The sequence below is a fragment of the Buchnera aphidicola (Macrosiphum gaurae) genome (genome assembly GCF_005080965.1).
Lineage (GTDB): Bacteria > Pseudomonadota > Gammaproteobacteria > Enterobacterales > Enterobacteriaceae > Buchnera > Buchnera aphidicola_S.
This window is the reverse complement of record NZ_CP034867.1, coordinates 57,672-115,342: the sequence shown is the minus strand read 5'-3', so window position 1 is coordinate 115,342 and position 57,671 is coordinate 57,672. Positions and strand designations below refer to the sequence as shown.

Annotated in this window: 55 protein-coding genes, 3 tRNA genes, 1 other RNA gene and 1 pseudogene (2 of these 60 cut by a window edge); 21 read left to right on the top strand and 39 right to left on the bottom strand. The window is 25.3% G+C overall.

Annotated features, from left to right (window positions below):
- The 12 genes from metG to smrB form a co-directional block, all read right to left on the bottom strand.
- A protein-coding gene (gene metG, locus D9V72_RS00550; RefSeq protein ID WP_158354541.1) for a methionine--tRNA ligase crosses the window boundary here: on the bottom strand, positions 1-937 show its 5' portion. The gene continues 710 nt to the left of window position 1, outside the view; the window shows 937 of its 1,647 coding nt (coding positions 1-937); the start codon lies at positions 935-937; its stop codon lies beyond the left edge, outside the window.
- Between the two features lie 131 nt (positions 938-1,068).
- Entirely contained in the window at positions 1,069-1,650 is a 582-nt protein-coding gene (gene dcd, locus D9V72_RS00545) for a dCTP deaminase (protein ID WP_158354539.1), read from the bottom strand.
- A 205-nt stretch (positions 1,651-1,855) separates the two neighbouring features.
- Positions 1,856-3,262 carry an NADP-dependent phosphogluconate dehydrogenase gene (gene gndA / locus D9V72_RS00540; protein ID WP_158354537.1) on the bottom strand — a complete coding sequence of 469 codons (1,407 nt, stop codon included), beginning with the start codon at positions 3,260-3,262 and terminating at the stop codon, positions 1,856-1,858.
- 362 nt (positions 3,263-3,624) lie between these two features.
- The gene (gene hisIE, locus D9V72_RS00535) at positions 3,625-4,257 is read right to left on the bottom strand and encodes a bifunctional phosphoribosyl-AMP cyclohydrolase/phosphoribosyl-ATP diphosphatase HisIE (RefSeq protein WP_158354535.1); all 633 of its coding nucleotides are present in this window, start codon (positions 4,255-4,257) and stop codon (positions 3,625-3,627) included.
- Positions 4,251-5,027, bottom strand: a complete 777-nt coding sequence (gene hisF / locus D9V72_RS00530; RefSeq protein WP_158354533.1) for an imidazole glycerol phosphate synthase subunit HisF — start codon at positions 5,025-5,027, stop codon at positions 4,251-4,253. Before hisF ends, hisIE begins: the two co-directional genes overlap by 7 nt.
- Positions 5,006-5,743, bottom strand: a complete 738-nt coding sequence (gene hisA / locus D9V72_RS00525) for a 1-(5-phosphoribosyl)-5-[(5-phosphoribosylamino)methylideneamino]imidazole-4-carboxamide isomerase (RefSeq protein WP_158354530.1) — start codon at positions 5,741-5,743, stop codon at positions 5,006-5,008. Before hisA ends, hisF begins: the two co-directional genes overlap by 22 nt.
- Before the next feature lie 4 nt (positions 5,744-5,747).
- Positions 5,748-6,338, bottom strand: coding sequence for an imidazole glycerol phosphate synthase subunit HisH (hisH, locus tag D9V72_RS00520; protein WP_158354527.1), 591 nt, complete (start codon positions 6,336-6,338; stop codon positions 5,748-5,750).
- A complete protein-coding gene (gene hisB, locus D9V72_RS00515) occupies positions 6,338-7,399 on the bottom strand; it encodes a bifunctional histidinol-phosphatase/imidazoleglycerol-phosphate dehydratase HisB (protein WP_158354525.1) in 1,062 nt (353 codons plus the stop codon). The genes hisH and hisB overlap by 1 nt, the downstream gene beginning before the upstream one ends.
- A gap of 10 nt (positions 7,400-7,409) precedes the next feature.
- On the bottom strand, positions 7,410-8,495 hold the full coding sequence (gene hisC, locus D9V72_RS00510; protein ID WP_158354523.1) for a histidinol-phosphate transaminase: 1,086 nt from the start codon (positions 8,493-8,495) through the stop codon (positions 7,410-7,412).
- Entirely contained in the window at positions 8,492-9,799 is a 1,308-nt protein-coding gene (gene hisD / locus D9V72_RS00505) for a histidinol dehydrogenase (RefSeq protein WP_158354521.1), read from the bottom strand. Before hisD ends, hisC begins: the two co-directional genes overlap by 4 nt.
- Positions 9,800-9,807: 8 nt before the next feature.
- On the bottom strand, positions 9,808-10,707 hold the full coding sequence (gene hisG, locus D9V72_RS00500; protein ID WP_158354518.1) for an ATP phosphoribosyltransferase: 900 nt from the start codon (positions 10,705-10,707) through the stop codon (positions 9,808-9,810).
- A 429-nt stretch (positions 10,708-11,136) separates the two neighbouring features.
- Positions 11,137-11,670, bottom strand: a complete 534-nt coding sequence (gene smrB / locus D9V72_RS00495; RefSeq protein ID WP_158354516.1) for an endonuclease SmrB — start codon at positions 11,668-11,670, stop codon at positions 11,137-11,139.
- Positions 11,671-11,955: 285 nt separating this feature from the next.
- Here smrB and aroC point away from each other — a divergent pair, with 285 nt between their 5' ends.
- The 3 genes from aroC (at position 11,956) to D9V72_RS00480 (ending at position 14,887) form a co-directional block, all read left to right on the top strand.
- Positions 11,956-13,020, top strand: coding sequence for a chorismate synthase (gene aroC / locus D9V72_RS00490; RefSeq protein ID WP_158354513.1), 1,065 nt, complete (start codon positions 11,956-11,958; stop codon positions 13,018-13,020).
- A 774-nt stretch (positions 13,021-13,794) separates the two neighbouring features.
- Entirely contained in the window at positions 13,795-14,679 is an 885-nt protein-coding gene (gene dapA / locus D9V72_RS00485) for a 4-hydroxy-tetrahydrodipicolinate synthase (RefSeq protein WP_158354511.1), read from the top strand.
- On the top strand, positions 14,657-14,887 hold the full coding sequence (locus D9V72_RS00480; protein ID WP_158354509.1) for a hypothetical protein: 231 nt from the start codon (positions 14,657-14,659) through the stop codon (positions 14,885-14,887). The genes dapA and D9V72_RS00480 overlap by 23 nt, the downstream gene beginning before the upstream one ends.
- Before the next feature lie 119 nt (positions 14,888-15,006).
- On the opposite strand, the gene dapE is transcribed toward D9V72_RS00480, so the two are convergent.
- From dapE to D9V72_RS00460, 4 genes are all read right to left on the bottom strand, one after another.
- Complete coding sequence (dapE, locus tag D9V72_RS00475) at positions 15,007-16,134, bottom strand: succinyl-diaminopimelate desuccinylase (RefSeq protein ID WP_158354507.1); 1,128 nt, start codon at positions 16,132-16,134, stop codon at positions 15,007-15,009.
- Between the two features lie 107 nt (positions 16,135-16,241).
- Positions 16,242-18,239, bottom strand: coding sequence for a transketolase (gene tkt, locus D9V72_RS00470; RefSeq protein WP_158354504.1), 1,998 nt, complete (start codon positions 18,237-18,239; stop codon positions 16,242-16,244).
- A gap of 53 nt (positions 18,240-18,292) precedes the next feature.
- The gene (tal, locus tag D9V72_RS00465; RefSeq protein WP_158354502.1) at positions 18,293-19,243 is read right to left on the bottom strand and encodes a transaldolase; all 951 of its coding nucleotides are present in this window, start codon (positions 19,241-19,243) and stop codon (positions 18,293-18,295) included.
- A gap of 267 nt (positions 19,244-19,510) precedes the next feature.
- Positions 19,511-20,734: a beta-ketoacyl synthase N-terminal-like domain-containing protein gene (locus D9V72_RS00460; protein ID WP_158354500.1), complete on the bottom strand. Its 1,224-nt coding sequence runs from the start codon at positions 20,732-20,734 to the stop codon at positions 19,511-19,513.
- A gap of 142 nt (positions 20,735-20,876) precedes the next feature.
- On the opposite strand from D9V72_RS00460, the gene rsmI reads away from it, so the two are divergent.
- Complete coding sequence (gene rsmI, locus D9V72_RS00455) at positions 20,877-21,737, top strand: 16S rRNA (cytidine(1402)-2'-O)-methyltransferase (protein WP_158354498.1); 861 nt, start codon at positions 20,877-20,879, stop codon at positions 21,735-21,737.
- A 20-nt stretch (positions 21,738-21,757) separates the two neighbouring features.
- An RNA gene (gene rnpB / locus D9V72_RS00450) (RNase P RNA component class A) lies at positions 21,758-22,131 on the top strand.
- Between the two features lie 71 nt (positions 22,132-22,202).
- Here the strand turns inward: rnpB and pmbA are convergent.
- Positions 22,203-23,543, bottom strand: coding sequence for a metalloprotease PmbA (gene pmbA, locus D9V72_RS00445; RefSeq protein ID WP_158354496.1), 1,341 nt, complete (start codon positions 23,541-23,543; stop codon positions 22,203-22,205).
- 194 nt (positions 23,544-23,737) lie between these two features.
- Here pmbA and ppa point away from each other — a divergent pair, with 194 nt between their 5' ends.
- Positions 23,738-24,280 (top strand): inorganic diphosphatase, encoded by a 543-nt coding sequence (gene ppa, locus D9V72_RS00440; protein ID WP_158354494.1) that lies wholly within the window; start codon positions 23,738-23,740, stop codon positions 24,278-24,280.
- Positions 24,281-24,304: 24 nt separating this feature from the next.
- Here the strand turns inward: ppa and D9V72_RS00435 are convergent, their stop codons facing one another.
- Positions 24,305-26,464, bottom strand: coding sequence for a translocation/assembly module TamB (locus tag D9V72_RS00435; RefSeq protein WP_261979223.1), 2,160 nt, complete (start codon positions 26,462-26,464; stop codon positions 24,305-24,307).
- A gap of 167 nt (positions 26,465-26,631) precedes the next feature.
- Positions 26,632-27,210 carry a hypothetical protein gene (locus tag D9V72_RS03170; protein ID WP_261979222.1) on the bottom strand — a complete coding sequence of 193 codons (579 nt, stop codon included), beginning with the start codon at positions 27,208-27,210 and terminating at the stop codon, positions 26,632-26,634.
- Positions 27,211-27,538: 328 nt separating this feature from the next.
- Here D9V72_RS03170 and rpmB point away from each other — a divergent pair, with 328 nt between their 5' ends.
- Both rpmB and rpmG read left to right on the top strand, forming a co-directional pair.
- Positions 27,539-27,766, top strand: a complete 228-nt coding sequence (gene rpmB / locus D9V72_RS00430; RefSeq protein ID WP_158354492.1) for a 50S ribosomal protein L28 — start codon at positions 27,539-27,541, stop codon at positions 27,764-27,766.
- Positions 27,767-27,776: 10 nt separating this feature from the next.
- Entirely contained in the window at positions 27,777-27,944 is a 168-nt protein-coding gene (gene rpmG / locus D9V72_RS00425) for a 50S ribosomal protein L33 (protein WP_158354490.1), read from the top strand.
- Positions 27,945-28,115: 171 nt separating this feature from the next.
- Here rpmG and fliR read toward each other — a convergent pair whose 3' ends face one another.
- From fliR to fliF, 13 genes and pseudogenes are all read right to left on the bottom strand, one after another.
- Positions 28,116-28,892, bottom strand: a complete 777-nt coding sequence (gene fliR, locus D9V72_RS00420) for a flagellar biosynthetic protein FliR (protein WP_158354488.1) — start codon at positions 28,890-28,892, stop codon at positions 28,116-28,118.
- Positions 28,892-29,161, bottom strand: coding sequence for a flagellar biosynthesis protein FliQ (gene fliQ / locus D9V72_RS00415; protein ID WP_158354486.1), 270 nt, complete (start codon positions 29,159-29,161; stop codon positions 28,892-28,894). The genes fliR and fliQ overlap by 1 nt, the downstream gene beginning before the upstream one ends.
- Before the next feature lie 70 nt (positions 29,162-29,231).
- Positions 29,232-29,966 carry a flagellar type III secretion system pore protein FliP gene (fliP, locus tag D9V72_RS03165; protein WP_261979236.1) on the bottom strand — a complete coding sequence of 245 codons (735 nt, stop codon included), beginning with the start codon at positions 29,964-29,966 and terminating at the stop codon, positions 29,232-29,234.
- A 36-nt stretch (positions 29,967-30,002) separates the two neighbouring features.
- A pseudogene (gene fliO / locus D9V72_RS03160) lies at positions 30,003-30,359 on the bottom strand (flagellar biosynthetic protein FliO); the annotation flags it as partial.
- A 23-nt stretch (positions 30,360-30,382) separates the two neighbouring features.
- The gene (gene fliN / locus D9V72_RS00405; RefSeq protein WP_158354482.1) at positions 30,383-30,784 is read right to left on the bottom strand and encodes a flagellar motor switch protein FliN; all 402 of its coding nucleotides are present in this window, start codon (positions 30,782-30,784) and stop codon (positions 30,383-30,385) included.
- Positions 30,777-31,736, bottom strand: coding sequence for a FliM/FliN family flagellar motor switch protein (locus D9V72_RS00400; RefSeq protein ID WP_158354480.1), 960 nt, complete (start codon positions 31,734-31,736; stop codon positions 30,777-30,779). Before D9V72_RS00400 ends, fliN begins: the two co-directional genes overlap by 8 nt.
- Before the next feature lie 106 nt (positions 31,737-31,842).
- The gene (locus D9V72_RS00395; protein WP_158354478.1) at positions 31,843-32,589 is read right to left on the bottom strand and encodes a flagellar hook-length control protein FliK; all 747 of its coding nucleotides are present in this window, start codon (positions 32,587-32,589) and stop codon (positions 31,843-31,845) included.
- An 89-nt stretch (positions 32,590-32,678) separates the two neighbouring features.
- Positions 32,679-32,993: a hypothetical protein gene (locus D9V72_RS00390; RefSeq protein ID WP_158354476.1), complete on the bottom strand. Its 315-nt coding sequence runs from the start codon at positions 32,991-32,993 to the stop codon at positions 32,679-32,681.
- Between the two features lie 8 nt (positions 32,994-33,001).
- Positions 33,002-33,445, bottom strand: a complete 444-nt coding sequence (locus tag D9V72_RS00385; RefSeq protein WP_158354474.1) for a flagellar export protein FliJ — start codon at positions 33,443-33,445, stop codon at positions 33,002-33,004.
- Positions 33,446-33,474: 29 nt separating this feature from the next.
- Positions 33,475-34,836, bottom strand: coding sequence for a FliI/YscN family ATPase (locus tag D9V72_RS00380; RefSeq protein WP_158354472.1), 1,362 nt, complete (start codon positions 34,834-34,836; stop codon positions 33,475-33,477).
- Positions 34,836-35,498 carry a flagellar assembly protein FliH gene (locus D9V72_RS00375; protein WP_158354470.1) on the bottom strand — a complete coding sequence of 221 codons (663 nt, stop codon included), beginning with the start codon at positions 35,496-35,498 and terminating at the stop codon, positions 34,836-34,838. The genes D9V72_RS00380 and D9V72_RS00375 overlap by 1 nt, the downstream gene beginning before the upstream one ends.
- Positions 35,491-36,486, bottom strand: coding sequence for a flagellar motor switch protein FliG (fliG, locus tag D9V72_RS00370; RefSeq protein ID WP_158354468.1), 996 nt, complete (start codon positions 36,484-36,486; stop codon positions 35,491-35,493). Before fliG ends, D9V72_RS00375 begins: the two co-directional genes overlap by 8 nt.
- The gene (fliF, locus tag D9V72_RS00365) at positions 36,483-38,153 is read right to left on the bottom strand and encodes a flagellar basal-body MS-ring/collar protein FliF (protein WP_158354466.1); all 1,671 of its coding nucleotides are present in this window, start codon (positions 38,151-38,153) and stop codon (positions 36,483-36,485) included. The genes fliG and fliF overlap by 4 nt, the downstream gene beginning before the upstream one ends.
- 233 nt (positions 38,154-38,386) lie before the next feature.
- Between fliF and fliE the strand changes: the two genes are divergently transcribed.
- Positions 38,387-38,695 carry a flagellar hook-basal body complex protein FliE gene (fliE, locus tag D9V72_RS00360; protein ID WP_158354465.1) on the top strand — a complete coding sequence of 103 codons (309 nt, stop codon included), beginning with the start codon at positions 38,387-38,389 and terminating at the stop codon, positions 38,693-38,695.
- Between the two features lie 123 nt (positions 38,696-38,818).
- On the opposite strand, the gene D9V72_RS00355 is transcribed toward fliE, so the two are convergent.
- Together D9V72_RS00355 and gltX are read right to left on the bottom strand one after the other, a co-directional pair.
- Positions 38,819-38,891 (bottom strand) — tRNA-Ala (locus D9V72_RS00355).
- 202 nt (positions 38,892-39,093) lie between these two features.
- On the bottom strand, positions 39,094-40,497 hold the full coding sequence (gltX, locus tag D9V72_RS00350; RefSeq protein WP_158354463.1) for a glutamate--tRNA ligase: 1,404 nt from the start codon (positions 40,495-40,497) through the stop codon (positions 39,094-39,096).
- Positions 40,498-40,698: 201 nt separating this feature from the next.
- On the opposite strand from gltX, the gene D9V72_RS00345 reads away from it, so the two are divergent.
- Together D9V72_RS00345 and D9V72_RS00340 are read left to right on the top strand one after the other, a co-directional pair.
- Positions 40,699-40,771: transfer RNA gene (locus D9V72_RS00345), tRNA-Val, on the top strand.
- Positions 40,772-40,797: 26 nt separating this feature from the next.
- Positions 40,798-40,870 (top strand) — tRNA-Lys (locus D9V72_RS00340).
- A 5-nt stretch (positions 40,871-40,875) separates the two neighbouring features.
- On the opposite strand, the gene ligA is transcribed toward D9V72_RS00340, so the two are convergent.
- Positions 40,876-42,909: an NAD-dependent DNA ligase LigA gene (gene ligA / locus D9V72_RS00335; protein ID WP_158354461.1), complete on the bottom strand. Its 2,034-nt coding sequence runs from the start codon at positions 42,907-42,909 to the stop codon at positions 40,876-40,878.
- A gap of 253 nt (positions 42,910-43,162) precedes the next feature.
- Here ligA and cysK point away from each other — a divergent pair, with 253 nt between their 5' ends.
- From cysK to D9V72_RS00310, 5 genes are all read left to right on the top strand, one after another.
- Positions 43,163-44,113 carry a cysteine synthase A gene (gene cysK / locus D9V72_RS00330; RefSeq protein WP_158354459.1) on the top strand — a complete coding sequence of 317 codons (951 nt, stop codon included), beginning with the start codon at positions 43,163-43,165 and terminating at the stop codon, positions 44,111-44,113.
- 157 nt (positions 44,114-44,270) lie between these two features.
- Entirely contained in the window at positions 44,271-44,528 is a 258-nt protein-coding gene (locus D9V72_RS00325) for an HPr family phosphocarrier protein (RefSeq protein WP_158354457.1), read from the top strand.
- Positions 44,529-44,677: 149 nt separating this feature from the next.
- On the top strand, positions 44,678-46,393 hold the full coding sequence (gene ptsI, locus D9V72_RS00320) for a phosphoenolpyruvate-protein phosphotransferase PtsI (protein ID WP_158354456.1): 1,716 nt from the start codon (positions 44,678-44,680) through the stop codon (positions 46,391-46,393).
- 49 nt (positions 46,394-46,442) lie between these two features.
- Complete coding sequence (gene crr, locus D9V72_RS00315) at positions 46,443-46,946, top strand: PTS glucose transporter subunit IIA (protein ID WP_158354454.1); 504 nt, start codon at positions 46,443-46,445, stop codon at positions 46,944-46,946.
- A gap of 82 nt (positions 46,947-47,028) precedes the next feature.
- Entirely contained in the window at positions 47,029-47,829 is an 801-nt protein-coding gene (locus tag D9V72_RS00310; RefSeq protein WP_158354452.1) for an undecaprenyl-diphosphate phosphatase, read from the top strand.
- 14 nt (positions 47,830-47,843) lie between these two features.
- On the opposite strand, the gene D9V72_RS00305 is transcribed toward D9V72_RS00310, so the two are convergent.
- Entirely contained in the window at positions 47,844-49,103 is a 1,260-nt protein-coding gene (locus tag D9V72_RS00305; protein ID WP_158354450.1) for a tRNA CCA-pyrophosphorylase, read from the bottom strand.
- Between the two features lie 214 nt (positions 49,104-49,317).
- Here D9V72_RS00305 and rfaE1 point away from each other — a divergent pair, with 214 nt between their 5' ends.
- Entirely contained in the window at positions 49,318-50,265 is a 948-nt protein-coding gene (rfaE1, locus tag D9V72_RS00300) for a D-glycero-beta-D-manno-heptose-7-phosphate kinase (RefSeq protein ID WP_158354448.1), read from the top strand.
- Between the two features lie 284 nt (positions 50,266-50,549).
- Positions 50,550-51,197, top strand: coding sequence for a 3,4-dihydroxy-2-butanone-4-phosphate synthase (gene ribB, locus D9V72_RS00295; RefSeq protein ID WP_158354447.1), 648 nt, complete (start codon positions 50,550-50,552; stop codon positions 51,195-51,197).
- Here the strand turns inward: ribB and tsaD are convergent.
- Positions 51,175-52,185, bottom strand: coding sequence for a tRNA (adenosine(37)-N6)-threonylcarbamoyltransferase complex transferase subunit TsaD (gene tsaD, locus D9V72_RS00290; RefSeq protein WP_158354445.1), 1,011 nt, complete (start codon positions 52,183-52,185; stop codon positions 51,175-51,177). The two genes, ribB and tsaD, sit on opposite strands and share 23 nt — an antisense overlap.
- A gap of 228 nt (positions 52,186-52,413) precedes the next feature.
- Here tsaD and rpsU point away from each other — a divergent pair, with 228 nt between their 5' ends.
- From rpsU to rpoD, 3 genes are all read left to right on the top strand, one after another.
- Entirely contained in the window at positions 52,414-52,629 is a 216-nt protein-coding gene (gene rpsU, locus D9V72_RS00285; RefSeq protein WP_009874014.1) for a 30S ribosomal protein S21, read from the top strand.
- Positions 52,630-52,708: 79 nt separating this feature from the next.
- On the top strand, positions 52,709-54,442 hold the full coding sequence (gene dnaG, locus D9V72_RS00280; protein ID WP_158354443.1) for a DNA primase: 1,734 nt from the start codon (positions 52,709-52,711) through the stop codon (positions 54,440-54,442).
- A gap of 166 nt (positions 54,443-54,608) precedes the next feature.
- Positions 54,609-56,444, top strand: coding sequence for an RNA polymerase sigma factor RpoD (rpoD, locus tag D9V72_RS00275; RefSeq protein ID WP_158354441.1), 1,836 nt, complete (start codon positions 54,609-54,611; stop codon positions 56,442-56,444).
- Positions 56,445-56,549: 105 nt separating this feature from the next.
- Here rpoD and cysE read toward each other — a convergent pair whose 3' ends face one another.
- Both cysE and secB read right to left on the bottom strand, forming a co-directional pair.
- On the bottom strand, positions 56,550-57,374 hold the full coding sequence (gene cysE / locus D9V72_RS00270) for a serine O-acetyltransferase (protein WP_158354439.1): 825 nt from the start codon (positions 57,372-57,374) through the stop codon (positions 56,550-56,552).
- An 82-nt stretch (positions 57,375-57,456) separates the two neighbouring features.
- Positions 57,457-57,671, bottom strand: partial view of a protein-export chaperone SecB gene (secB, locus tag D9V72_RS00265; protein WP_158354437.1) — the 3' end only. It continues 241 nt past the right edge of the window; the window shows 215 of its 456 coding nt (coding positions 242-456); its start codon lies beyond the right edge, outside the window; the stop codon is at positions 57,457-57,459.

The window sequence follows — 57,671 nt, the reverse complement described above, 5'->3', positions numbered from 1 at the left end:
TAGCTTCCAATATTGCAGGCCAAAATAAAGTATGAAAATAAATAATATCTTTACCAATAAAATGGTATAATTCATAATTAGATTTTTCGTTCCAAAGTTCATTAAAATTTAACTCTTTCTTTTTAAAACAAAGATTTTTAAACGTGCTGATATAACCAATAGGAGCGTCAAGCCAAACATAAAAATATTTTTTAGGATATTTTGGAATTTTAAATCCAAAATAAGGTGCATCTCGAGAAATACACCATGCTTTTAAACCTGATTTAAACCATTCTTCTGTTTTCTTAATCACTGAATTATTTTCCAAAACACCCGAATGTATCCAATTTTGCAACATTTTACTAAAATAAGGCAAATCAAAATATAAATGTTTTGTATTTTTTAAAATAGGTTTTTTACCTGAAATAACAGATATTGGATCAATTAAATCTGTAGCTTCATAAGTCGCACTACATATTTCACAATTATCACCATATTGATTTTTTGATTTACAAATGGGACATATACCTTTTATAAAACGATCTGGAAGAAAAATTTTTTTTACATCATCATATAATTGAGAAATATTTTTTTCTTTAATGAAACCTTTTTCATTCAAAGATCTAAAAACTTTTCTTAATAAATATAAATTTTCTAAACTATGAGTTGAATAATAATTATCATGTGAAATATTAAAATTTAAAAAATCTATTTGATGTTCTTTTCTCATATTTTTAATTAATTGATTTGAAGATATCCCTAAATCTTCAGATTTTAACATTATAGCAGTACCGTGAGCATCATCAGAAGAAACAAACCATACTTCATGACCACGCATTCTATGATAACGCACCCATATATCTGCTTGAATATGTTCTAACATATGACCAATATGAATAGAACCATTTGAGTAAGGTAAAGCACAGGTAACTAAAATTTTTCTAAGTACACTTGACATAATATTATATTTATTTAAAATAAAAAATGATATAGAAAATAGAATTAATCATAAACTATTATTTATGAAAATGGTTTTTATTAATAAGAAAATTAAAAAATTAAAATATAAAAGATATTTTTTTCAAAAATCTATTCCTCATAAATACGGCTCGGCACTACTCCATTTTGAATTTTATATTTGGCTTCTTGTCTTAAATGATAAGGACGTAAAACTGATTGAGATAAAACTTCAAAACTCAGTGCTGCAATCTTCATTTTGGGATGTAATACTAAAGTTAATTTTCCTGCATTAAACATTTCTAAAACAATGTTACCCTTCCATCCTGGATCAATACGATGTGCAGTAGCATGAATCATTAATCCTAGACGAGCTAAAGAAGAACGTCCATCTAACCAACCAACTAAATTATTTGGAATTTTAATATTTTCAAAAGTAGACGATAAAATCAAACTACCTGGCTGTAAAAAACATGGTTTTTCTTTAGAAAAAATTATTTCATTACTCATAATTCCTGCTAATTCTGATGTTCTATTTATTTTAGAACTACTTAAATCAACACAAGATCTAGTATGTTCATAAAAAAAACGAAATTTATTACTAAGATGTATATCAACCGTGATTCCATTAATTAACTTTTTTTCAGGATAAGGTTCTATAATTAATTCTTTTCTTTCTAACCATTCTTCAATATCTTTATCACATAAACGCATTTTTATTCCTATAATATAATTTACATGTCTTAATATCGTATGTTATAAAATAAATACAAAATATATTTTTAAGAAATAGATAGGTTCTTATAGCAGAGATACTATTTAACATCTTCTGCTATTATAATTTTAACCATAAGATATAGTAATCATATTAAGGAATATGATTTTTATATATAAATATTGAATATAATAACATTATTTTTTATTCAGACCAATTTGTATGAAAGTAACCAGGCTTATCTATTCTTTGATAAGTGTGTGAACCAAAATAATCTCTTTGAGCCTGAACAAGATTAGCTGGTGAATGTAATGTTCTATAACTGTCATAATAAGATATTGCTGTAGAAAAAGTTGGTACAGAAATACCACATTTTATCGCACAAGTAACAACACTGCGTAATGATTTTTCATATTCATTAGCTATTTTTGAAAAGTAAGGTGTTAACAATAAATTAATTATACTTCCATTTTGAGAATATTCTTCTGTTATTTTTTCTAAAAAATTTGCTCGTATAATGCATCCAGATCTAAAAATTTTAGCAATTTCTCCATATTGCAAATTCCAATTATATTTTTCTGAAGCTCTTTTAAGTTGAGAAAAACCTTGAGCATAAGAAATTATTTTTCCTAAATACAAAGCTTGTCTCACTTCTTCGATAAAACTGCTTTTGTTTTTAATAGATATTTTTGTATTAGGTCCTTTTAATATTTTTGATGCAATCATACGTTGTTTTTTCAAAGAAGATAAATAACGTGAGAAAACAGATGCAGTAATTAATGAAAGAGGTTCACGAATCTCTAAAGCATTTTTACTAATCCACTTACCTGTTCCTTTATCTTCTGCTAGATCTAAAATACAATCTATTAAATATTTACCATCTTTATCTTTTTTAATAAAAATATTTTTTGTTATTTCAATTAAATAACTATTTAATTCACCTTTATTCCATTCAGAAAATGTAAATGATAATTCTTTATTACTCATATTTAATAAATTTTTTAATAAAAAATATGATTCTGATATTAATTGCATATCACCATATTCAATACCATTGTGCACCATTTTCACATAATGACCTGCACCATTCGGACCAATATAACTCACACATGACTCACCTTTGAATTTTGCAGATATTTTTTCTAACATAGGTTGTATGAGTTTATATGCTTCTTTTTGCCCTCCTGGCATAATAGATGGACCATTTAATGCTCCTAATTCGCCTCCAGATACTCCCATACCAATAAAATTAATGCCATACTTAGACAGTTCTTTACTTCTTCGAATAGTGTCTTTATAAAAAGTATTGCCAGCATCAATTAATATGTCTTCTTTTTCTAAATGAGGAACAATCAGATTAATAGTTTCATCAGTAGCTTTTCCGGATTGAACCATTAATAAAATACATCTAGGTTTTATAAGTGAATCGATAAAATCTTTAATAGAAAAATATGGAAAAATATTTTTCTTTTCATTTTTCTTAATTATTTCTTCTGTTATTGAACTTGTCCTATTAAATATAGATACACTATAATTTTTACTTTCAATATTTAAAGCTAAATTGCGACCCATTACTGCCATTCCTACAACCCCAATTTGTTGTTGTGACATTTTTTTTCTCCAATTAAAATATGCTGAAAAATATTTAATAATTATCTTTAAGATAATTAAATTTTATTTCAATTCTTACACAATAAATGATATTACAAAATTTTTCAATTTTCCATTGATCTAAAACAAAATATTAAAAAAGCATTGCTATTAGTTTAAAATATAGAAAAAAATTATATTGACTTTTGATTTTTAAATAAAAAAAAGATTTACTTTTATTAAAAATAATTAATAATTTTTTTAAATAGAGATTTTACGTATAATCATAGACATATATATATGTTTTATATTATTGGAATTTATTTTGACATTGAAAAATACAAGTGTATTATATTATTTTTTAAGATTATATAATTGATTTTCTAAGAATTAGTAGTCGATTTTTCTTTTCTTCTTTTTTTTAAATTGTCAAAAACTAAACTTAAATTTAAACCCTGATCATGTAATAATATAATTAAATGATAAATAAGATCTGAAGATTCATTGATTAGTTCTTTTGAATCTTTCTTCATAGCTGCTATTATTGTTTCTATAGCTTCTTCTCCTACTTTTTGTGCTATACGACTTGTACCTGATTTGTACAAACTAGATGTATACGAATTAGATGAAAATTTATTTTTTTTATCTTCTATAATTTCTTCTAATTTTAATAAAAAATTTAGATTATATTTTTTTAAAACAAAACAACTTGTATTACCTAAATGACATGTTTTTCCTTGAGGTTTAACTAAAATCAATAATGTATCATGATCGCAATCCGTGCTGATTTCAATTACTTTTAAATAATTTCCTGATGTTTCTCCTTTAGTCCATAAACAATTCTTAGTACGAGAATAAAATGTCACTAAACCATCTCTTTGAGTCTTCAATAAAGCTTTTTTATTCATATATCCATGCATTAAAATCTTGTTTGAAGAATAATCTTGTATGATTGTGGGAATCATACCATTAGTTTTTTCCCAGTTAAGTTTTAATAGATCATTTTGATTTAACATACTCTAATCTCTATCCCTTGTTTAACTAAAAAATTTTTTAAAGTTGTTATATCTACTTTATTTGTATGAAAAACAGATGCTGCTAATACTCCGTCCACATTAGAATAATGCAGTGCCTCATAAAAATGATTCATATTTCCTGCACCACCTGATGCAATTAAGGGAACTTTACATATTTTTCTTATTTCACTTAGATGTAACAGATCATATCCTTGTTGTAATCCATCTCGATTCATCATATTTAAGACGATTTCACCAGCACCTTTTTCTTGAACTTTTTTTACCCAGTCAGATGTTTTCCAACAAGTTTGATAAGTTTTTCTAAAATCTCCTGTATATTGTTGTACCATGTAAGATTTTTTAACTTTATCAAAAAAAGAATCAATTCCAACCACCATACACTGCACACCAAAACGTTCTGAAATTTTGGTAATCAAATTAGAATCTATTAATGCTGAAGAATTAATTGATATTTTATCTGCACCACTAGACAAAATTCTCCTTGCATCTTCTACACTTTTAATGCCTCCGGCAACACAAAATGGAATATTTATTACTTCAGCAATCTTTTCTATCCAATTCTTATCGACTAATTTATTTTTTGTTGCAGCAGTGATATCATAAAATACTAATTCATCTATCCCTTCTTTAGCATAACGTTCAGCTAATGGTACAATATTGCCTACAATTTTATGATTTTGAAATTTAATTCCTTTCACCACTACGCCGTTATTAACATCAAGACATGCTATGATTCGTTTTGCCAGCATTTAAAAGCCTCTTCTATCGTAAATTTTTTTTCTAACAAACTGCGACCAATAATAACGCTTTTAATTCCAGTTTTCTTTAAAGAAACAATATCTTGCAATGTTGCAATTCCTCCAGATGCTTGAAAATTTATATTTCTAAAAGAATTAGTGATTTCTTTGTATAAATTAAAATTTGGTCCTAATAGTGTTCCGTCTTTAGATATATCTGTACATAGTACATGTTTTAATCCACTTGGTAAGAAGTATTCAATAATTTCTTCAAGAATGAAATTAGTTCTTTTTTGCCAACCATCAATGTATATTTCTTTTTTATTATTGTTAATTTTTACGTCTAGTGCTAGAACAATGGATTCTGAACCATACATTTTTAACCATTTTTTTACTTTATTTTTATTGTTTATTACAGAAGAACCAATTACTACTCTTTTAACTCCTAAATCAAGAAGCGTATTAATATCCTTTGTCGTTCTTATTCCCCCACCTATTTGTATAGAAACGGTGCTATTAGATAGTATCTTCTCAAATAATTCTACTTGCCTATTTTCACTATTTTTTGCTCCATTTAAATCTACTAAGTGAATAATTTTAATTCCTTTTGATTTATATTCTTTTAGATAAAAAGGCAAATTTATATCATAATTTTTTTTATTTAAATAATCACCTTGATATAAACGTACTGCTCTACCATCAATTAAGTCAAATGCAGGAATAATCATTAAATTACATCTCCAAAAAATTTTTTAATAATTGAGAACCTATATTCCCAGATTTTTCTGGATGAAATTGCACACCAAAAAAATTATTTTTTTGTATAACTGAACTAAAATTAATCCCATAATTAGTTGTAGATAATGTGTATTTATTAATAGGAACTATATAACTATGCACAAAATAAAATCTTGAATTATTTGGTATTTTTTTAAACAAAGCATGTTCTTTTTGAAATGTGATTTGATTCCATCCAATATGAGGTAAGGGTAAATGAGTAGTTCTTAAACGTAATACAGAAGATTTAATGATACCTAGTGTTTTTACACCATTACATTCTTCACTAAAATCACAAAAAAGTTGCATTCCAAGACATATTCCTAATATTGGTTGTTTAAATTTTTGAATAATATTAATTATATTTTTTTCAGATAAAAGTTTCATTACTGCAGAAGCTGTTCCTACTCCTGGTAAAAAAATTTTTTCAGATTCTGAAATTATAGATTCATTAGAAGTTATTATAGAATCGTAACCTAAGTTTTTAACAGCTACTTTTATTGATTTTAAATTAGCACAACCTGTATCTACTATTACTATATTCATTATAAAATCCCTTTTGAAGTTGGCAGTATATTTCCTTCAATCTTAATAGCTTGACGTAATGCTCTTCCAAAAACTTTAAATAAACTTTCAACACAATGATGATCATTTTTTCCTTCAGCATACAAATGCAACGTAATCTTCATAGAATAGCAAAGAGAATAAAAAAAATGTTCGACCATATTAGTGCTAAGATCACCAACCATTTTGTGATTAAAATTCGCTTTAAAATTTAAATATGGACGATTTGATATATCGATAATGCAATTAGATTTACTTTCATCCATAGGTAAGTAAAAACCAAATCTACATAAACCATTTTTTTTTCCCAAAGCTTCTAACAATGCTTCTCCTAATACAATACCTGTATCTTCTATTGTATGATGATCATCAATATGAAGATCACCTTGCGTAGAAATATTCATACAAATTCCACTGTGAATTGCTAATTGTTCTAACATATGATCAAAAAACTTTACACCAGTATTTATTTCACTTACTTCTTCCAAATCTAACCAAACTTTAACACATACTGTAGTTTCTTTTGTTTTTCTAAAAACTTTAGAATATCTGTTATGTTTTATAATGTATTTTTCAATATCTATCCAATTAAATATATTTTCTTTATAATGAATACCCTGTATTTGAAGATTTTTTGATAATTCCATATCTGTCTTTCGATCACCAATAACATAGCTTCTTTTTTGATCTATTTTATTTAACCATGGTTCTATCATTCCTATTTTAGGTTTACGACATACACAATTATCATTCAAAAAATGAGGGCAAATTAAAACATCATCAAATGTTACTCCTTCTGAACGAAAAATGTTCAACATAAAAAAATGAGGTTCATTAAAGTTTTGTAAAGGAAAATTTTTAGTACCAAGACCATCTTGGTTAGTAACCATAATTAATTTATAGCCCATTCCTATTAATTTACGTAATGAAGAAATTACATTTTTTTTAAAAACTAATTTATCTATTGAATCAACTTGATAAGTATGAATTGGTTCGTTAATTAACGTACCATCTCGATCAATAAACAATATTTTATTTTTCACTGACACCACCTCAAAACATGTTCTGTTCAGAAAAAATTTTAAGCTCTTGAATTAATCGTAAAGATTCTAAATATGTCCCTATTGAAATTCTTATGCATTTTTTTAAATTAATTTTTTCATTTTGATTTCTTAAAATTATGCCTTTATCCCATAAAGTTAAAAAAACTTTTTTAAACATAAAAAACTTTACTAATAAATAGTTTGCATGACTTTCAAATACTTTTTCCACACAAGAACAATTTTTTAATTGATTAATCAACCAAATGCGATTATTATTTAAATCCAACACTCTTTTCTGCATTAATTTAATATAATATGCTTCTAAAGATTGAATTGCTATATCGGAAACAGGTACAGATATTGGATAAGGACTAATAACTTTTTTCAAAATTTGTATGATTTCTTGTTTTGCTAAAGTAAAACCACATCTTATCCCAGCTAAAGCAAAAGCTTTAGATAATGTTCGTAGAATAACTAAATTAGGATATTCTTTTAGATAACTCGTCATACTTTCTTGTGGCGAAAATTCAATATAGGCTTCATCTATGACAACTAAAGACTGACCTAAAGTAATATTTAGTAAAGAAATAAGGTCTTGTTTTAAAAGAATATTACCGGTTGGATTATTAGGATTGCAAATATAAACTAATTTTACTCTACTTAAATTTAATTTAATATTTAATAAATCTAATTGCCAAGTATTTTTAATGGTGGGGATTTCTTTTATTTCTACACCAGCTATTTTTGCGTTTACTCGATACATATCATAAGTAGGGGGACAATAAATTATTGCATCTTTCCCGGGTTCACAAAAAGCTTTAATTAGTAACTCAATTCCTTCATCAGCTCCTCTTGTAACTAAAATTTGATTACAAGATAAATCAACATAATTAGCATAAGACAGTATTAAATTGTTTGGTTGACATTCTGGATAACGATTAAATGTTTTTTTTTTAGATTGAAAAGAAACAGATATAGGTGACTCATTAGCATTTAATAATATATTTCCATGTTCTCCTCCAATACGTCTAGCAGATTGATAAGGTATTAAGTTTTGTATATTATTTCTAGCTAATTTCAAAATATTTTCTGTCATATTTTTCCCTTTAAAAAATCTACTCGAATTTTCACAGCATTCCTATGTGCTTCCAAATTTTCTGCAGAAGATAGAATTTCAAGAGTACTAGATAATTTTACTAATCCTTGAGATGTTAATTCTTGAACTAATACACGTTTTTGAAAATCAGACAATCCTAAAGAAGAATTGACAACAGATCGTCCATATGTTGGTAAAACATGATTTGTTCCAGATGCATAATCACCTGCAGATTCGGGTGACCACAAACCTAAAAAAATAGAACTAGCATTAGAGATATACTGAAGTACTTCCCTAGGTGATTTTGTTTGAATAATTAAATGTTCAGGTGCATACATATTAGCTATTTTAATACATTCTGATAAATCCTTAGTAAGGATAACTCTACTATTTTTTAATGCGATTAAAATTTCTGATAATCTAGACAACTGTTTTAATTGTTTATTTAGAGACTGAATTACGTTTTGTGCTAATTCAATACATGGTGTTAGAAAAATAACTTGAGAAGACATACCATGTTCAGCTTGAGATAACAGATCTGCAGCAATAAAATCTGGGTTAGCACTATAATCAGCAATAATTAATAATTCCGAAGGTCCTGCTAACATATCTATTGCAGTCGCGTTACAAATAGAACTAACTTGTAATTTTGCTTCTGTAACATAAGCGTTACCTGGACCAAAAATCTTATCTACTTTAGGAATACTTTGAGTCCCTAGTGAAAGAGCTGCTATAGCTTGAGCCCCACCAACCTGAAAAATATTTTTAATTCCACACACATGCGCTGTATAAAGAATTTCATTACTAATTGGAGGGGGAGAACAAAGAGCAACTTCTTTGCAACCAGCAATTTTAGCAGGTATGGCTAACATTAATACAGTAGAAAATAAAGGTGCTGTTCCACCCGGAATATAAATTCCTATAGAATTTAATGGTAGACTAATTTGCTGACAACGAACTCCAATTTCTGTTTCCACATCTATTTTTGATGAAATCTGAGCTTTATGAAAAAAAGTGATGTTTTTTTTGGCAATTGCAATAGATTTTTTTAAAACTTTACTTAAGTAAAACGAAGCTGAAAAAATTTTTTTTTCTGGAATTTGAAATGTATTTATCTCTTGTTTATCAAATAAAAAAGTATATTTTTTTAATGCTTTATCCCCTAAAATTTTAACCTCTTCTATAATTTCTTTAACAGTTTTTTTAATAGTATTACTTTCGTTTAAAAAAGGTCTTAATAATATCTGTTCTTGTTCATCAACATTTAATTTATTCCAATAAATTATATTTTCAAAATCTCTCATTGTAGTTTTTACTCCATCATTTTTTCAATCGGCAAAACTAAAATTGAACTAGCTCCCAATGATTTTAATTTTTCCATTGTTTCCCAAAATAATGTTTCACTACTTACCATATGCATTGCTACTCGTTCATCATCCCCTGCTAATTTTAAAATTGTTGGTTTTTCTGCTCCATGTAGTAAAGATACTACTGCTTCTAATTTATTTATAGGTGCATGTAACATAATATATTTAGATTCCCGAGCTTTAATTACACCTTTAATACGAGTCATTAATTTATTAACAACTTCTTTTTTTCTAGAATGAATTTCTCCAGTCTTGCAAATAAGACATGCGTGGGAGTAATATACTACTTGTACTTCACGCAAACCATTAGCTTCTAATGTTGCTCCTGTAGAAACTAAATCACAAATAGCATCTGCTAAACCAGCTCTAGGTGCCACTTCTACTGATCCATTTAACATACATGATTTAAATGAAATATTTTTTTTATCTAAATATTTTTTCAATAAATGAGGATATGAAGTAGCTATTCTGATATTTTTAAAACATGTTATATCAGAATATATCATGTTTACTGGCACTGCTAAAGATAATCTACATACCCCAAAATCAAGTCGTCTTAAAGTAATATAAGAACACTCTAGTTTTTGCGATGTTCGTTTCAATAACTCTTCTTGAAGTACGTTTTCTCCCACTATACCTAGATCAACAACACCATCCATTACTAATCCAGGAATATCATCATCACGAACTAACATAACATCAATAGGCATATTTTCAGCAAAAGCTATCAATTTTTGTTGTTTTAAATTAATTTTAATACCACAACACGTTAACAATCTTATAGAATCATTGCTCAAACGACCAGTTTTTTGCATCGCTATACGTAAACGATTATTGTCAAACATATTTAAAATCCCTTAAAATTATTTTACATTAAACAAAAAAATTTAAATAATTTAACGTGTGTAAAAATAAAAAAACCCAAAAAAAAAAGGGTTTTAAAAAATGTTTTCTATAATACTAAGAGAACTTAATAATTAAATGATTTGCGAAACGTGCATGATATTATTGTAAAAATGAAGTATAATAAAAAACAATATTGATAATAATTTAGTTTCAAAAAATTTTATTAAAATATCTTTTCGATGTAAAAAACTAATAATATTTTGATTGAATTTTAAAAAAACTTTTTTTATGTACGTGAAAAAATGTATTTAATAAAATATAAAATAATTAATTTCAAATTAAAAAATTTTAATTTTATTAAAAAATTCTATTTCACATTTTTAATATAAAATTATTTAATTTAGTAGTTAAAGATATTTATATTTTTTTTAAGAATTCACTTCAATTATAACTATGATTGCAGCATCGCTTCCAAAAAATTTAGGAGCTTCATGAAAAGCTATGATATCTGGATGTTGAGACAGCCAAAAAGGTGTTTGCTTTTTTAGAATATGTTTACCATGTCCACACATAATGTGAGCACAAAACATTTTTTCTTTTTGACATGTTGTAATTAATTCACCTAATGCTTGTTGTGCTTGATATTGGGTCAAACCATGTAAATCAAGAAAAATATCTGGATCATATTTTCCCTTTTGTATATTTTTTAATATACTATATAGACTCTGATGACGTATATAAGAAACAGGATTATCTTTAAACAAATTTTTTTTATTTCTATAAGAAAAATAATGACTATGAGCATTTTGTTCAAAAAAAACACGCTGAGATACTACATTAGCATTATTTTTTTTATGAACTCGAGAATGAAAGATAGTATCTTGTACTATCTCGCGAGTACCATTTAACCATTTACGAAATAAAATGTTTGAATTAATAGTATGTCGGCTATTTTTATTCATAATTATTTATTACCAATAATATTCATCAATTAAAAATTTTAAATATATAATTTTTTTACAATTTTTATAGTTTTTTACGTCTTTTTACTAATTATATAATTTAGTTTTTATAAAAACAACAAATAAAAAATATTATTAGAAACTATACAAAAAATAAATTATCTTAATGAGTCATATTTTTTATTACATATATAATTTTAATTTTTTTGAAAAATAAAAAACCATTTTTTTTATTTATTCTGTATAGTTATATTATTTCGTTTTAATAATTATAGAAGAATAAAAATGTCTGGAAATACAATTGGTAAAATATTTTGTGTTACTACTTTTGGTGAATCACATGGGGAAGCATTGGGATGTATAGTTGATGGAACACCACCAGGTCTCGAATTGTCTTGTGAAGATTTACAATACGATTTAAATCGAAGACGACCAGGTACATCTCGTTACACCACTCCACGCTCTGAACCAGATAAAATTCATATACTTTCTGGAATATTTAATGGCTTTACAACCGGTACTAGCATTGGCTTGCTCATTTACAACAGTGATCAACGATCTAAAGATTATAGTGATATAAAAAATCTATTCCGACCAGGACATGCTGACTATACTTATGAAAAAAAATATGGAATAAGAGATTATCGCGGTGGAGGAAGATCTTCTGCTCGTGAGACTACTATGCGCGTTGCAGCAGGTGCTATTGCAAAAAAATATCTTAAAAACAAATATGGAATAACTGTACGAGCTTATTTGTCAGCAATGGGAAATATTAAATGTCCTTTTAAATCTTGGGATGAAGTAGAAAAAAACCCTTTTTTCTGTTCTGATAATCAAAAAATTTTAGAGCTTGAAACCTTAATTAAGCATTTAAAAAAAATAGGTGATTCTATTGGAGCTGAAATAACAATTATTGCTGAAAATGTCCCTGTAGGATTTGGAGAACCAGTTTTTGATCGTCTTGATGCTGACTTAGCACATGCCTTAATGAGTATCAATGCAGTTAAAGGTATAGAAATTGGAGATGGATTTTCAGTTGTAAGCCAAAAGGGGAGCGAACATCGTGATGAAATAACACCAAAAGGATTTTTAACTAATCATTCTGGTGGCATTTTAGGTGGTATCAGTAATGGAGAGAAAATTGTATTAAAAGTAGCCTTTAAACCTACATCAAGTATTCGAAAAATAGGAAATACAATTAATCAAAAAAAAGAGAAAGTTACAATAATTACTAAAGGGCGACATGATCCATGTGTAGGATTACGGGCTGTTCCAATAACTGAAGCAATGGTAGCTATTATACTAATGGATCATTTATTAAGATTTCGCGCACAATGTAGTAAAGAATAATTTTTTTTAGTATATTTTAATGCTACTAAATGAAAATTTATTTAGTAGCATATTTATATCAAGTATAATTAATATTTTTAAAAATTAATATCGTTATATTTTTTACTTTAAATAAAATAAGATTTTTTTATAAAAATCATTATATTTGAACTTATAAAAAATTTAATTATATAATATAACTAACTAAAAAATTAAAGTTAAATTACTTTTTCAGAAATTAATATTGTTTATTAATATAAGAATTAATCAGTAAGACTTATATATTTTTATATTTAAAAAATTCAATATTGTCTAGTATATTAAAATCTTGTATTATGCAAAACCGAAATTGTAAATTAACAATAAAAACATTGATTTCTATGCTAAAACAATTTTTTAAATTTGCTATTTTTCTACTTTAACTAGATAAAATATGTTCTATATCATCATGTTAAAAAAATTGTTTTAATAATATAAAATACTATTAATATAGTATGAAAATTATAATATCTATTTTTTACATAAAAAAATATATTACTAAAATGAATATATTTTATTTTAAAAAAACTAACAAATACTTACTTGATAAGTAAAAACATTAAATGTCAATTAATATAAAAAATATTTTTTATCATTTTAAATAATTAATGCTTTATATATAAATTATATTATGCAACATTTTTATATTTTAAAAAATATATTTTTTAAAAAATTATACTTATAATTTCTACATAATTTATTTTTAAATGTGTCAAACATCCCATAAAATATCTTTTATGGAGGAGGACCAGACTAATGTTTAAAGGAAGTATTGTTGCACTAATTACACCCATGGATGAAAAAGGTCAGATTTGTCGTTCTAGTTTAGAACGATTGATTAATTATCATATTATTAATAAAACTAAAGCGATTGTGTCTGTTGGAACTACCGGAGAATCTGCAACACTTAGTCAAGAAGAACATGTACATGTTGTTATGTTGACTTTAGAATTAGCAGATAAACGTATTCCCATTATTGCAGGGACTGGAGCAAATGCTACGACAGAAGCTATATCTTTGACTAAACGATTTGAAAAATCTGGTATTGCAGGTTGTTTAACTGTGACGCCATATTATAATCGACCTACTCAAGAAGGATTATATCAACATTTTAAAGCTATTGCAGAAAATACTGAATTACCACAAATTTTATATAATGTTCCTAGTCGTACAGGATGTGATTTACTTCCCGAAACAGTTGCTAAGTTAGCTCAATTTAAAAATATAATAGGAATTAAAGAAGCAACTGGAGATTTATCAAGAATCAACAAAATCAAAGAACTCGTTAAAAGTGATTTTTTGTTAATTAGTGGAGATGATGGAACGGCTTTAGATTTCATGCAATTAGGCGGACAAGGTGTAATATCAGTTACAGCAAACATTGCTGCAAAAGAAATGATGCAAATTTGTTCATACGCATTAAAAGGGGATTTTATTAAGGCTAGGTCCATAAATAAACGTTTAGTTTTATTGCATGAAGCATTGTTTATAGAACCTAATCCTATTCCTATAAAATGGTTAGCTAAAAAAGTAGGATTAATAAAAAATGACACACTTCGTTTACCTATGACTCCCATTTTGGATTCTACACGTTTGCAACTTGAAAAAGCAATTCAATATGCTAATCTTAAAATATTATAGAAAATTTTTTAAAAAAATAATAATATTTCAAATATTAAATGTATTTTTAATAACATCTTGTACATTTAAAGATTTAAAAAAAAATCAATTTAAAAAACTAATTATTCCAGAAGGGATCAGCATTCCTAAAAAAAAAGAAGAATATAGTATTCCTTATACAGATAAAGATTTAGAAAAAGAAAACTATGATATATTTCCTCCTATATAAAATATATAATCTTTTAAAAAACAATAGTAGGATTTAAAAAAATTTTTAAATTAAATGTGTATCTTCTATAGAAATTGGTGCAGATTATCTTTATGATACTCTGCATCACTTGTAAAAAATTAAATTAACAATTTTTTCATAATCTCTTCATACATAGAACTCAATAATTGTAAATCAGATATTTTTACGCATTCATTAATTTTATGAATAGTATTATTCACTAAACCTAGTTCTACTACTTCAGAACCCATTAAGGAAATAAATCGACCGTCAGATGTACCCCCAGAAGTAGATAAAATAGGTTGTTTTTTATTAAAATGAAAAACAGACTGCATTACAGTCTCTATTAACAAACCTTCTTTAGTAAGAAATGGTTTTCCTGAAAATAACCATTCAATTGAATAATTAATATTATTTTTATTAAGAATATTAACTATTTTAGTTTGAATTTCTTTCTCAGATACTTCTGTACTGAATCGAATATTAAACTGAACAAATAAAGATCCTGGAATAATGTTACTAGTTCCATCTCCTGCATGAATGTTTGCAATATTTATACTAGTAGGTGAAAAAAAAACATTGCCATTATCAAATTTTATAGATAATATTTTTAAAATAATCGGTAATCCTTTATGTATTGGATTGTCCGCTAAATCAGGGTAAGCAATATGTCCTTGTACTCCATTAATAATTAAATTAGCCGTAATTGAACCACGTCGACCATTTTTTATAACATCACCAACTACAGAAGTACTAGAAGGTTCTCCCACTAAACAGTAATCAATAAAATCGTTTCGAGACATTAAATATTCTACTACTTTAATTGTACCATTAACTGCACTAGATTCTTCATCTGAAGTAACAAGAAAAGATAAACGTCCTTTATGATTGGGAAATTGATTTATAAATCTTTCACATGCAATAACCATAGCTGCTAAAGCGCCCTTCATATCTGAAGAACCTCGACCAAATAAAAATCCATTTCTGATTTCTGGTTTAAACGGATGTGTATGCCAATCTTTGTTTTGACCTGGTGATACTACGTCTGTATGTCCTGCAAAAGTTAACGTTTTTCCAGTACCTCTAAAAGCCCAAAAGTTTTTTGTATCATTAATATTAATTTCTTTAACTGTAAATCCTATTGCACGTAAACGTTTTATAATAATATTTTGACACCCTAAATCTTTTGGACTAATAGATGGAATAGAAATTAGTTTTTGTGCTAATTCAGTGATTGAGCAAATCATATTTTTTCCTAGTCTCATATTAATTTTGAAAATATTATTAATATTTTTAAAAAGCGATGGGGCTATAATTAAGCCCCATAACAATTCAAAAAAATTTTAAAATAAAGTTAAGATTTTAATAGCATTATTGCTTTATGCACTATACTTTCGACAGTAAAACCAAATTTTTCAAACAAATCGTCTGCGGGAGCAGAATCCCCGAATGTTTTCATTCCAATAATTAAACCATCCATTCCAACATATTTATACCAAAAATCCTCTATACTTGCTTCAATTGCGATTCTTTTGGTAACATAAGAAGGTAATATAAATTCTTTGTAAGTAGCATCTTGTCTATCAAAGACATTAGTAGAAGGCATAGACACTACACGTACAGAATATCCTAACGAAACAAGTTTTTTTGCAGCAATTAAAGTGATTTTTAATTCTGAACCAGTAGATATCAAAATAATATCAAGTGGTTTTTCAGAATCATATAATATATATGCACCGCAAGAAATACTATTTAACTGTTTAGAGTTTCTATCAAATTGCTCAAGATTTTGACGTGATAAAATTATTGCTGTTGGTCCTGATTTTTTTTCAATAGCTTTAGTCCAAGCTACTGCTGTTTCTACTTGATCACTAGGTCTCCATACATCTATGTTAGGAGTCATACGCAAACTAGCTAATTGTTCTATTGGCTGATGTGTAGGGCCATCTTCACCTAATCCAATAGAATCATGAGTATATACAAAAATATGTTTAGTATTCATTAAAGCAGCCATGCGAACTGCATTACGTGCATATTCAACAAAAATTAAAAATGTAGCAGTATAAGGAATAAAACCTCCATGATGAAATATACCATTCGCAATGGCTGTCATTCCAAATTCACGAACTCCATAATGAATATAATTTCCAGATAATTTATCTGTAATAGAATGAGAATAAGACGACATGGTTAAGTTACTAGGTGATAAATCTGCTGAACCACCTATTAACTCAGGCACAATTTTAGTATATTTTTCTAATGTATTTTGTGAAGCTTTTCGACTAGCAATGTTTTGTCTATTTTTTTGTAAAGAATAAATATAATCCTGTGTTATAGTATTCCAATTTAAAGGTAATTCTTTATTTATTCGTCGTAAGTATTCAATCGATAAATCAGGATATTTAGATTGATATAAAGAAAATTTTTTGTTCCATTCTTTTTCAAGTTCAAAACCCTTTTCAATACAATTCCATTTTTTATAAATTTTTTTAGGTATTTCAAAAGGAAGATACTTCCAATTCAATTGTTTTCGAGTTAAAGAAATTTCAGTTTCGCCAAGTGGGGCTCCATGCGATTCTGCTGTTCCCGATTTATTAGGAGAACCAAAACCAATAATAGTATCACAAATAATAATAGAAGGTTTATTTGTTATTGATTTTGCTTCTTTTATACTTCTTTTTATAGATTCTGAATCATGACCATTTATAGAATCTACTACGTGCCAATTGTAAGATTTAAAACGTTGTGCTGTATTATCAGTAAACCAATTAGATGTTTTTCCGTCTATTGAAATACCATTTTTATCGTAAAAAACAATTAATTTACCAAGATTCAAAGTTCCTGCTAAAGAACATACTTCATGAGATATACCTTCCATTAAACAACCATCACCTACAAAAACCCAAGTATAATGGTTGACTATATCATATTCTGAACGATTAAAATAAGAGCTTAAAGTTCTTTCTGCAATAGCCATACCAACAGCATTTGCTAATCCTTGTCCTAATGGACCAGTAGTTGTTTCTACACCGGGCGTTTCACCTGTTTCAGGATGTCCTGGAGTCTTCGAACTAAGTTGTCTAAAATTTTTAAGTTCTTCTATTGATAGATCGTATCCTGTTAAATGTAATAAACTATACAATAACATAGAACCATGTCCATTAGATAACACAAAACGATCACGATTATTCCAATTAGGATTTCTTGGACTGTGTTTTAAAAAATCCCTCCATAAAACTTCAGCAATATCTGCCATTCCCATAGGCATGCCAGGATGTCCTGATTGAGCTTTTTGTACAGCATCTATACTTAACATACGAATTGCATTAGCTAGATCTTTTCTTGAACACATATATTTCCCTTTAAATTAAAAAATCATAAGTCAATTTTTATTTTTAAAATAATTTATATTTTTTTAGAAAATATTTTTTCTAGATGTAACTGATCTTTTCCAAAATTACGTACACCTTCAGATAATTTTTCAACTGCCATAGCATCTTGATTATGTTCCCATCGAAATTCTTCTTCAGAAAGTGCTGTTGGAGGTACTGAAAAAAAGTTAGGAGGATTAAGTTTTCTTTTAATTTTGCCAGTATTAGATTCTAATTCTTTTAATAAAACAGGTGAAATAGTTAATCGATCACATCCAGACAAATATAATATTTGTTGAATATTACGAAAACTTGCTCCCATAATAATAGTTTTATAATTATGCTTTTTATAATACTCGTATATTTTGCAAACAGAAATCACACCAGGATCTTTTCCTACAAAAGATTTAGATAGTAAATTTTGAGAAATATACCAATCATAAATGCGTCCAACAAAGGGAGATATCAAAAAAACATTTGATTCTGCACAAGCACGTGCTTGCGCGAAGGAAAATAGAAGAGTTAAATTGCAAAGAATATTATCTTTTTTAAGTTCTTCTGCAGCTTTTATACATTCCCATGTAGCGGCTAATTTAATTAAAACTCTACTCCTTGAAACTCCTTGTTCTTCATACAAATTAATTAATTTGTTTGCTTTTAAAATACATTTTTCTGTACTAAAAGATAAACGTGCATCAACTTCACTAGAAACATAACCTGGTATTTTTTTTAAAATTTCTATTCCAAGATCAACTAGTATTTTGTCACTTGCATTAACTATTTGATCTTTATATGAACCCCCTTTCTTTTTTGCATATTTTATAGCTTGATCAATAAAAGTCTGATTAACACTTGAATTCACTGCTTGAAGTATCAAAGATGGATTTGTAGTTGCGTCTTCTGGTTCGTACTTACTAATAGATTCTATATCACTAGTATCTGCAACAATAGTTGAAAATTGTTTTAAAGCGGTTAATTGATTCATGTTTAATCTCTTTTTTTTTAAACATATAAATTAGAAATAATAAATATATTTCTTACTTAATACTACTTGAACAGTACATATTAACAATAAAAAATCATTTTAATATTAAAATATTAAAATGATTTTTCTTGAATAGTACTATATTAAAACATATATAAAAAAATATATATTTTTCTGATGTATAAAATAATTTTAAAACATGAAAATATTTTAAATATGAATATTAATATTATTAAATAAAATATGAATTATTAGTAATATAATATTTTAATATTTTTTTATTATTAACGAAACATTAGTACCACCAAAACCAAAACTGTTAGACATAGCTGTGCTAATTTTTACATTTTTAGTTTTTTGAATAATGTTCATATCTTTTGCATAAGGCTCTAATATTTCGATATTAATAGAAGGAGCAATAAAATTATATTTTAACATTAATAGAGTATAAATAATTTCATGTACTCCTGAGGCTCCTAGTGAATGACCTGTTATTGATTTTGTTGCTGAAATCATCGGTTTTTTTTCATCATTTAAAAATACTTTTTTAATTGCTTTTAATTCTATTAAATCACCAATTCTTGTAGAAGTTCCATGTACATTAAGATAATCAATATGAATACTTTTATCTTTTCTTGCTAAATTCATACAACGAAGTGCTCCCTCTCCTGAAGGTGAAACTATGTTAAAACCATCAGATGTTGCAGCATATCCTATAATTTCTGCATAAATATTAGCAGAACGAGATAAAGCAGAATTTAATTCTTCAATAACTAATATTCCCGCACCACCTGAAATAACAAATCCATCACGATGTATATCATATACGCGTGATGATTTAGTAGGATTGTTATTAAAATTAGAAGAAAGAACTTTCATAGCATCGAATTGACTAACTAAATCTAAGCTCATTTCCTCACCTCCACCTGCAAAAATAAGATCTTGTTTACCAAACTGAATCAACTCAAATGCATTTCCAATGCAATGAGCAGAAGTAGCACAAGCTGAACTTATAGAATAAGTTATTCCATAAATTTTAAATAAAGTTGATAAACACGCTGATATTACAGAGGGCATAGTTCTAACTGCAAGATAAGGACTAATATAACTCGAAACAGGTCTATTATTCATGTTTTTTATATCAGATTTTTCAACATCTTTTAAAACATTACATCCTGATCCAGTAATTAATCCGACACGAGGATTTTTTTGATATTTTTTATTTTTTATTTTAGCATCTTCAATAGCTTCTATCATCGCTAAATAAGAATATCTACAAGCATTATTCATAAATCGAGATAATTTCTGTGTTATTATATTTACATTTTCTAATTTAATATTACCCCAAATGTTACTACGCATTCCTAATTTTTTCATTTCTTCTGAGAAAACAATTCCGGAAGTACCATTATATAAAGCATTAAGCACTTCTTCTTTATTATTACCAATGCTGGAAACAATGCCAAAACCTGTTATAACTACTCGTCGCACTTTTAATCCTTATATATAAAGAGTCATATATTACATTACAGTCAATAATAAAAAATTAAATCAAATTTTGTATGCAAAATAAAACATTTTAATTAGTTTGTAATTATTATCACACATATCACAATATTTTACGGATAAAAAAATGAATGAATTTTCTATTGGTATTCTTTATATTGTACCAACTCCTATCGGTAATCTCAGAGATATTACACATAGAGCATTAGAGATGCTAAAAAAAGTCGATATAATTGCTGCTGAAAATATTAGACACACTAATATTTTACTTCAACATTTTAATATTAAAAACCATTTAATATTAATGAATAAAGATAATGAAAAAAAACAAAGTGATAATTTAATTCAAAAACTAAAAAAAGGGAAAAAAATTGCTTTAGTTTCTAATGCAGGCACTCCAATTATTAATGACCCTGGTGGCTTATTAGTAAAAAAATGTCATTTTTTTAATATAAAAGTCATTCCTCTTCCAGGCCCCTGTGCCGCTATTACAGCATTAAGTGCTTCTGGAATAATAAGCAATCGTTTTTGTTATGAAGGATTTTTACCTTCTAAAAAAAAACCAAGATGTGATTTACTTTATTCTTTGAGAAAAGAAACACGAACAATTATTTTTTATGAATCAAAACATAGAATACTTGAAAGTATAGAAGATATAATAAAACAAATAGATCAAAATAGACACATAGTAATAGCACGAGAAATTACAAAAAAATGGGAATCTATTTATAGAGCTAAAGCAAATTTAATGCTTCAGTGGCTTAAAACAGATAAATATCGTTACAAAGGAGAAATAGTAATTATTCTTGATGGTTTTAAAAAATTAAAAACACAGGATATATCAGAAAAAACATTCAATACATTTTTAATGTTAAGAAAATTTCTCTCATTAAAAACATCAGTTTTAATTACTTCTCAAATACACGAGATTAATAAAAATATTTTATATCAATACGTTATAAAGAAAGAAAGTGACAAGATTATTTAAATAATGTATGATTTATTTTTGAAGTTGACCAAACAGTCGCTGTTTAATTTTTTAAGATTAAAAAGAGGAAAGTCCGGGCTCCATAGAGCAAGGTGCCAGATAACATCTGGAAAGCGTAAGCTTATGACTAGTGCAACAGAAAATAAACCACCTATTTTTTATTAATAAAATATGGCAAGGGTGAAATGGTGTGGTAAGAGCACACCGCATAATTGGTAACAATTTATGGCATGGTAAACTCCACCTGGAGCAAAGCCAAATATAGGGTAAAAAATTTTTATTTCGTATTGCTCGTACTTTATAAACCTGGGTAGGCTGCTTGAATTAGTAAGTGATTACTAATCTAGATGAATGACTGTTAAAACAGAACCCGGCTTACAGGTCAACTTCACTAATCCACAAAAATTTATAAAGGTAATAATTTTATTACCTTTAGTCAATTTTTAAGATATTAAAAAATCCAATTTAATTTCCGGAAATCTGTATTTCTGATAGTAACACAGAACCACATTGAATATTATTACGTCTATCAACATCATTACTAATACTAACAATATTATTCCACATATTTCTTAAATTTCCAGATATAGTAATTTCATTAACCGGATGAGAAATCATTCCTTTTTCAATCCAAAATCCTACTGCTCCACGCGAATAATTACCACTAATTATATCTACACCTTGTCCCATCAACTCTGTTACTAATATTCCTTGATTCATATTTTTTAAAAGTTCTTCAAAAGATATATTTCTATTCGAAACTAACCAATTATAAATTCCACCACAATTTCCCGTACTATTTAATTTAAGTTTGCGGGCGTTATAACTATTTAATAACCAAGTTTGCAATATACCATTTTGAATAATATATTTACTTTTTGTTATTACACCTTCATTATCAAAAGGTTTGCTTGCTAAGCCTTGTTTTAAGTGAGGATTTTCTTCAATATTAAGCCAATCAGGGAAAATTCTCATTTTTAAATCATTAATTAAAAATGTAGATTTTTGATAAACATTATCACCACTAATAGCATTAATAAGATGTGAAAAAAAAATATGTGATATTTCAGATGAAAAAATAACAGGAGATTTCATAGTATGTATTTTTCGAGAACCTAATCTAGATATAGCTCGTTTAGCACTATTACAACCTAATATTTCTGGTTTTTCTAAACCATCTATTTTCCTTGAAATAGAATAATCAAAATCTCTCTGCATAGAATTTTTATCTTGAGCAATCATACAGTTGTAAGTTGAGTAACGAGTGGATTTATATTTTTCTAACATACCTAGACTATTTCCAAAGATATTCATAGTTATATGACTGTTAAAAAAACTACCCTCACTATTAATAATTCTTTTATCAAATTCAAAAGCTGCTTTCTCTGATAAAATAGAAAGATTAATCGCATTTTTTATATTAAATTCACATGGATGAAATAAATCAAGTTCCATACAATGAAAACACAAAGATTGTATATCTGGTAAACCTGAAAAAAAATCAGAAGAAGAATACTTTGAAATATTAATAGCCCTTTCTAACATTTTTTGAATACTGTTAATACTAAAATCTTTTGATGAAACACTACCCTTAGAAAATTTATTATAAACTGTTATAAATAATGCACCATCACTATTAAACTCCACATTTTCAATAATACTATTTCTTACATTAACACTAATACCTATTGTTTTTTTTATAAATACTTCAACAGAAGTGTTTTTTCTTTTAGATAATTGCAGAGTTTCTTTTACTCTTTTTAAAAGAAACAATTCTTCTTTTTCTATTTCTTTAATTAATTCCATATATACAAACCCTTTTAAACATGTTTTTTTAATGTAAGTATTATATTAAAAAACACTTAAAATTAAAATAAATTACTTTGTACAAAGTATAGATATAATTAATTTTCAATGTTAAAATTTATTCAATATTAAACGTTTATTTTCATGTTTTATTAATATACTAGAGTCATCAAATATTTTTTTTAAGGAAAAATATGAATTTTAATAAAATTGTTTCTGGTGATGATATACCAAATGATATATACGTAATTATAGAAATCTCATCAAATTCATCCCCTATTAAATATGAGGTAGATAAAAAATCAGGCATGCTTTTTGTAGATCGTTTTATATCTACTCCAATGTTTTATCCCTGTAACTATGGATATATTAATCAAACTTTATCTCTCGATGGTGATCCTTTAGATGTTTTAGTACCTTCATATTATCCAATACAACCTAATTGTGTTATTCATTGCAAACCTATTGGTATATTAAAAATGCAAGATGAATCAGGAAATGACGCTAAAATTATAGCAGTACCAAAAAGTAAAATTTGTCAAGAATACAAAAATATAAACGATATATCAGATATGTCAGAATTATTAAAAAAACAGATTTCCCATTTTTTTCAACACTACAAAAATTTAGAAAAAGAAAAATGGGTAGAAATTATTGGATGGGGAGACTGTCAAGATGCGAAATTAGAAATTAAAAATGCATGTGACCGTGCCAAAAATAAACACAGCACACTTTAAAATGAAAAATGTTTTTTAATCAAATTAAAAAATAAAGTTTTTTTCATTGATTTTAAAATAGAATAAAGCAAATTTTATATATCCAATTAGATCATATTTTTCAAATAAATAGTGTAAATTCAATTGAGAAGAAAATTTTATCTTTATTTTAGGAAAAATTAAAACTGATATTTTTTTACTATTAAATGTAAGTCTCCATTCTTTATTAAAAGGATTTTTTAAAAATGAATTTAATGTAAATAATATATTCCCTTTTTCCATTATAATTTCTTGATTAATTTTTATAGAATCTATTTTTCCTGAAAAATAAGGGAAAAATAAAGTAATGTACTTTAATATATTATCACTTTTAATAAAAATATTTTGAAAACTGACATCAGCCGAAACTTTAGGCTGATACAAAGTTCCAAAAAATTTTATTTTGCTCTGGAAAATACCATTTGCTTCTTTAAAGTTCGTAGTAAAAAAATTTAAAAAAGAAAAAGGAAAATCATATATAGTAAATTTACCTTTCATATTTTTTTTATTGTAACAATCCATAATATTCAAATATCCAATAATACTTCTTTTTTGTAATGAATTTTTTACCTTTTTTATAATCCATTGACTTTCAAAGTTATTATCTATTAAATTAATAAGTATTTTAGAATACTCTATATTTTCAATCAAAGTTTTTTTATTTATTTTTTTTTCTAATTTTATATGCTGACCTATCAAAATTATTTTTCCATTAGACATTTTTTTACCTAATGTCCACTGTAATTGTGAATTAATAAATAATTCGCTTTTAAAACTTAAATCGGATGAATTTAATATATTAAAAAGAGACATCTTTATATTATGTAAAAAAGATGAGATAATGCACTTCTTTTGAATATTTTTTCGGTAAAAATTACTCGTATTATTAAAATCATAATAATGAATTACACTATTTTTATTTGCATTTACTCGCCCCCAAAAAGTTCGAACATCCATTTTTTTAAAAAAACCATACCAATTTCCTGTTTTTTTATTAAAAACTCCATTTATTATAAAATTTATATACAATTTATGACTTTTTAATAAAAAAGAAAAATTCTGTTTATCATTATTAGAATCTGTTTGGATATGTAAAGCATTAATATGAAGATTATTAAAATGAATTTTTTGTGCATCGATTAATGTTTTTTCTGAAAATGTATTGTTCATGTTCATTTCTGTAAGTATTTTAATATTTTTTAAATATATGTCATTCCACTCTAAATTCTCAGCTAAAATTTTACCTGTAATGATGGGAAAGAAATCATGACCATAAAAATTTACTTTTCCTTTAATTTTACCAGTTAAATCAGGAAAAAAATAATTTAAATTATAAGCATAAAAAGATGAACAAATATTGTAATATTTTCCTAAAGAACCTTTTAGGTGTAATTTATTACTTCCTAAAAATAAATTTATTCTAGGAATTTCTATACAGTTAAAATTCTTATAGTATAAAGAACCTAGTATAGAAAATTTTTTTTTCATTATATTGCCATTTAAATTTATTTTAGGAATATCTATATTATAAATATTATTATCAGATTTTCCTGCTATATTAATTTTTCCTATCAATTTCAATATATATTGATAATATTTAATATTATTCTTTGTATTAATTATTTTTTTATGAAATTTCGTTTGTTTTATTGGGAAAAATTTAATTTTTTTTAAAAATATATTCTTAAAATTACCTTGTACCTGAAAATTAATAAAAATAGAGGGCAAACCTTGTAGTGTTACAATATTTTTTAAAGATAAAAAATAATTGTTTATTCTTCCTTTTAACACACCATGAAGATTATTTACTTTTAATGTATAATCTTCTTTAATTGACCAAAATAAATTCTTGCTTTTTAATTTTATCAAAAATGGATAATCCAAACTATTTAAAAGTACTTTTCCATGAATTTCAATCTTATATAAATCTTCAGTTTTTAATTTAAACGTAAGTTTATTATATGCATTTAAATTAGATTTAAATGAAAAATTTATTATTCTATTACATAATCTTAGTATTGCTATTTTAGTCTTTAGGAAGCATGAAATTGAATGATTTTTGTGGAAATATACTTCTCCATAAGAGTTTATTTTAAAAAAAGGTGAATCTATTTTTAGATTCTTGATTTTTAAAATGCTATTTTTTATTTTAGCTTTTAACTCCATTTGAAATATATTATTATTTTTATAATCTATAAATTTTATTCTATGGCATTTTAAAAGTTTTAAATTAATATTTAACGGAACAATCTTTTTTGTTTTATTTAAAAAAGACTGAAATATATTATATATTTTTTCAGTATTATTAAATTTCTTTACAAAAGTTAATTTTTTTAAAATATTTTTTTTTTTAAAGGAAATGATAAAGAGGATAAATGAATGGAATCTATATAAGTAGGGGAAAAAATAACATTATTATCAATCAATTCTATTTTGCTTAAAACATTTAAAAAAAATACTTGTACTTCAGGTGATTTAAAAGAAATTTTATCTGCATGTATTTTTTGAAAAATTATAGGATATTTTACAAAAATATTATTTTTTAAAATATTGGAGGATACATTATTTTTTGGAAAACTAGTAACGTCATTATTTTCTAATGAAATAATCAAATTTTTTGTTTCAATCTCCTTAAAAATTGTTGAAATTTTAAGTAAGGATCTAGTATCTAAAACTACATGTACACTATTAGCTGTCATTGAAATTCCAAAAACATTATATTTAATATTTTTTAATGTAAAATCACGCCAATTTCCTGATATTTCTTCTGCTTTCAATCCAATAAAAAAACGACTAGTAAAGTTAAAAAATGTTTTAAATCCTATATTACTTTCTATAAATAACAAAAAAATTACAAATAAAACAGAAAAAAAAATCAAAGATTGAGATAAGCATCTCTGATATATACTCATAAAAATTGTCCTGATTAAATATTAAATTATAAATATAAAAATGAATTTATAATAAATCAACTAATACTTAAAATAATATATTTTATATTAAAAATAATCAAAACACGATATTTTTCTATTCTTTAAATATTGTTTTTTTGAATTATTTTAAAAAAAAAATATGCTATATTAAAAATTAATTTTAATTATTAAAATATATTGAATCCTTTTTTATAAAAAATATCAAAAATTAAACGACTATTATAGTTTTTTATAATATGTTAAAATATTTTTCCGTTTTATAAATAAAACAACATTCATAAAATTGATTAATTTAAGAGAAAAAATTATGTCACGTATATGTCAAGTTACTGGTAAAAAAAGAATGATTGGCAATAATCGTTCTCATGCTATGAATGCATCTAAAAGAAAATTTTTAATAAATATTCAATATCATCGATTTTGGATTTCTGATGAAAAAAGATTTATTAAACTGCGTATTTCAACTAATGGAATGCGTTGTATTGATAAACAAGGTATTGAAAAAATTATAAAAAAAATAAACTATAAAAAATAAAGGTGACTTAATGGCTAAAAAAAATCGTGAAAAAATAAAAATGATATCATCTGCAGGAACTGGACATTATTATACTACAACTAAAAACAAAAGAAATACACCAGATAAATTGAAATTTAAAAAATATGATCCTGTTATTAGAAAACACGTCTTATATAATGAGGCAAAGATTAAATAAAAAATAATTAATTTTTATTAAAAAATATTTTAATTTTTAAAGTAAAACTAAAGTATAATTTTTTAAAAATTATACTTTATTTACAAGAATTTTTAAACATTTAAATTAATAATATCTAGCTCAATATATAAAATTATTTTTTTAATTATTTTTTTAATTAATTAATAAAAATTATATATGTAAAAAATTATTATTTATAAAAATAGTTAAATCATTTAATATTTTTTTTAAAAAAGGCAACATAACTGGTACTAAGAAATATAAAACTAATATCCCTACTATTAAATTTAATGGGAAACCAATAGAAAAAATAGATATTTGAGGAGATAAACGATTTAATAAACTCATTACAAAACTAATTGATAATAAAATTATTATAATTGGCAAAACAAATAAAATACTATTTAAAAAAATACAACTAACGAATTTTAGTAAAATAAAAAAAATACTTACATTTAAAAAATAACTATCAATTGGCATACTATAAAAGCTATCAATTAATATGGAAATTAAATAAAGATGAATGTTAAAAACAAGAAAAAACAACAAGGAAAAAATATTTAACAAACGAGAAATTATGGAAGTACCAATATGACTACTACTATTAAAAAAGGTTGCAAATGATAAACCCATTTGCAATCCTATTATTTCTCCAGCTAAATTTACTGTAACAAATAATAATTGTGCAGTAAAACCTAAAACAATACCAATTAATATTTGTTGTAAAAGCAATAAAAATCCAAAATATGAAAATAATTCTGTATGAATTTCAGGCAAAAAAGGAAAAACTAACCAGCTAATCATACCAGATAAAACAATTTTATTTTTTTTATTGATAAGTGTATCATTAAAAATAGGTGCAGCAGAAAAAAAAGATAAAATTCGTACCATGGGCCAAAAAAAATTACTGATTAAGGTTATCAACTGCAAACTATTAAATGTTAACATTATTTTACAATCAATGGTATGTTATTAAATAAATTATGCATGTAATCCAGCATAATACCTAACATCCAAGGTCCAAGTATTACTATTACGCCTAAAACAGAAATAATTTTAGGAATAAAAGATAAAGTTTGTTCATTCACTTGTGTGGCCGCTTGTAATATACTAATAACTAAACCACTAATTAAAGCCGCCAATAATAATGGCAACGCAATAATTAATGCAACTTTCATAGAATTATGAAATAGTTCCATTACATATTCGGATGTCATAAACAAACATCTCCATTTTAAAAGTCAGTTTAAAATTATTTATAATATATAAAAATATTTTATAAAGATTTTATGTATTAAAACTTTGTGCTAATGAAGTAATTAATAATTGCCATCCATCTACTAGAACAAACAACATTAATTTAAAAGGCAAGGAAATTGTTGAAGGTGGTACCATCATCATACCAAGAGCCATTAATACACTAGCGACTACTAAATCAATAATCAAAAAAGGTATAAAAATAGTAAATCCAATTTGAAAAGCAGTTTTTAATTCACTTGTAATAAATGATGGCAATAAAATACGCATTGGTATATCATTTTTATTTTCATAATAGGAAATATTTGCTAATTTTGAGAACAACTCTAAATCAGGAATACGTATTTGATTTAACATGAATTTTTTTAACGGTATCGAACCTTTTGAAATAGCATCTTCCATATTCATCTTTTCTTCGCTAAATGGTACGTAAGCATCCTGATATATTTTATCAAATGTAGGCGACATTATAAAAAAGGTCAAAAAAAGTGCTAAACCAATTAATATTTGATTTGGTGGTGCGTAGGGAGTACCTAAGGCATTTCGCAATAGACCAAAAACGATAATAATTCTTGTAAAACTAGTCATCATTAAAAGAAATGCTGGTAAAAAAGTCAGAGATGTTAAAAAAACTAAAGTTTGTACTGGTACAGACCAAGTTTGTCCGCCATCATCTAAAACATGACTTGTTAGTCCAGGTATTTCTGCACGAACTGTGGGACAAAGTAATAATAAAAATAAAAATGGAATAATTCGATAAAACATTATTTTTTTCCAGAATATTTTAGAAAAATTTTTTAAAGAACGATTAAAAGATTTTTTTTGAAACAAAGTATCGTCTATTTTTTTTATTTTTTCATCTTTTGAAATAGATGAAAATGTATATAAATGAGTAATATTTTTTGTTGTTACACCCAATAGCAGTCTTACTCTTTTAACTTCAACTAACACAATAGATTCTTGTGATCCGATGGATAATCTATCTATAATTCTTATAGAAGATGTCATGTTATTAATTTTAAAAAAAGAAAGTTTCTTTAAAATCCAACTTAAAAATAATATTAGTAATATTATTTCGGACAACGAACTAATTATTTGAAAGAATTTCTCACTATTAAATATCGGTTGAAAAGTATTTGATATTGACTGAAAAAACATATTATTTTTCATAAAATTTAAATTTAAGATAAAACATTCATAGTTTTTAAAGAATTTTTTATTTTTGTGATTCGAAGACCATATTTTTTTTCTAAAACCACAATTTCACCGGACGCAAATAAATGCCCATTAATAAAAATATTTAATGGTTTTGTTATTGATTGATCCAAAATTAACATGCTTCCCTTTGAAAAGCTAAGAAAATCTTTAATTTTTATTTTTGATTTGCCTAATTCAATAGTAATGTTAACAAATGTATTAAGTATAACGTTTTTGCTATCGATTGCATTTTGAGAATCATTTATTATACTTTTATTTAATTGTTTTTTAGATGATAAATTTTTATTAATTTTTTGACTTTTAAATATTTTTTTCTCAGAATCGATTAATTTTTCATTATTAGAGCTTTTCTCTATATTACTCATGAGATTGTTCCTTATCTTGATTAGACTCTAAATTATTATTAATAAACTCTTCTATAAAAACAATAGATTGTTCATTAAATCTTTTATAACTTCCCCAAAATATAGCTTGATCTTCTATAAATCCTGTAATTTTATCAGGTTTTTCGATTAATAACACATCTCCTACTGACAAATTATAAAGTTTATTATATGAAACAGAAATACCAATTATTTTAGATGTAATATTTAGTTCAACGTTGTGTATATCATTCAAAGAAATTTTATTCTCAATATTTTTTTCTATACATATATTTTTATGATAATTATTTTTTGAAAGAAATATTTTTTCATTTATATGTTTGAATATTGATATTGGAATCAAAATATTAAAAAAAACTTCTGTACTATTAATATTAAAATTAAAAAAATTAATTAAAAATACTGTGTTAATATTAAAATTAGATTGTTTAAAATCAAAAAATGTTTTTTTATTAATAAAATTTATTTCTGTCAAAAAATTTTGTCTATAAATTTTGGAAAAAGAAGTTGTGATAAAGTCAATAATTTTTTTATTAATAAGAGTTTCAGTAGATGTAATGTCTGTTATTCTTTTAGTTTTATCTTTAAATCCACCTCCACCTCCGAATAAAATATCTATGATAATAGACAAAAATTCATCAGAAAAAATTATAAAAGATTGATATTTATACGGTAATATTTCTACTAAGTTAAGACATCTTAAATTTTTTATAATTTTTTTATTAGAATTACAAGATCCTATTTTCGTATTACAAAAAACTAACTTAATACTATTTTGAGTAAAACTAGAAAAAAATTTTATAAACTTTTTTATAAAACAATTATTAATATCTTCTAATATTTTAATTTCATGTTCTTTTAAGTGATTATGTAAATAATTTTCTCTCTCATGATTTTTTTTAAGTTCATTATGTAAATTATTACTTTTCCCCATTTGTATACCTCACAGGTAAAAGTTATTAAAATATAAGTGAAACATTCGATTTTTTATATCGAACAGTATGATTATTCTTTTTAAAATAAAAATTCTATATTTCTTATTAAACTAATACATCAATTGGTGTATATTTTATTAAAGTTAAATTTTTTTCATATATATTGTTTTTTTTCTTAAAATTATTGATGTAATCTATATTTTTATTTTTTAGTTTTTTATTTTTAAAAGAACTGTAAATATTAAATTCTTCTAATTTAATTCCTTTTTGCGTTAATGAATTACGTAAAAAAGGTATATAACTATCTAAAAATTTTCTTACTTCATTATATTTAGAAATAAATTTTAATTTGACAGCATTATTTTTCATACTAATTATAATATGTATAGAACCTAAAAATTCTGGTTTTAAATGTATTTCTGCTTGATTGTATTTATTAAAAATTGATAAAAGTATTTTTTGACTAATTAATTTCTTCCATTCAATATAATTTTTTGTATCATTAAAAATTAATGGTTCATTATGTAATTCTATAGATTCTTGCTTATCATAAACTTTTAATACGTTTCTTTTATCAATTATATTATCAATTGTATTAATCTTTTTACATAAAGATGAAATACTTTTGTTTTTTTTTACATCTAATGGAAAAATTATTTTTTTTTCATCTTTTGTAAGATTTACTTTATTTATATAAATATCAAAATTTTTTATTTTTTTTGTAGAAGTTCCATTGTTTATCTTTTTTAAATATAAATTATTTATTATATTTATATTATTTCGTTCATTATTTTGATTATATCCATTTTTATTTTTTATAAGTTTATTTGATAAGATTTCTCTTTTTAACATTTTAAATTTTTCTTTATTTTTTCTTGTTTTAAAATATTTTGGATTTTTTAAAAAATTAATAGTATTCGATAAACTATTCTCGTCTTTTTTTATTTTTTTTTTTGTTTTTCGTCATCTTTAATATTATTAAAATTTTTAGAATCAATATCTGCATCTTTTTGAATTAAAGTATTTAATAAATTATTAATTACAAAATTAGCACATACAATACTTTTATCATCATCATCTTTTTTTTCTTCTATTAAAACATTATTAAATTCTGTTTCTTTAGTTAATAAAAATTTATTTAATTGATTAAAATCAGATCTTGATAAATTTGATTGATAATCAATATCAAAAAAATTATTACCTCTGTTAAGAGAAATATTTTTCTGTGAGGCTATATTGCAAATCATATTTAACATTCTAATAATTACCCTTTTTTAAGAAATTTTAATTGCAAAAAATTTTCATTAATTATTTCTTCTCGTATTTTTTTCATCTTTAATATTTCTTTTTTATTTATTATATTTAAATGCTTCCAAACTTTTAGTTTAATTTGATTTTTAGACCATACTTTTAAACTTTCTTCAAGTATTTTTTCATTTTTTTTAACGTTATTTATATTTTCTTTGATAATTTTTTGCAGTATAGAAATAAAATCATTGTAGTTCTGCCACTGGTATATATCAATTCCTGACATCATTTTTTTTTGTATTTTGTTTATATATTCTTTTTGATAATCAATTAAAATTTTTAATTGTTCATGATTTTTTTTATTTTTTAAATTAAGAGTTTTAATATTAATTGTATCTTTTTCAATTTTCTTTTTTTCTATTTCTTCTAACAAAGAAAATGAAAATTTTTTATATTTCATTAGTACAAAACATCCAGTATATTTAGAAATCAAAGAAATATTTTATTTAACTCTTGACAAGAAAGAAAATAATCACTTTTTTCTGATATTTTTTGTTGTAAAAATTTTTCTAATTGTGGCCAAATTTTAATAGCATGATCTAAGACTGCATCAGTTCCGGTAATATAAGCACCTATATTTATCAAATCTCTATTTCTTTGATAAGAAGAAACTAATTTTTTGAAATAAAAAGCTTGATAATGCTGTTGAGAATTAACAATATTAGGCATAACACGACTAACAGAAGATTCAATATCAATGGCAGGATAATGACCTAAACCAGCATAATAACGAGATAATATAATATGTCCATCTAAGATAGAACGAGCAAGATGTGAGACTGGATCTTGTTCATCTTCACCTTCAGTTAAAACGGTATAAAATGAAGTAATTGAAGCTTTGTTTTTATTAGCTCTTCCTGTCCGTTCTAACAAATTTGGAATTATTGAAAATATGGAAGATGGATAACCTTTAGAAACAGGTAATTCTCCTAAAGACAATAAAATTTCTCGTTGTGCCATAGCATAACGAGTTAAAGAATCCATGATTAACAATACGTGTTTATTACTCCTATAAAAATATTCTGCAATATTAGTAGCATAAGATGCTGCTTGTATTTTTAATAATGGAGACACGTCTGCAGGTGCAGCAATAACTACAGATCGTGATAATCCTTCAATTCCTAATATATTTTCTATAAAATCTTTTACTTCTCGACCTCGTTCTCCAATTAAAGCAATAATAATAACATCAGCTTGTGTATATCGTGCCATCATTCCAAGTAAAATACTTTTACCTAAACCAGAACTAGAAAAAATACCTATTTTTTGACCTCTTCCAATAGTTAATAGTCCGTTGATAGCACGTATTCCAGTATCTAGAACTTCAGTGATTGGAGTTCTATGTAATGGATTAATAGTATAATTTTTAATCGTAGTATAATGTTTACGATCAATTTTAGGTAGCCGATCTAATGGCTGACCTCGACCATCTAATACCCGTCCTAATAATTCTGTACTTAATGGCATTTTTTTTATAATGCAATCTACATAATTTCCTAATTTTGCAAAAACGCGAGCACCAGGAAAGACACCATTGATTTCTCCGAAAGATAACAGCAGAGTTTTTTCTTCTGAAAAACCTATTACTTCAGCACTAATATTTGCATTTTTACCGTCTATTTTTCTTTCAATAAAACATTCTGAACCAATAGGCATTTTTAATCCTACAACTTCTAAAACCAATCCATTAATACTAATAAGACGACCATAATTAATAATATCAGAAAGCTGCTCAATTCTATTTTCAAAAGAAGAAAACGTTTTTAAAAATTGAGTAAATCTTAAATTCATTAATATTCCTCTGAATCAATAAGACGACATAACTCCTGCCATCTAGCATCTATTGTAGCATCTATATCAACATTTTCTGATTTAATTTTACAACCATTTAAGTCTATACTATCATCGCAAACTAATATCCATTTATAAGTATTTAAAAAATCTTCAAAAATTTCTTCTATTAATTTTTTGTTGTTAGGATGAATTATAAGTTGTGGTTTTTTTAAAAAAATACCGTCTTTATTGATAATTTTTTTTATGTTATTTATTAAAATTGATTTATCAATGTCAATATTTTTACCAATTACATAAGATGCAATTTTTAAAACTGTTTTTAATAATTGAGAATATAATGCATTTTCAAATATGGACAGAGCATTTTCAAAATCTAAAAATAAATTATTTAATTTATTTTTTAATAAAATGTTCTCTTCTTGAGCTTGTAAGAGTCCTTTTTTAAAACCTATTTCATATGCTTGAGTTTTTTTAAAATCTATTTTAAATTCTTTCTCATCTACAATAAAATTTTTTTGATTCTTAGACTCTATTAAAAAATCTTCTTTTTTAAATTCATTAGAATATAATAAATCTTTGTTATTTTTTTTTATGCTTTTTAAAAATATTTTTTTTGGATACCATCGCGTCCATTTTTTTTCTAAGATCGAATTAGGCATAATGCTCTCTTAAATTTTTTAATGAAACTTTTCCATTTTCTATAATACTTTTAATCATTATTAAAATTAATTTTTGTTCATTTTTTATAGAAGCATCAGAAATGTAAGATTCTTTTTCTAGATTTAAAGATAGTTTATTAGATTCTACATCAGACATATTTTTAAAAAACTTTTTTCTAATAGCAGAATTTGTTTTTTGAAGTGCAATATACAACTTTTCTTCTTCTATATTTTCAATTAATAACTTAATATATTTATCATCTATCTCTACTAAATTTTCAAACGAAAACATTTCTTCAACAATTCTGCCTGCTAATTCTTTATTAACTATACTAATGTTTTTTATTGTTTCTTTTTCATGTTTCATTTTCATTGAATTCAAAATTTCAGCAGCAACTTTTATACCTCCTTTTTCTGATAAAATTAATTTTTTATTTAGCAATAAATTATTAACAACTTTAGTTAATTCAACTAAACAAGATTCCTCGATACCACGAAAATCTATAATTCTTAATATAATTTCAGCTCGTTTTTTGTTACTAAGAAAGGAAAGAATTTGGGCTGATTGATTTTTATTTAAATATACAAGTATTGTAGTAACAATTTGCGGATGTTCATTATCTAACAAAAAAGCTACTTGTTCAGCTTTCATATAATTCAACGCTTTAATACATATTTTAGCATTGCGGATTTCTAATGCTTCTTTTACTAAAGAATTTCCTTTTTTTTCTCCTAATGCTTTACTTAACATGTTGATAAGATATTCGTCACTGTTATTACAATTTAAAGCATTGTTTTTTATTGCGATATCGTAACACTCTAAGAGTATTTCATTTAATTTTTTAGTAGAAACTCTTTTAATATTCACCATAGCATTAATTAGTTCTTGCACTTCAAAAGGAGTTAAATGTTTTAATATTTCTCCTGCTTGATCAGAACCTATTGCTATTAATAACAATGCACTTTTTTCAGTACCATTTAAGATCATATTTTATCACTCATCCATTGACGAATAATCAACGCTATAGTACGTGGATTCTGATTAGATATATTACAAATTTGATGGATTAATTTATCTACATTTACGTTTTTTTGAATATCTACTTGCGTAATATTTTTCTCTAAAATATTATTTGTTTCTACACTTTTTTTATCTTTCATGATCAATGCGTTTTCAAAAGTATTACTTTTTGAAAAAGGACAAATATATTTTTTTAATAAAAAGAAAACAAATAAAAAACAAAAAAACCATGGCGCAATAATAAATAAAAAATTAGATGGTTCAAATGTTTTTAAATGATGTATTTGAATTGGTTTTTTTTGATTATGTTTGGCAAATGATGCATTTACAAGATGAATAGTATCTCCTCGAGATTTAGAGTATCCTATAGCTTCTCGTATTAATTTCTCAATATTTCTTGTTTTTTCTATAGTTAAGGGTACTAATTTTCCATTCTTGTCTTCAGTGAAATTAACTATCACTGCTACGGATAATCTTTTAATTTCTCCTATATTCATTTTAGTATGTGATACGCTATGATTTAATTCATAATTTATAGTATTATCACGATTAATATTGCTATTAATAGGGGTGTTATTATCTTCTGAATTTTGAGTATTTTTTATAGAATTTGATTTTTTTAAATCTTTATTATTTCGCTTGTTCTCATTAAAATAAATATTATTATTAGATAAAGCATTCGGTATATCTGATTTAATGGTTTGCTTTTCTATTTCATCATGAATACTTATTTGATGAGATCTTATTGATTGGTTTTTGCGATTAGTATTCGGTGAATATTTTTCCTGTGTTTTTTCTTGTGCATTAAAATCTATCTGTGCAGTTACTTCCGCATAAATATTACCAACTCCTACTAATGGTTCTAAAATATCTTTTATTCTATTTTTATAGCGAGTTTCAATATCTTTAGAATATTTAAATTGTGAATCATTAACTTGATCATATTCCAAAGAGGTTTGATTTAATAATTTTCCAAATTGATCTACAATAGTAATATTTTCTACTAAAAGATTAGATATACTGCTTGATACTAGATGCAATATGGCATTAATTTGTTCTCTATCTAATGTTTGTCCTGGCTGCAGCTCTAATACTACAGAAGCTGATGATTTGTTTTTATCTTGTTGTAAAAATAATGATGATTTAGGAAATGCTATATGTATTCGAGCACTTTTTACAGAATTAATCCTTTGTATAGTTCGAGCTAATTCTCCTTCTAAAGCACGCTGATAATTGATTTGTTCATTAAATTGACTTACTCCAAATTTTTCTTTATCTAATAGTTCAAACCCAACACCGCCACCTCTAGGAAGATTATTTTCTGCTAAACGTAAACGAATTTCATAAACTTTATCTTTTGGAACTGATATTTGACCTGATAAGTCAGTAAATTGATAGGGAATTTTCATTTGATTTAATTCATTAATGATAGCTCCACCATCTTCATTAGACAAATGATTATATAAAACTTGATACTCGGGAGATTTAATCCATATTGAAACAGAAACAGCAGTAACAACTGCAGCTGTTAATAAAATAATTAAAACACGAGAATTTTTTAAAAAATGAGGCAAAAAATTATTAAATTTTTTTTTCTCTTTTAAAACTGCATCTTCTATAGTGCTGAAATTCATGAAATCTTCCTATCTAAATTAGTCCTAGCTATAATTCAGTGAGAATTTAAAATCTCACTAATTAGTATAAAATAAAAAAATTTCCTATTAAATTGTTGTTGAATTAAAATATAATATTAATTTTTTATTAATATTCCTATCTTTTATACTATGATAGTATTTTTATCTTGATAAAAGATATGATAATATTTTAAAAATCTAAAAAATATAAAACTATTATAATGAGGAAGATCATGTTTATTGATAATATCAATCATCAAAATATTAATACAAAAATCGATTTATTGGATACAAATACAAAAACGCAAAAAAAAGAAAATGACAAGTTTATAGACTATGTAAAAGTAGCATTAGGAGAAATCAGCCAGACTCAAAATCGTGCAAAAATTGATTCTGAAAAATTCATACTGAATGAATCAGGAATATCTTTAAACGATGTAATGATAAATTTAGAAAAATCTTCTATTTCTATACAAATGGCAATTCAAATAAGAAATAAAATTGTTTCGGCTTATCAAGAAATAATGAGTCAACAAATTTAATTTATAAAATTTACTGTGCTGAAAAACATTTAGCACAGTGTCAAAAAAATCTCAAAGTAATTCGTTAAATAAAGTATTCTTCTGTATTTTTATAAAATTTTAGATTTATAATATTAATTTTAATGGAGCTAAGCGGAATCGAACCGCTCACATCTTGCATGCCATGCAAGCGCTCTACCAAATGAGCTATAGCCCCAAAATATTACAATATAAAAACACATGAATCCTGTCAATTTATTTTTATAAATAATATTAAAAATAAATATTCAAAAATATATTTTCTAAAAACCTAAATATAATCTGACTAAAAATTATATGTGTCAAATTTTTTATAAATAATTTTCATGCTTTAATTTTTATGCTTACTAAAATAAAAGCAGCTTTAAAAACACTATTATCTATAAACTCTTAATATAATTGATTGCTTTTTTAATCCTTGATAAAGATTTTTCTCGACCAATTAAATTAATTATCGAACTTATGCTAGGTGAATACATATTTCCTGTCATAGAAATACGTAATACCATGTTAACTACTTTAGTTTTTACTGTAAGATCTTTGGATACATTATTAATTATTGTCAATATATTATAATTATCCCAAACGGATAAGTTCTTCATTCTTTTATACAATTCTTCTAAAGTGTAAACACTTTCTGTTGTGAAATATTTCTCTACTGCTAGTTTATTAAAAAAATCAAATTCTTCATAAAAATATCGGCAAGATTCTGTTATTTCTTTTAAAGTATTAAAACGACTTCTTAATATTTTTACTACAGATTCTAAATCAGGACCATTCTTTATATTAATGTTTTGATTTTTCATATAATTTTTAAGAAGATTAGAAATATAATTTAATGATAAATTGTTAATATAATACTTATTTAACCATAAAAGTTTATTCATATTGATCTTACTAGGCGACTTACTGATAAATTTTAAATTAAATAATTCTTTCATTTCTGATATATCAAATATTTCTTTATCACCATAAGACCAACCTAATCGTATTATGTAATTTAAAAGTGCTTCTGGTAAAAAACCATTTTTATGATAGTCTATTATATTGATAGCATTTTTTCTTTTAGAAATTTTATGGCCTTCTTCATCTAAAATCATTGACAAATGTGCATAAACAGGTATTTTACCTCCTAAAGAGTGTAAAATATTAATTTGACGAGGTGTGTTATTAATATGATCTTCTCCACGAATAATATGAGTAATTTTCATATCTAAATCATCTACAACAACGCAAAAATTATAAGTAGGCATTCCATTACTACGTTGAATCACTAGATCATCTAATTCTGCATTATTGAAAATGATTTTTCCTCTTATTTTATCTTGAAATTCTATCTCACCAAACAAAGGGTTTTTAAAACGTATTACATAATTTTTATTTAATCTTTTTTTAATTTGTAAATTTCTACAAGTCCCAGGATAACGTGGTTTATTACCTTTTCTAATTTGTTTTATTCGTATTTCTTCTAATTCTTGAGGCGAACAAATACAGATATATGCATCTCTTTTTTCTAAAAGAAAGTTAATAACTTCTTTATATCTATTTAATCGTTCAGTTTGAAAATAAGGACCTTCGTCCCAATTTAATCCCAACCATTTTAATCCATTGATAATAGAGTTGATAGAAATTGATTTCGAACGTGAAAGATCAGTATCTTCTATACGAAGTACAAACTTTCCACCATGATGTCTTGCAAATAACCAAGAATATAAAGCAGTACGAATACTTCCAATATGTAAATTTCCAGTGGGACTAGGTGCAAAACGAGTTTTTACTTTCATATATTCCTTAAAAAATATTAATTTAGAAATTATCAATAAATCATATAAATATCATTTTAATATAAGTATTTCTGATTTTTTTTAAAATAGATTATAATTTAATCAATATGATTAAATTTTCAGCGAACAAATGTTATTTTTTAAAAAAAGATTGACTCTATTTCTTCTGGCTTTACAATATATATATATAGATTTGTAAAAGGGTGATTAGCTCAGTTGGTAGAGCTCCTCCTTTACACGGAGGAAGTCGGCGGTTCAAGTCCGTCATCACCCATCAAAAATTATTTAAAAATCTTTAAAGGGTCGTTAGCTCAGTCGGTAGAGCAGTTGACTTTTAATCAATTGGTCGCAGGTTCAAATCCTGCACGACCCAAAAATTTAGTTCTTTTCAATTAGAATCAAAGATTCTAATTCTTCTTCATTAATCATTCTAATATTTAAATTTTTAGCTTTAAAAAATTTAGATCCGAAATTTTTACCATAAATTAAACAATCTGTTTTTTGAGAAATGTTATTTAGAATTTTTGCACCTAAATTTATTAAAATTCTTTTCAGTTCCATTCTCGAAAAAGATTTGAAAACTCCTGTTAAAACAATTTTTTTATGAAAAAAATATGTTTTTTTTATATTATTGAGTTCATATCGATCTTGATTATTCCAAAAAATTCCTACTTTTATAATTAATTCATTAACCATATTACGATTTGAAATGATAGAAAAATAGTTGAATATATTATTTGAAATAACTTTTCCCACCCCATCTATATCATTTAATTTTAAAATATCAGCATTTATTAATTCATCTAATTTTGTAAAATAATTAGCTATTTTTTCAGAAACAGTATCTCCCACACCAGGTATTCCTAAAGCATAAATAAAACGTTTAAAAGTAGTTTGTTTACATTTATTAATAGAATTAATAATATTTATACTTTTCTTATTTCCTACATTTTTCAATTTAGTTAAATCAATATTTTTAAGATAAAAAAAATCTATTGGATTTTTAACTAATCCTTTTTGTATTAATTCGTTAATAATTTTTGGACCTAAGCCAATTACATACAAAGATTTCTTTGAAAAAAAATGATGTAATGATTTTTGTTTCTGAGCATCACATGTCAGTCCAGCATGACAGCGAATTATTTTTTCTTCAATATTTTCTAGTAATTGTGTATTACATACTGGACAAAATTTAGGGAAAACAATTTTTTTTGCATTCTTACAGCGTATTGTTTGAATAACACCTAATACTCTTGGTATAACATCGCCAGAACGACAAATTATTACAGAATCATGAGCATGTAAATCAAGTCTTTCAATTTCGCTCTTATTATGTAATGAAGCCTTACTAATCATAACTCCAGATATATAAACAGGATCAAAATAAGCTACAGGTGTAATCGATCCTGTTCTACCAACTTGAAATTTAACATCATTTAATATCGTAATTCTTTCTGCAGAAAAAAATTTAAATGCTATAGCCCATCTGGGCGATTTTGTATTAAAACCTAATTTATTTTGTAATTCTATTGAATTTACCTTAATTACAATTCCATCTATATCAAATTCAAGAGATTTTCTTTTTTTTTCAAATTTTTTATAATATTCGATAACTTCTATATAATTTGAACAGAGTAAAATATCTTTATTAACAGGCAATCCCCAAGATGAACATCTCATCAATCGTTTATAATGAGTCGTCAATTCTTCATTGTTTTCTTTAAAAAAATAACACCCGTAACATGAAAATCTTAATTTTCTTTTAGCTGTTATTTTCGGATTAATATGACGTAGTGAACCTGCAGCTGCATTTCGAGGATTAGAAAAAATTTTATTTTGATTCATTTTATTGTTTTGATTTAATTTTATAAAATCAGATTTTAACATAAATACTTCACCTCGAACTTCTAACCTTTTAGGTATATCAACTCCTTTCAAATTTAATGGGATTGATTCTATCATTCGAGCATTAGCAGTAACATTCTCTCCTTGAAAACCATCACCTCGAGTTGCTGCCTGAACAAGAATCCCTTCTTCATAAATTATACTAATAGCTATTCCATCTATTTTTAATTCGCAACAAAGAGACACTGCTACGTCAATATTGATTAACTTTTTAATTCTTTTTTCAAAAGTCAAATATCCATTGATATCAAATGTATTTTCTAACGATAACATAGGAAAAAAATGTTTTATTTTTTTGAATTTACTTAATAAATTTGCTCCTATTTTTTGCGTAGGTGAATCAGAAGTAATGAGTTCTTTATTTTTTAATTCTAAATTGTACAATTGATGTAACAAATAATCATATTCTGCATCAGAAACAATTGATTCATCCAATGTGTGATAAAAGTATTCATATTTTAAGATATTTTTTCGTAATTTATCAATTTTGTTTTTAGTTGATGTCATAAATTTATTATATATATAATTACCATAAAAGAAGATAAGTTTTAAACTTACTCAAATTTTATAAATGAATAATATTACTATTTTAAAAAATTTTTTATTATATAATTTATATTTATAATATTAATAGTAGAATTTTTTAATAATTGTTACAAATAAGTATAATAAAAAAATACTTTTAAAACACATGAACAATATTTCATTGAATATTATTTAGATTTTATAATACAGGAAAAAATTTCAAAAAAGAGGGAAAATGAGTAAAATATATGAAGATAATTCTTTCACGATTGGTAATACACCTCTAGTTCGTTTAAAAAAAATTGGACATGGAAATATTTTAGTAAAAATAGAATCTAGAAATCCAAGTTTTAGTGTTAAATGCAGGATTGGTGCTAACATGATATGGAGTGCAGAAAAAAATAAAAAAATAAATAAAAATATCGAATTAATAGAGGCAACTAGTGGTAATACAGGAATAGCATTAGCTTATGTTGCTGCTTCTAGAAATTATCGATTAACTTTAACCATGCCTGATACAATGTCTATTGAGAGGAAAAAACTATTACAAGCTTTAGGCGCAAAATTAATATTAACAGATGGAAAATATGGAATGAAGGGAGCTATTTCTAAAGCTAATGATATTGTATCATGTAACTCAAGTAAATATTTTTTATTAAAACAATTTGAAAATCCAGCTAATCCCGAAATTCATGAGATAACTACTGGTCCAGAAATTTGGAATGATACTAAAAATGGTAATTTAGATGTATTAATTTCAGCAGTAGGAACTGGAGGAACTATTACTGGCATTACAAGATATATCAAAAAAACAAAAAGAAAAAAAGACTTCATTAGTGTAGCTGTTGAACCTTCAGAATCAGCTGTAATTACACAATTTTTAGCAGGAAAAGAAATAAAACCTGGACCACATAAAATTCAAGGCATTGGGCCTGGATTTATTCCTAAAAATTTAGACTTGACGTTAATTGACCAAGTAATTACTGTTTCTAGCGAAAAAGCAATACTTATGGCTCAAAAACTAATGAAAAAAGAAGGGATATTAGCAGGAATTTCTTCTGGTGCTGCACTATATGCAGCAACTGAAATACAAAAACAAAAAAAATTTTTAGATAAGACAATAGTTGTTATTTTACCTTCTTCAGGAGAACGTTATTTGAGTACAGAATTATTTTCCAATCTATAGAGAAAATCATTAAAATACAATTTCCGCAATAAAAAACTTTCAAAAATCTTGTTTTTATTGTAGAGCTTGTATTCTAATAGTTCAAAACACAAAATAAAAAAATCTTCCAAAGATTTATTAAAATATCATATTAATACAATTTCATTAAGGAAAAAAAATGTTTCAAAATCAAGTCAAAATAACCGCTCCGCATGGTTTACACACTCGTCCTGCAGCTCAGTTTGTAAAAGAAGCAAAAAAATTTACTTCCGAGATTTCTATTATTTATAATGGCAAATCAGTCAATGCAAAAAGTTTGTTCAAAATTCAAACACTAGGTTTAATCCGAGGAAGTTTAATTACACTATCCGCTGAAGGAGAAGATGAAAAACAAGCAATTGAACATTTATCTATAATAATGACAGAATTAGAATAAATTGCCATTAATGAAACAATTTTTAATTTTCCTAAAAAATTAGAAGTTATAAAAAAATAACTTCTGATTATTTTATAAAAAAATATATTCGCCTGACACGTCATATTTCCATCTCTAAATAGATAAACTTTATTATTAAAGGTAATGTTATGATTTCAGGCATTTTAGCATCACCGGGTATAGCTTTTGGAACAGCTCTTTTATTAAAAGAAGAAGAAATTGTTATTAACCGGAAAGTAATTACTATTAAAAATATTGAAAAAGAAATAAAAAGATTTTTTGAAGGCAGAAAAAAATCAATACAACAGCTAACAGAAATAAAAATCAAAACAAGAGAAACATTTGGAGAAAAAAAAGAAAGTATCTTTGAAGGACATATTATGCTCCTTGAAGATGAAGAATTAGAAAAAGAAGTAATTAATCTGATCAAAGAAAAAAATATATCTGCTGCAGCAGCTACTGAATTAATCATTGAAGGACAAGCAAAAGCTCTCGAAGAACTGAAAGATGAATATTTAAAAAATAGAGCGATAGATGTAAGAGATATTGGAAACCGCTTATTAAAAAATATACTAAATCTTAATATTGTTGATTTGAATAATATAAATAGCGAAGTAATTTTAATTGCAAAAGACTTAACTCCTTCGGAAACAGCGCAAATAAATCTAAAATACATTTTAGGATTTATTACTGATTTAGGAGGTAAAACATCACACACATCAATTATGGCAAGATCATTAGAAATTCCTGCAATTGTAGGAACTGGAAATATTACAAAAATAGCAAAAAATAATGATTATATTATTTTAGATTCTATTAATAATCAAATTTTTATAAATCCATCTAATCAATTAATTAATCAAAAAAAAGAAATAAAAAAGAATTATATTTTAAAAAAAAATAAATTAATAGTTTTAAAAAGTTTACATGCCACAACTATTGACGGACATACTATTAAAATTGGTTCTAATATTGGAAGTCTGAAAGATATTGATTCTGCAAAAAAAAATGGTGCAGAATGTATTGGTCTATATCGAACTGAATTTTTATTTATGGGCAGAAATGCTTTACCTACTGAAAATGAACAATTTCAAGCATATAAACAAATTGCAGAATCAATGAAAAATAAATCTGTCATTATTAGGACGATGGATATCGGTGGAGATAAAGATCTTCCTTATATGAATTTGCCAAAAGAAGAAAATCCATTTCTCGGATGGCGTGCTATACGTATTTCAATGGATCGTAAGGAAATATTGCACACACAGTTAAATGCTATTCTTAAAGCTTCTGCATTTGGTAAAATATGTATCTTGTTTCCTATGATAATATCTGTAGAAGAAATCAGATTTTTAAAATCCGAAATTAAAAAACTTCAAATTCAACTACATAATAATAACATAGCGTTTGATGAAAATATTGAAATTGGTATTATGATCGAAACCCCAGCATCAGCGATAATAGCTGAACATTTAATAAAAGAAGTAGATTTTTTTAGTATTGGCACTAACGATTTAACACAATATACTTTAGCTGTTGATAGAGGAAATGATTTAATTTCACACCTTTATAACCCTATGAACCCATCTGTTTTAAAATTAATTAAACAAGTTATCGATGTTTCACATTCAAATAAAAAATGGACCGGCATGTGCGGAGAGCTCGCAGGAGATGAACGTGCTACTATTCTTTTATTAGGAATGGGATTAGATGAATTCAGCATGAGTTCGATAAGTATCCCTAAAGTTAAAAAAATTATTCGTAAAACATCTTTTTCTGATGCTCAAAAATTAGCACAAAAAGCATTAGAATTACCTACTACTAAAGAAGTACTTAATTTAGTAAAAAATTTTACAAATAATTAAGATGTAAGAGTATATTAAAAGATACAAAAAAAGTACTCAGGAGAAAAAAATGAGTTTCTTTTCTGATTTTTTTAACAGCAAAAAAACTAATTTTTCTAAAAAAATAGAAATTATTGCACCTTTATCAGGTGATATAATAAAAATTGAAGATGTACCAGATCATGTTTTTTCTAAAAAAATTGTAGGAGATGGAATAGCTATCAAACCATCAGGAAATCAAATTCTAGCACCAGTAAATGGAAAAATTGGAAAAATATTTGAAACTATGCATGCTTTTTCAATTATTTCAGAAGATGATGTAGAATTGTTTGTACATTTTGGAATTGATACAGTAAAGTTAAAAGGAGAAGGTTTTAAAAAAAAAGCAAAAGATAATCAAATAGTAAAAATAGGAGACGAAATTCTCACGTTTGATTTAAATTTTCTTAAAGAAAAAGCACAGTCTATTTTGACACCTGTCGTAATATCTAATATAGAAAATTTTAAAAAAATAAAAAAATCATCTGGGACTATTATTGCTGGAAAGACAGTTATTATCACTTTATATCATTGATTTATAATATAAAAACGGTGCTGTTATTTAGTACCGTTTTAATTATACACTATTAATATTAAATAATTTTAACGGAAAAATAATGCTTGATTTATATCAAGTTATCGCTTCTATTATTATTGGAGTAATAGAAGGGATAACAGAATTTCTTCCTATTTCTTCTACAGGACATATAATTATAGCTTCTCATTGGTTAAATATAGAAGGCAACAATAACACAAAAATATTAGAAACATTTATTACATTGGGTTCCGCATTATCAATTTTATATTTTTTTCACAAAAAAATCTTAAAGATAATAAAATTTAATATAAACATTGAAAATAAAAAAACAAAAACTATACATGTCCTTATTTCTATTTTACCTACAATATTTTTGGGACTTATATTTTATAAAAAAATTAAATCGTTATTTAATACACATAATATTATGTATTCATTGATATTAGGTGGTGTGTTTTTATTAGTATCTGAAATATTCAAACCTAAAAAATATACAACATATAGTATTAACGAAATTACTTTATTTCAATCTGCAATAATTGGTCTTTTTCAAACTTTTTGTTTATATCCTGGTTTTTCAAGATCTGGAGTAACTATAGCAACTGGAATACTATTAGGTATTAAAAAATCGGTTTCGATAGAATTCTCTTTTATAATATCAATACCATTAATAATGGGAGCATCTTTTTTAGATTTTATGAAAAATATCAATAATATTAAAATATCAGATATTCCAGTATTTTTTACTGGATTTATAATATCTTTTGTAGTTTCTCTAATATGTATTAAAAAATTATTAAAAATAATAAATAAAACATCACTAATATTTTTTGGAATATATCGTTTTATAATAGTTGGATTAATTTATTTCATTAATTAATTTTAAATTTTTGATTAAAAGAATATATTTTTACAGATAGGAACAACATTTAATTTTTTTAAACGCCATAATTCTAATTTTTTAATTCTTAAACGCATTAATTCATCTTTTATTTTATGACCCTTAAAACCTTTTTGTAAAATTAATTTAATAGAAACACTTCTAACAATATTAAAACACTCTTTTAAAAAACAACCAGATTTCATATAAAAAAATTCAGATTTATACTGATTAGGAAAATTAAAATTACTCAAAAATGCTATTTTTTTAACACGTTCTGGTTTTCTCCAAGCATCAACTTTTGAAAACAGGTTTATAATATTTCTAGATGATTGATGATGAATAGTACTTAAAAAAAAATAAAACCCAGTATTCAAGACTGCTATATCTCTGATATAAGATGGAATATTAAATCGCTTACATAGATTTTTAACAATAGAAGCTGAATATGAATCAAAAAATATTCCTGAATAATTTTTATCTGTTTGATTAACCGATAAAAATTGACATAAATAAGAAAAACGCATATCAACATCTTTATTATAAAGTGATATTTTAGCTAACCCCATTAATATTATGTTGTTATCATATAATTTGTTAAAAAGAGTATAATTTAGAAAATTTTTTTTTTCATATAAAAAGTACATTTCTGGAAAAAAGAAATTAAGTGCATTACAAGCATATAAAACTTGGAAATATACATGAGGATTAGAAGTTTTAAAAGCTTTTTCGGTTTCATTCCATATTCTATTTGAAGTTAAATATGACAACTCCTTTTTTTTTACTATAACACACATTAACAACATAGTTTCTTTTGCAATTTTGAATCCTAAATGCATTAAAGCAGCAGCAAATCTTGCTACACGTAAAACACGTAATGGATCTTCCGAAAAAGATTCTGAAACATGTCTTATTAAACGATTTTTAATATCTCTTTTACCTTGAAAAGGATCAATATAATTACCATATTGATCTTGAGCAATAGCGTTAATTGTTAAATCTCTTCTTATTAAATCTTCTTCTAAAGTTACATTAGGATTACAATCAGTATCAAAACCAGTATATCCTTTCCCAGATTTTCTTTCTTTTCTTGCTAAAGCATATTCTTCATGTGTTTCTGGATGTAAAAAAACTGGGAAATCTTTACCAACTTGTTGAAAATTTCTTTCTAACAATATTTTTTCTGTACCGCCTACTACCACCCAGTCTTTATCTTTAACAGGCAAATCGAGCAAAGAGTCGCGGACAGCTCCTCCTACTAAATATATTTTCACAATAATTTTCTCATACTAAAAAAAATCTATTCTATAATAGAAAAATAAAAATTTTTATATAATTATTTATTATTTTAAAAAATTAAATCTTGTAATAATGTTTTATATAATATATAAAAAATATCTTATCAACTTTACATTTTTTATATTTATTTTAAAAAAATGTTAAGTGTTTAATATTTATTAAATTATTTAAAATTATAAGGATGATATTATGAAAAAAAAATTAATTAATTTCAATAATTCATTTGTTCTAGTTGTAGGAGATCTAATACTAGATTGTTATTGGTACAGTAAAAACCATTACATGCTGTCTGAACAATCCACACCAATCGTCCCAATTCATAAAATTAAAGAACAACCTGGAGGTGCTGCAAATGTAGCTAAAAATATTGCAGAAATTGGAGGTTATTCTAAAATAATTGGTTTTATTGGTATGGATAATGAAGGATTAATATTAAGAAAACTTATGGAACATGTACGAATTAATTGCGATTTAATTTCTATAAAAAAAAATAAAACCATTACTAAAATTAGAGTTTTATCAGAAAAAAAACAATTAATTCGAGTAGATTTTCAAGAAAAATATATTTCTAAAAAAAATAGCATACTAGATCAGAAAATTATTGATTCATTGTCAAAATTCAAAATTTTAGTGCTATCAGATTATGCAAAGGGCACTTTAGTAAATATAAAAAAAATTATTCGTTTTGCAAAAAAAATGTCTATTCCTACACTGATAGATCCTAAAGGAATTGATTTTAAAAAATACTCTGGTGCTAGTTTATTGACACCAAATCTTTCTGAATTTGAAAAAATAGTTGGAAAATGTTATAGAGAAAATGAAATTTTACAAAGAGGGATAAAATTATTATCTGAACTAAATTTATCAGCATTATTAGTTACCCGTTCAAAGCAAGGCATGACTTTATTTCAAACACAAAAAAAACCAATACATTTTCCTGCTTTATCTAAAATAGCTTCTGATGTAACCGGCGCTGGAGATACTGTAATTGCTATAATTGCAGCATCTTTAGCCACAGGATATTCTTTAGAGGAGGCATGTTTTTATGCTAATATTGCAGCTAGCATAGTAATACAAAAAATTGGCACTGAAACATTAACTATTGATGAATTAAATTGTGTTTTAAATAAACAATAAAAAATCTGATTGTTTATCTTTATAATTTTCTATAAAACTTATGCAATATTTAGACAGATATAAATAAAATACTTTACTAAGTGAGTAAATAATATATAAAAACATTTTAAATATTATTTAAAACAAAAATTTCTACATTGCTCTTAAATTTAATTCAATATATAATGTATTAATTATCAATTCTTATAATATAAATAATTTAAAATATAAAGATGAGAAATTAATTAAATTCAATATGCATAAAACTTTTTTTGGAACGATTTAACTCTACTAAGATTTTTATAATGAACCAAAAACTCTTATCTACATTTGGAACACCTATAGAACGAATTCAAAAAGCAATACTTGCATTACAATCTGGTCAAGGAATTATTATATTAGATGACGAAAAACGTGAAAACGAAGGAGATCTCGTATTCGCATCTGAAAATATGACAATAGAACAAATGGCTCTAACAATTCGTTATGGTAGCGGGATAGTATGTCTCTGTATAACTGAATCTAAACGCAAACAACTGAATTTACCTATGATGGTTAAAAGAAATACTAGTACATATCGTACTGGTTTTACAGTGACAATAGAAGCTTCTAAAGGAATTTCTACTGGTGTATCAGCTAAAGATAGACTTACTACCATAAAAACTGCTATTGCTGATAATGCTAAACCCAGCGATTTAAACAGACCAGGACATGTTTTCCCGTTAAGAGCGCATGAAGGTGGAATTTTATTTAGAGCAGGACATACAGAAGCTGCTATCGAAATAGTTTCTCTAGCAGGACTCAAACCAACTGGAGTCATTTGTGAATTAACTAACAAAGATGGAACTATGGCTCGTATGCCTGAAATAATAGAATTTTCTAAAAATAAAAAAATGCAAGTATTAACTATAAAAGATTTAATATTTTACATTAAAAAAACAAATCGTTTATAGACCATTTTGGTTTTACTAATATTTCTAATTGAGGTTTTTTTGCTTCTTTTTGACGTAATAAACCAAGATATGCAATCATAGCGCCATTATCTGTACACAATTCTGGAGTAGGATAAAAAACTTTTCCATTAAAATATTTTTTAACCATTTTTTCAGATTTTTCACGTAAATTATAGTTTGCACTAACGCCACCTGCTATAACTAAACGTTTCCATTTTTGTTTTTTTAACGCTTTTTTAGTTTTAATTAATAATACATCAATTACTGCATCTTCAAAAGCTCTTGCAATATTAGCTTTTTCTTGTATACTTTGATTGCATTTATTAATTTTTTGAGCTACAAAAGTCTTTAAACCCGAAAAACTAAAATTTAAACTAGAATGATGTATCATGGGTCTGGGAAAATAGCAATAATCTTCAATCCCGTTACATGCTAATTTAGATAACTCGGCACCACCTGGATATTTTAATCCTAATAATTTTGCTGTCTTATCAAATGCCTCACCAGCTGCATCATCTAAACAATTTCCAAGTATTTCATATTTACCAAATTTATGAGCACCAATAATTTGTGTGTGTTTCCCAGATACTAGTAATGCAATAAATGGAAACTTAATGGATTTAAAATTTAACATTGGTGATAATAAATGCGCCTCGATATGATTAACGGGAAGGACAGGTATATTTAAAGACAGTCCTAATGAACATGCGAATGTAGCACCTACTAATAATGAACCGACTAAACCAGGACCAGCAGTGTAAGCAATTATATTAATACATTCAGTAATACTTTTATTTCTAAATATTTTTTTTAATAAAATAATCATTGCAGTCAGATGTTCTCGCGATGCTAATTCTGGAACAACACCTCCATACATATTATGCAAATTTCTTTGGTTATACACTTCATTGATTAACAATCCTTCTTTACTATCATAAATTGCTATACCTGTATCATCGCAAGAAGTTTCAATACCTAATATTCTCATAAATTTGCACCTATACATTAAAGTTTTATATAAGAAAAATACATTTTACATCAATTTTTAATTAATGTTATTCTAAATAACATAATTTTGAAAAATTTTATTAAAACTATATTAAACATAAAAAATGATACTTTACAATATAATACTCATTGATATAGGATCTATTGTTTTAAATATATTTTGATAATATTTTATTTCATAAAAGTAGATAATTGAGGTAAATTTTGAATGCCAATAATAAAAGTACGTGAAAATGAACCATTTGATGTGGCACTCCGTCGTTTTAAACGATCTTGTGAAAAAGCTGGTATTTTAGCTGAAATTCGTCGAAGAGAATTTTATGAAAAACCAACTACTGAACGTAAGCGAGCGAAAGCTTCAGCTGTTAAACGTCTTGCAAAAAAACTTACACGAGAAAACGCAAGACGTATTCGTATGTACTAAATATATTTTAGTAAAAAAATAACTAAAAAAAGCCGTTCTTTTTTAAGAACGGAAATAAATTATATAATTGCAAAACTACATGTCTGGGAAAATACCTAAATATTTTATCACCGAACTACTATGTCGAACTAATATTGTAGAATTAATTCATGCACGTCTAACATTAAAAAAAAATGGTAAAAATTATCAAACTAACTGTCCTTTTCATAATGATAAAACTCCATCTTTTACTGTAAGTTATGAAAAACAATTTTACTATTGTTTTGGATGTAATGCACATGGTAATGCCATTGACTTTTTAATACAGTATGAAAATTTAAGTTTTATAGAAACCATTGAAGAGCTTGCTATAATGCATGGTATTACCATGCCATTTGAAAACACAGCATCAAATAATTTTTATTTTAGAAAACAAAAACTGTATTTATTGATGGAAAGAATATGTAAATTATACAAAAAAAATATAAATTTTACTGATATAGCTAATCAATATTTAGCTAAAAGAGGTATTAATAAAAACATGATTGATCGTTTTTTAATTGGCTTTTCTAGTTCAAGCTGGAATAACTTTCATAAAAAACTAAACATAAATAAAGAATTTGAACAAGAACTATTAACTTACAATATAATTTCTGTTAGTAAAAAGGGATATATATACGATCGATTTCAAGGACGTATAATATTTCCTATACAAGATTACCATGGAAGAATTATTGCTTTCGGAGGTCGTTCATTAAATAATAATTTACCAAAATATCTTAATTCACCTGAAACAGATATTTTTCATAAAAGAAAACAAATTTATGGATTATATCAAGTTAAAAAAAAATGTTTAAAACCTACATATTTATTGGTTGTTGAAGGATACATTGATGTTATAACATTAACACAATATAATATTAATTATGTAGTTTCTACCTTAGGAACTTCAACAACAAGTGAACATATTCAGATTCTTTTTCAAAACACAGATGTGATTATATACTGCTATGATGGTGATGATGCAGGGAAAAATGCTGCTTGGCAAACTTTAAAAAAGGCTTTGCCATACATATCAGATAAAAAAACCTTAAAATTTCTCTTGTTACCTGATAACGAAGATCCTGATTCAATTATTCGCAAAGAAGGTACAGAAAAATTTCAAATGCGAATAAAAAATGCAATTACTATGTCAAAATTTTTTTTTAAAAACATATTAAAAAATGTTAACTTATCATCTAATGATGATAAATTTTATTTAAGCGCACGTGCTTTACCTTTAATAAATACTATTTCCAGTGATACGATAAGAATTTATTTGCGTCAAATATTAGCTAGAATGATAGGAATTTTGGATGATAATCAATTCGAAAAATTTTTATATGAAAAAGAAATTAAATACACCAAAAAAATACCATTTCAAATCAAGCGTACTCCAATGCGCACTCTGATAGGACTACTTATACAAAATCCTAGTTTAGCAAAAATAGCTCCTTCGATAACAAAATTTAAAAATTTAAAAATAAAAGGCCTACCTATTTTTTTAGAAATATTACAGACATGTCTTGATAATCCTAATATTAAAACAGGTCAACTACTAGAATTATATAGAAATACTAAAATAATTAATGTTTTAAAAATTTTAGCAAGATGGGATCATATGATAATTCAAAAAGAAATCCAAAATATGTTTTTGGATTTACTAATGAATATATATGATAAAATCCTTGAAAAAAGACAAGAATATCTTATTTCTAAAGAAAGAATAAAGGGATTAAAAATGAGAGAAAAAAAAGAAATCTGGTCTATTAATAAAGCATTATCAAAAAAATAGCACTAATTTCTTTAAAAGATTTAATAGTAATTAAATATATATTAATATTTTAAAAATTAAAAATACTTTTTTAATATATTTAAAAATTTAAGATAATTTTATTATTCATTATTGACAAATCAGTCAATTAATATTCATTAAATTAATAGAATCTGGATACCGTATTATGGATCAAAACCCACAGTCGCAACTTAAGCTACTTGTTACACATGGTAAGGAGCAAGGGTATTTAACCTATTCTGAAGTTAATGATCATTTACCAGAAGATATTATTGATTCTGAACAAATCGATGATATCATTCAGATGATTAACGATATGGGCATTCCAGTAGTTGAAGAAGCACCTGATGCTGACGATTTGATATTAAATGAAATTAATACAGATACAGACGAGGATGCAGTTGAAGCAGCAACACAAGTACTATCTAGTGTAGAGTCTGAATTAGGGCGAACTACTGATCCCGTACGAATGTATATGAGAGAAATGGGTACTGTAGAATTACTTACACGAGAAGGAGAAATTGATATAGCTAAACGTATTGAAGAAGGTATTAATCAAGTTCAATGCTCAGTATCAGAATATCCAGAAGCTATTACGTATCTTCTAGAACAATACGATCGAGTTAAAACTGGTCAGATACGATTATCAGATATAATAACAGGTTTTGTGGATCCAAATGCAGAAGAAATTTTTTCTCCCGCCGCTATTCATATAGGTTCTGAACTTCTAGATGAAGATCAAAATAATGAAGAAGGGGAAGATAATCAAGAAGACCATGAAGATGATCATAGTATTGATCCGGAATTAGCTAGTGAAAAATTTACTGAATTACGTATACAATATAATAATACAAATAACATAATTAAAAATAAAAATAGAACACATAAAGACGCATTATTAGAAATTTATAATCTTTCAGAAGTTTTTAAACAATTTAGATTGGTTCCTAAACAATTTGATCATTTAGTTAATAATATGAGACATATGATGGAAAGAGTACGAACTCAAGAAAGAATTATTATAAAATTATGTGTTGAAACATGCAAAATGCCAAAAAAAAATTTTATTAAAATTTTCCCGGTAAAAAAGATTAATAATCTTTGGTTTATAAAAGAACAAAATACAAATCAACCATGGTCTGAAAATTTAAAAAAAGTCAAAGAAGCTGTTTTTATCAGTGTGGAAAAATTAATTAAAATAGAAGAAGAAACTGGTTTAACTATTGAACAAGTAAAAGATATCAACAAAAGAATGTCTATTGGAGAATCAAAAGCCAGACGAGCAAAAAAAGAAATGGTAGAAGCTAATTTAAGATTAGTTATTTCCATTGCAAAAAAGTATACAAATAGAGGACTACAATTTCTAGATTTAATTCAAGAAGGAAACATTGGTCTAATGAAAGCTGTAGATAAATTTGAATATCGTCGGGGTTACAAATTTTCAACTTATGCAACTTGGTGGATTCGACAAGCGATTACAAGATCTATTGCTGATCAGGCCCGTACTATTCGTATTCCAGTACACATGATTGAAACCATTAATAAACTCAACCGTATTTCTAGACAAATGTTACAAGAAATAGGTCGAGAACCGACTCCAGAAGAATTATCTGAAAAAATGCTTATTCCTGAAGATAAAATTAGAAAAGTCTTAAAAATCGCCAAGGAACCTATCTCTATGGAAACACCTATTGGAGATGATGATGATTCACATTTAGGTGATTTTATTGAAGATACCACTTTAGAATTACCATTAGATTCTGCTACATCTGAAAGTTTACGTTCAGCTACTCATGATGTCTTATCAGGTCTTACAGCTCGCGAAGCAAAAGTTTTACGTATGCGATTTGGGATAGACATGAACACTGATCATACCCTAGAAGAAGTTGGTAAACAATTTGATGTTACTCGTGAAAGAATACGTCAAATAGAAGCAAAAGCGCTTCGCAAACTACGTCATCCAAGCAGATCAGAAGTATTGCGTAGTTTTTTAGACGATTAAAATAGAAAAATTAAATATAAAATAAAGCTTCTGTACTCATATTAGTATATCTACTATAATTTTTTCAACAAAACAGAAGTTTTTATTTTATATATCAAAAACATACTAAATACCATCTCCGTATTGAAACATATTAGTAGATTCCAAAATATTTTTTTCTTTCCTAGAAAAATATTTTTTACTATCTAATTGATTTATAATTTTTGCTGGTACTCCAACAACGGTTACATATGAAGGAACACTTTTCAAAACTATTGAACCTGCTCCTATTTTTGCTTCTAAACCTATTTCAATATTTCCTAAAATTTTTGCTCCAGCCCCTATAATAACTCCTTTACGAATAGTAGGATGTCTATTTTTACTGAAATTTTTTCCAGTACCACCTAAAGTAACTGAATGAAAAATTGAAACATCATCTTCTATAGTAGTGTTTTCCCCAATAACGATACCTGTTGCATGATCAAGCATGACACCAGATCCAATATACGCAGCTGGATGAATATCAACTGAAAATTCAGAAGATATTCTACTTTGTAGATATGTAGATAATGATTTTTTTTTCATATTCCAAAGATAGTGACTTATTCTATATGCTTCTAATGCATGAAAGCCTTTCAAATAAAGTAAAGGTGTTAAATAATCATTTACTGCTGGATCTCTATATAATATAGCTTTTATATCTCGTACTATGAGATCTGATATAGATGGATTATTTAAATATATTTCATCAAATACACTTTTAATTTGTTTTTCAGAAACAGAAGAAGTAGATAATTTATTTGCTAAGATGTAGCTTAAAGAGCTAATTAAGCTTTCATGCTGCAATATACTATATTGATAAAAATCTGATAAAATTGGTTCTTTTTTTAATAAAAAAGAAACTTCATGAAGTATTTTCCTCCATATTCTTGATATTTCTGTAAAATACATAATTTTCTCCTATAGTATATTCACATTCTTCTTATAATTATATTTTTTTAATATCCTAGAAAATAATAAGAATATTCATGATTTATTTTTTATTTATATTTTTTTCTTCTAATTTCACATGATCATGATACAAAGCATCAAAATTAACAGGTCCAAGATTCATCTGAGGAAAACTACCATAAGATATTAAATTAGATATACATGCACGAGCATAAGGAAACAAAATATTTGGACAATAAGAATATAGACAATGATTTAATCTTTTTTTGTTCAAGTTTGCAATAAAAAAAATACCAG

Coding starts and splice junctions, on each gene's coding strand:
- dcd (WP_158354539.1), bottom strand. CDS start 1,650: ATGCGTTTATGTGATAAAGATATTGAAGAATGGTTAGAAAGAAAAGAA.
- gndA (WP_158354537.1), bottom strand. CDS start 3,262: ATGTCACAACAACAAATTGGGGTTGTAGGAATGGCAGTAATGGGTCGC.
- hisIE (WP_158354535.1), bottom strand. CDS start 4,257: ATGTTAAATCAAAATGATCTATTAAAACTTAACTGGGAAAAAACTAAT.
- hisF (WP_158354533.1), bottom strand. CDS start 5,027: ATGCTGGCAAAACGAATCATAGCATGTCTTGATGTTAATAACGGCGTA.
- hisA (WP_158354530.1), bottom strand. CDS start 5,743: ATGATTATTCCTGCATTTGACTTAATTGATGGTAGAGCAGTACGTTTA.
- hisH (WP_158354527.1), bottom strand. CDS start 6,338: ATGAATATAGTAATAGTAGATACAGGTTGTGCTAATTTAAAATCAATA.
- hisC (WP_158354523.1), bottom strand. CDS start 8,495: ATGACAGAAAATATTTTGAAATTAGCTAGAAATAATATACAAAACTTA.
- hisD (WP_158354521.1), bottom strand. CDS start 9,799: ATGAGAGATTTTGAAAATATAATTTATTGGAATAAATTAAATGTTGAT.
- hisG (WP_158354518.1), bottom strand. CDS start 10,707: ATGTTTGACAATAATCGTTTACGTATAGCGATGCAAAAAACTGGTCGT.
- smrB (WP_158354516.1), bottom strand. CDS start 11,670: ATGAATAAAAATAGCCGACATACTATTAATTCAAACATTTTATTTCGT.
- aroC (WP_158354513.1), top strand. CDS start 11,956: ATGTCTGGAAATACAATTGGTAAAATATTTTGTGTTACTACTTTTGGT.
- dapA (WP_158354511.1), top strand. CDS start 13,795: ATGTTTAAAGGAAGTATTGTTGCACTAATTACACCCATGGATGAAAAA.
- D9V72_RS00480 (WP_158354509.1), top strand. CDS start 14,657: ATGCTAATCTTAAAATATTATAGAAAATTTTTTAAAAAAATAATAATA.
- dapE (WP_158354507.1), bottom strand. CDS start 16,134: ATGATTTGCTCAATCACTGAATTAGCACAAAAACTAATTTCTATTCCA.
- tkt (WP_158354504.1), bottom strand. CDS start 18,239: ATGTGTTCAAGAAAAGATCTAGCTAATGCAATTCGTATGTTAAGTATA.
- tal (WP_158354502.1), bottom strand. CDS start 19,243: ATGAATCAATTAACCGCTTTAAAACAATTTTCAACTATTGTTGCAGAT.
- rsmI (WP_158354498.1), top strand. CDS start 20,877: ATGAATGAATTTTCTATTGGTATTCTTTATATTGTACCAACTCCTATC.
- pmbA (WP_158354496.1), bottom strand. CDS start 23,543: ATGGAATTAATTAAAGAAATAGAAAAAGAAGAATTGTTTCTTTTAAAA.
- ppa (WP_158354494.1), top strand. CDS start 23,738: ATGAATTTTAATAAAATTGTTTCTGGTGATGATATACCAAATGATATA.
- D9V72_RS00435 (WP_261979223.1), bottom strand. CDS start 26,464: ATGGAGTTAAAAGCTAAAATAAAAAATAGCATTTTAAAAATCAAGAAT.
- D9V72_RS03170 (WP_261979222.1), bottom strand. CDS start 27,210: ATGAGTATATATCAGAGATGCTTATCTCAATCTTTGATTTTTTTTTCT.
- rpmB (WP_158354492.1), top strand. CDS start 27,539: ATGTCACGTATATGTCAAGTTACTGGTAAAAAAAGAATGATTGGCAAT.
- rpmG (WP_158354490.1), top strand. CDS start 27,777: ATGGCTAAAAAAAATCGTGAAAAAATAAAAATGATATCATCTGCAGGA.
- fliR (WP_158354488.1), bottom strand. CDS start 28,892: ATGTTAACATTTAATAGTTTGCAGTTGATAACCTTAATCAGTAATTTT.
- fliQ (WP_158354486.1), bottom strand. CDS start 29,161: ATGACATCCGAATATGTAATGGAACTATTTCATAATTCTATGAAAGTT.
- fliP (WP_261979236.1), bottom strand. CDS start 29,966: ATGTTTTATCGAATTATTCCATTTTTATTTTTATTATTACTTTGTCCC.
- fliN (WP_158354482.1), bottom strand. CDS start 30,784: ATGAGTAATATAGAGAAAAGCTCTAATAATGAAAAATTAATCGATTCT.
- D9V72_RS00400 (WP_158354480.1), bottom strand. CDS start 31,736: ATGGGGAAAAGTAATAATTTACATAATGAACTTAAAAAAAATCATGAG.
- D9V72_RS00395 (WP_158354478.1), bottom strand. CDS start 32,589: ATGTTAAAAAGAGAAATCTTATCAAATAAACTTATAAAAAATAAAAAT.
- D9V72_RS00390 (WP_158354476.1), bottom strand. CDS start 32,993: ATGTTAAATATGATTTGCAATATAGCCTCACAGAAAAATATTTCTCTT.
- D9V72_RS00385 (WP_158354474.1), bottom strand. CDS start 33,445: ATGAAATATAAAAAATTTTCATTTTCTTTGTTAGAAGAAATAGAAAAA.
- D9V72_RS00380 (WP_158354472.1), bottom strand. CDS start 34,836: ATGAATTTAAGATTTACTCAATTTTTAAAAACGTTTTCTTCTTTTGAA.
- D9V72_RS00375 (WP_158354470.1), bottom strand. CDS start 35,498: ATGCCTAATTCGATCTTAGAAAAAAAATGGACGCGATGGTATCCAAAA.
- fliG (WP_158354468.1), bottom strand. CDS start 36,486: ATGATCTTAAATGGTACTGAAAAAAGTGCATTGTTATTAATAGCAATA.
- fliF (WP_158354466.1), bottom strand. CDS start 38,153: ATGAATTTCAGCACTATAGAAGATGCAGTTTTAAAAGAGAAAAAAAAA.
- fliE (WP_158354465.1), top strand. CDS start 38,387: ATGTTTATTGATAATATCAATCATCAAAATATTAATACAAAAATCGAT.
- gltX (WP_158354463.1), bottom strand. CDS start 40,497: ATGAAAGTAAAAACTCGTTTTGCACCTAGTCCCACTGGAAATTTACAT.
- ligA (WP_158354461.1), bottom strand. CDS start 42,909: ATGACATCAACTAAAAACAAAATTGATAAATTACGAAAAAATATCTTA.
- cysK (WP_158354459.1), top strand. CDS start 43,163: ATGAGTAAAATATATGAAGATAATTCTTTCACGATTGGTAATACACCT.
- D9V72_RS00325 (WP_158354457.1), top strand. CDS start 44,271: ATGTTTCAAAATCAAGTCAAAATAACCGCTCCGCATGGTTTACACACT.
- ptsI (WP_158354456.1), top strand. CDS start 44,678: ATGATTTCAGGCATTTTAGCATCACCGGGTATAGCTTTTGGAACAGCT.
- crr (WP_158354454.1), top strand. CDS start 46,443: ATGAGTTTCTTTTCTGATTTTTTTAACAGCAAAAAAACTAATTTTTCT.
- D9V72_RS00310 (WP_158354452.1), top strand. CDS start 47,029: ATGCTTGATTTATATCAAGTTATCGCTTCTATTATTATTGGAGTAATA.
- rfaE1 (WP_158354448.1), top strand. CDS start 49,318: ATGAAAAAAAAATTAATTAATTTCAATAATTCATTTGTTCTAGTTGTA.
- ribB (WP_158354447.1), top strand. CDS start 50,550: ATGAACCAAAAACTCTTATCTACATTTGGAACACCTATAGAACGAATT.
- tsaD (WP_158354445.1), bottom strand. CDS start 52,185: ATGAGAATATTAGGTATTGAAACTTCTTGCGATGATACAGGTATAGCA.
- rpsU (WP_009874014.1), top strand. CDS start 52,414: ATGCCAATAATAAAAGTACGTGAAAATGAACCATTTGATGTGGCACTC.
- dnaG (WP_158354443.1), top strand. CDS start 52,709: ATGTCTGGGAAAATACCTAAATATTTTATCACCGAACTACTATGTCGA.
- rpoD (WP_158354441.1), top strand. CDS start 54,609: ATGGATCAAAACCCACAGTCGCAACTTAAGCTACTTGTTACACATGGT.
- cysE (WP_158354439.1), bottom strand. CDS start 57,374: ATGTATTTTACAGAAATATCAAGAATATGGAGGAAAATACTTCATGAA.